This window comes from Mycobacterium sp., assembly GCF_002863225.1.
GTDB lineage: Bacteria > Actinomycetota > Actinomycetes > Mycobacteriales > Mycobacteriaceae > Mycobacterium.
This window is the reverse complement of record NZ_PKEK01000048.1, coordinates 112,856-169,229: the sequence shown is the minus strand read 5'-3', so window position 1 is coordinate 169,229 and position 56,374 is coordinate 112,856. Positions and strand designations below refer to the sequence as shown.

General features: G+C 66.4%; 56 protein-coding genes and 3 pseudogenes (1 of these 59 only partly in view). 24 read left to right on the top strand and 35 right to left on the bottom strand.

Annotation, left to right across the window (positions count from 1 at the left end; all coding sequences use genetic code 11):
• Window positions 1-121 precede the first annotated feature (121 nt).
• Window positions 122-265, bottom strand: a pseudogene (locus CYU59_RS15200) (DUF952 domain-containing protein); the annotation flags it as partial.
• A 127-nt stretch (window positions 266-392) separates the two neighbouring features.
• Between CYU59_RS15200 and CYU59_RS15195 the strand changes: the two are divergent.
• Together CYU59_RS15195 and CYU59_RS15190 are read left to right on the top strand one after the other, a co-directional pair.
• Window positions 393-590 carry a hypothetical protein gene (locus tag CYU59_RS15195; protein ID WP_292991016.1) on the top strand — a complete coding sequence of 66 codons (198 nt, stop codon included), beginning with the start codon at window positions 393-395 and terminating at the stop codon, window positions 588-590.
• 63 nt (window positions 591-653) lie between these two features.
• The gene (locus CYU59_RS15190) at window positions 654-1,628 is read left to right on the top strand and encodes a YihY/virulence factor BrkB family protein (protein WP_292991014.1); all 975 of its coding nucleotides are present in this window, start codon (window positions 654-656) and stop codon (window positions 1,626-1,628) included.
• Window position 1,629: 1 nt separating this feature from the next.
• On the opposite strand, the gene CYU59_RS15185 is transcribed toward CYU59_RS15190, so the two are convergent.
• Complete coding sequence (locus CYU59_RS15185) at window positions 1,630-1,869, bottom strand: DUF3039 domain-containing protein (RefSeq protein ID WP_292991012.1); 240 nt, start codon at window positions 1,867-1,869, stop codon at window positions 1,630-1,632.
• 61 nt (window positions 1,870-1,930) lie between these two features.
• On the opposite strand from CYU59_RS15185, the gene CYU59_RS15180 reads away from it, so the two are divergent.
• The 3 genes from CYU59_RS15180 to CYU59_RS15170 all read left to right on the top strand — a co-directional run bounded on the left by CYU59_RS15180 (window position 1,931) and on the right by CYU59_RS15170 (window position 4,256).
• Window positions 1,931-2,335, top strand: a complete 405-nt coding sequence (locus CYU59_RS15180; protein ID WP_292991010.1) for a DUF3099 domain-containing protein — start codon at window positions 1,931-1,933, stop codon at window positions 2,333-2,335.
• A gap of 118 nt (window positions 2,336-2,453) precedes the next feature.
• Entirely contained in the window at window positions 2,454-3,440 is a 987-nt protein-coding gene (locus CYU59_RS15175) for a sigma-70 family RNA polymerase sigma factor (RefSeq protein WP_292991008.1), read from the top strand.
• Window positions 3,441-3,563: 123 nt separating this feature from the next.
• On the top strand, window positions 3,564-4,256 hold the full coding sequence (locus tag CYU59_RS15170; protein ID WP_292991006.1) for a metal-dependent transcriptional regulator: 693 nt from the start codon (window positions 3,564-3,566) through the stop codon (window positions 4,254-4,256).
• Window positions 4,257-4,269: 13 nt separating this feature from the next.
• On the opposite strand, the gene CYU59_RS15165 is transcribed toward CYU59_RS15170, so the two are convergent.
• Both CYU59_RS15165 and CYU59_RS15160 read right to left on the bottom strand, forming a co-directional pair.
• A complete protein-coding gene (locus tag CYU59_RS15165; RefSeq protein WP_292991003.1) occupies window positions 4,270-5,325 on the bottom strand; it encodes a DUF4192 domain-containing protein in 1,056 nt (351 codons plus the stop codon).
• A gap of 125 nt (window positions 5,326-5,450) precedes the next feature.
• Window positions 5,451-6,236 carry a trypsin-like serine protease gene (locus CYU59_RS15160; protein WP_292991001.1) on the bottom strand — a complete coding sequence of 262 codons (786 nt, stop codon included), beginning with the start codon at window positions 6,234-6,236 and terminating at the stop codon, window positions 5,451-5,453.
• Between the two features lie 294 nt (window positions 6,237-6,530).
• Between CYU59_RS15160 and CYU59_RS15155 the strand changes: the two genes are divergently transcribed.
• The 3 genes from CYU59_RS15155 to CYU59_RS15145 all read left to right on the top strand — a co-directional run bounded on the left by CYU59_RS15155 (window position 6,531) and on the right by CYU59_RS15145 (window position 9,278).
• Entirely contained in the window at window positions 6,531-7,451 is a 921-nt protein-coding gene (locus CYU59_RS15155; RefSeq protein ID WP_292991035.1) for a PAC2 family protein, read from the top strand.
• 90 nt (window positions 7,452-7,541) lie between these two features.
• The gene (locus CYU59_RS15150) at window positions 7,542-8,564 is read left to right on the top strand and encodes an alpha/beta hydrolase (RefSeq protein ID WP_292990999.1); all 1,023 of its coding nucleotides are present in this window, start codon (window positions 7,542-7,544) and stop codon (window positions 8,562-8,564) included.
• Between the two features lie 27 nt (window positions 8,565-8,591).
• Window positions 8,592-9,278: a PhzF family phenazine biosynthesis protein gene (locus tag CYU59_RS15145; RefSeq protein ID WP_292990997.1), complete on the top strand. Its 687-nt coding sequence runs from the start codon at window positions 8,592-8,594 to the stop codon at window positions 9,276-9,278.
• On the opposite strand, the gene CYU59_RS15140 is transcribed toward CYU59_RS15145, so the two are convergent.
• The 4 genes and pseudogenes from CYU59_RS15140 to CYU59_RS15125 form a co-directional block, all read right to left on the bottom strand.
• Window positions 9,275-9,760, bottom strand: coding sequence for a peroxynitrite isomerase (locus CYU59_RS15140; protein ID WP_292990995.1), 486 nt, complete (start codon window positions 9,758-9,760; stop codon window positions 9,275-9,277). The genes CYU59_RS15145 and CYU59_RS15140 overlap by 4 nt on opposite strands.
• A 53-nt stretch (window positions 9,761-9,813) precedes the next feature.
• Window positions 9,814-11,020: pseudogene (locus CYU59_RS15135) on the bottom strand (FAD-dependent oxidoreductase).
• A 21-nt stretch (window positions 11,021-11,041) separates the two neighbouring features.
• Window positions 11,042-11,506, bottom strand: coding sequence for a transcriptional regulator NrdR (nrdR, locus tag CYU59_RS15130; RefSeq protein WP_292990993.1), 465 nt, complete (start codon window positions 11,504-11,506; stop codon window positions 11,042-11,044).
• Window positions 11,507-11,614: 108 nt separating this feature from the next.
• Window positions 11,615-12,094, bottom strand: coding sequence for a LysM peptidoglycan-binding domain-containing protein (locus CYU59_RS15125; protein WP_292990991.1), 480 nt, complete (start codon window positions 12,092-12,094; stop codon window positions 11,615-11,617).
• A 213-nt stretch (window positions 12,095-12,307) separates the two neighbouring features.
• On the opposite strand from CYU59_RS15125, the gene lexA reads away from it, so the two are divergent.
• The gene (lexA, locus tag CYU59_RS15120; RefSeq protein WP_292990989.1) at window positions 12,308-13,006 is read left to right on the top strand and encodes a transcriptional repressor LexA; all 699 of its coding nucleotides are present in this window, start codon (window positions 12,308-12,310) and stop codon (window positions 13,004-13,006) included.
• 14 nt (window positions 13,007-13,020) lie between these two features.
• On the opposite strand, the gene CYU59_RS15115 is transcribed toward lexA, so the two are convergent.
• Both CYU59_RS15115 and CYU59_RS15110 read right to left on the bottom strand, forming a co-directional pair.
• Entirely contained in the window at window positions 13,021-15,144 is a 2,124-nt protein-coding gene (locus tag CYU59_RS15115) for a hypothetical protein (RefSeq protein ID WP_292990987.1), read from the bottom strand.
• Window positions 15,145-15,586: 442 nt separating this feature from the next.
• On the bottom strand, window positions 15,587-16,747 hold the full coding sequence (locus tag CYU59_RS15110) for an acyl-CoA dehydrogenase family protein (protein WP_292990985.1): 1,161 nt from the start codon (window positions 16,745-16,747) through the stop codon (window positions 15,587-15,589).
• A 96-nt stretch (window positions 16,748-16,843) separates the two neighbouring features.
• Between CYU59_RS15110 and CYU59_RS15105 the strand changes: the two genes are divergently transcribed.
• Together CYU59_RS15105 and CYU59_RS15100 are read left to right on the top strand one after the other, a co-directional pair.
• Window positions 16,844-17,350, top strand: a complete 507-nt coding sequence (locus CYU59_RS15105) for a hypothetical protein (RefSeq protein WP_292990983.1) — start codon at window positions 16,844-16,846, stop codon at window positions 17,348-17,350.
• A 426-nt stretch (window positions 17,351-17,776) separates the two neighbouring features.
• Window positions 17,777-18,556, top strand: coding sequence for a hypothetical protein (locus CYU59_RS15100; RefSeq protein ID WP_292990981.1), 780 nt, complete (start codon window positions 17,777-17,779; stop codon window positions 18,554-18,556).
• Window positions 18,557-18,624: 68 nt separating this feature from the next.
• On the opposite strand, the gene hflX is transcribed toward CYU59_RS15100, so the two are convergent.
• The 6 genes from hflX to CYU59_RS15070 form a co-directional block, all read right to left on the bottom strand.
• The gene (gene hflX, locus CYU59_RS15095) at window positions 18,625-20,040 is read right to left on the bottom strand and encodes a GTPase HflX (RefSeq protein WP_292990979.1); all 1,416 of its coding nucleotides are present in this window, start codon (window positions 20,038-20,040) and stop codon (window positions 18,625-18,627) included.
• A 46-nt stretch (window positions 20,041-20,086) separates the two neighbouring features.
• Window positions 20,087-20,959 (bottom strand): diaminopimelate epimerase, encoded by an 873-nt coding sequence (dapF, locus tag CYU59_RS15090; protein ID WP_292990977.1) that lies wholly within the window; start codon window positions 20,957-20,959, stop codon window positions 20,087-20,089.
• Between the two features lie 39 nt (window positions 20,960-20,998).
• Window positions 20,999-21,910 (bottom strand): tRNA (adenosine(37)-N6)-dimethylallyltransferase MiaA, encoded by a 912-nt coding sequence (gene miaA / locus CYU59_RS15085; protein WP_292990975.1) that lies wholly within the window; start codon window positions 21,908-21,910, stop codon window positions 20,999-21,001.
• Window positions 21,907-22,593: a hypothetical protein gene (locus CYU59_RS15080; RefSeq protein WP_292990973.1), complete on the bottom strand. Its 687-nt coding sequence runs from the start codon at window positions 22,591-22,593 to the stop codon at window positions 21,907-21,909. The genes miaA and CYU59_RS15080 overlap by 4 nt, the downstream gene beginning before the upstream one ends.
• 9 nt (window positions 22,594-22,602) lie before the next feature.
• On the bottom strand, window positions 22,603-23,502 hold the full coding sequence (locus CYU59_RS15075; RefSeq protein WP_292990971.1) for a DMT family transporter: 900 nt from the start codon (window positions 23,500-23,502) through the stop codon (window positions 22,603-22,605).
• Between the two features lie 68 nt (window positions 23,503-23,570).
• Complete coding sequence (locus CYU59_RS15070; RefSeq protein ID WP_292990969.1) at window positions 23,571-24,485, bottom strand: DMT family transporter; 915 nt, start codon at window positions 24,483-24,485, stop codon at window positions 23,571-23,573.
• A gap of 255 nt (window positions 24,486-24,740) precedes the next feature.
• On the opposite strand from CYU59_RS15070, the gene CYU59_RS15065 reads away from it, so the two are divergent.
• Window positions 24,741-26,063, top strand: coding sequence for a DUF349 domain-containing protein (locus CYU59_RS15065; protein WP_292990967.1), 1,323 nt, complete (start codon window positions 24,741-24,743; stop codon window positions 26,061-26,063).
• On the opposite strand, the gene CYU59_RS15060 is transcribed toward CYU59_RS15065, so the two are convergent.
• The 7 genes from CYU59_RS15060 to CYU59_RS15030 form a co-directional block, all read right to left on the bottom strand.
• A complete protein-coding gene (locus CYU59_RS15060; protein ID WP_292990965.1) occupies window positions 26,060-26,674 on the bottom strand; it encodes a hypothetical protein in 615 nt (204 codons plus the stop codon). The genes CYU59_RS15065 and CYU59_RS15060 overlap by 4 nt on opposite strands.
• A complete protein-coding gene (gene miaB, locus CYU59_RS15055; RefSeq protein ID WP_292990963.1) occupies window positions 26,671-28,197 on the bottom strand; it encodes a tRNA (N6-isopentenyl adenosine(37)-C2)-methylthiotransferase MiaB in 1,527 nt (508 codons plus the stop codon). The genes CYU59_RS15060 and miaB overlap by 4 nt, the downstream gene beginning before the upstream one ends.
• 105 nt (window positions 28,198-28,302) lie before the next feature.
• Window positions 28,303-28,830 (bottom strand): recombination regulator RecX, encoded by a 528-nt coding sequence (gene recX, locus CYU59_RS15050; RefSeq protein WP_292990960.1) that lies wholly within the window; start codon window positions 28,828-28,830, stop codon window positions 28,303-28,305.
• Complete coding sequence (gene recA / locus CYU59_RS15045) at window positions 28,796-29,848, bottom strand: recombinase RecA (protein ID WP_292990957.1); 1,053 nt, start codon at window positions 29,846-29,848, stop codon at window positions 28,796-28,798. Before recA ends, recX begins: the two co-directional genes overlap by 35 nt.
• A gap of 165 nt (window positions 29,849-30,013) precedes the next feature.
• A complete protein-coding gene (locus CYU59_RS15040; protein WP_292990954.1) occupies window positions 30,014-30,418 on the bottom strand; it encodes a hypothetical protein in 405 nt (134 codons plus the stop codon).
• Between the two features lie 37 nt (window positions 30,419-30,455).
• A complete protein-coding gene (locus CYU59_RS15035) occupies window positions 30,456-30,650 on the bottom strand; it encodes a DUF3046 domain-containing protein (protein ID WP_292990951.1) in 195 nt (64 codons plus the stop codon).
• Window positions 30,651-30,663: 13 nt separating this feature from the next.
• Window positions 30,664-31,836 (bottom strand): nucleotide disphospho-sugar-binding domain-containing protein, encoded by a 1,173-nt coding sequence (locus CYU59_RS15030; RefSeq protein WP_292990949.1) that lies wholly within the window; start codon window positions 31,834-31,836, stop codon window positions 30,664-30,666.
• Between the two features lie 38 nt (window positions 31,837-31,874).
• On the opposite strand from CYU59_RS15030, the gene CYU59_RS15025 reads away from it, so the two are divergent.
• Complete coding sequence (locus CYU59_RS15025) at window positions 31,875-32,294, top strand: limonene-1,2-epoxide hydrolase family protein (RefSeq protein ID WP_292990947.1); 420 nt, start codon at window positions 31,875-31,877, stop codon at window positions 32,292-32,294.
• Between the two features lie 7 nt (window positions 32,295-32,301).
• Complete coding sequence (locus CYU59_RS15020) at window positions 32,302-32,691, top strand: DUF5313 domain-containing protein (RefSeq protein WP_292990945.1); 390 nt, start codon at window positions 32,302-32,304, stop codon at window positions 32,689-32,691.
• 10 nt (window positions 32,692-32,701) lie between these two features.
• Here CYU59_RS15020 and CYU59_RS15015 read toward each other — a convergent pair whose 3' ends face one another.
• From CYU59_RS15015 to pgsA, 5 genes are all read right to left on the bottom strand, one after another.
• Complete coding sequence (locus CYU59_RS15015; protein WP_292990943.1) at window positions 32,702-33,523, bottom strand: hypothetical protein; 822 nt, start codon at window positions 33,521-33,523, stop codon at window positions 32,702-32,704.
• Between the two features lie 15 nt (window positions 33,524-33,538).
• Window positions 33,539-34,366 carry a phage shock protein PspA gene (gene pspA, locus CYU59_RS15010; protein ID WP_292990941.1) on the bottom strand — a complete coding sequence of 276 codons (828 nt, stop codon included), beginning with the start codon at window positions 34,364-34,366 and terminating at the stop codon, window positions 33,539-33,541.
• An 88-nt stretch (window positions 34,367-34,454) separates the two neighbouring features.
• On the bottom strand, window positions 34,455-34,802 hold the full coding sequence (gene clgR / locus CYU59_RS15005) for a transcriptional regulator ClgR (protein ID WP_292990939.1): 348 nt from the start codon (window positions 34,800-34,802) through the stop codon (window positions 34,455-34,457).
• 78 nt (window positions 34,803-34,880) lie between these two features.
• The gene (locus tag CYU59_RS15000) at window positions 34,881-35,369 is read right to left on the bottom strand and encodes a CinA family protein (RefSeq protein WP_292990937.1); all 489 of its coding nucleotides are present in this window, start codon (window positions 35,367-35,369) and stop codon (window positions 34,881-34,883) included.
• Complete coding sequence (gene pgsA / locus CYU59_RS14995; RefSeq protein WP_292990935.1) at window positions 35,347-35,943, bottom strand: CDP-diacylglycerol--glycerol-3-phosphate 3-phosphatidyltransferase; 597 nt, start codon at window positions 35,941-35,943, stop codon at window positions 35,347-35,349. The genes CYU59_RS15000 and pgsA overlap by 23 nt, the downstream gene beginning before the upstream one ends.
• Window positions 35,944-36,053: 110 nt before the next feature.
• Here pgsA and CYU59_RS14990 point away from each other — a divergent pair, with 110 nt between their 5' ends.
• A complete protein-coding gene (locus CYU59_RS14990; RefSeq protein WP_292990933.1) occupies window positions 36,054-36,575 on the top strand; it encodes an amino-acid N-acetyltransferase in 522 nt (173 codons plus the stop codon).
• A 2-nt stretch (window positions 36,576-36,577) separates the two neighbouring features.
• Window positions 36,578-37,573, top strand: a complete 996-nt coding sequence (locus CYU59_RS14985) for a hypothetical protein (protein ID WP_292990931.1) — start codon at window positions 36,578-36,580, stop codon at window positions 37,571-37,573.
• A 4-nt stretch (window positions 37,574-37,577) separates the two neighbouring features.
• Here CYU59_RS14985 and CYU59_RS14980 read toward each other — a convergent pair.
• Window positions 37,578-40,180 (bottom strand): annotated as a pseudogene (locus tag CYU59_RS14980) (DNA translocase FtsK).
• Between the two features lie 73 nt (window positions 40,181-40,253).
• On the opposite strand from CYU59_RS14980, the gene CYU59_RS14975 reads away from it, so the two are divergent.
• The 4 genes from CYU59_RS14975 (at window position 40,254) to CYU59_RS14960 (ending at window position 42,786) form a co-directional block, all read left to right on the top strand.
• Window positions 40,254-40,568 carry a putative quinol monooxygenase gene (locus CYU59_RS14975; RefSeq protein WP_292990929.1) on the top strand — a complete coding sequence of 105 codons (315 nt, stop codon included), beginning with the start codon at window positions 40,254-40,256 and terminating at the stop codon, window positions 40,566-40,568.
• On the top strand, window positions 40,565-41,398 hold the full coding sequence (locus CYU59_RS14970; RefSeq protein WP_292990927.1) for a mycofactocin-coupled SDR family oxidoreductase: 834 nt from the start codon (window positions 40,565-40,567) through the stop codon (window positions 41,396-41,398). Before CYU59_RS14975 ends, CYU59_RS14970 begins: the two co-directional genes overlap by 4 nt.
• A 5-nt stretch (window positions 41,399-41,403) precedes the next feature.
• Window positions 41,404-42,276 (top strand): SAM-dependent methyltransferase, encoded by an 873-nt coding sequence (locus CYU59_RS14965; RefSeq protein WP_292990925.1) that lies wholly within the window; start codon window positions 41,404-41,406, stop codon window positions 42,274-42,276.
• A gap of 72 nt (window positions 42,277-42,348) precedes the next feature.
• A complete protein-coding gene (locus tag CYU59_RS14960) occupies window positions 42,349-42,786 on the top strand; it encodes a hypothetical protein (protein WP_292990923.1) in 438 nt (145 codons plus the stop codon).
• On the opposite strand, the gene CYU59_RS14955 is transcribed toward CYU59_RS14960, so the two are convergent.
• The 5 genes from CYU59_RS14955 to CYU59_RS14935 all read right to left on the bottom strand — a co-directional run bounded on the left by CYU59_RS14955 (window position 42,773) and on the right by CYU59_RS14935 (window position 47,925).
• Window positions 42,773-44,449, bottom strand: a complete 1,677-nt coding sequence (locus CYU59_RS14955) for a ribonuclease J (protein ID WP_292990921.1) — start codon at window positions 44,447-44,449, stop codon at window positions 42,773-42,775. The genes CYU59_RS14960 and CYU59_RS14955 overlap by 14 nt on opposite strands.
• Window positions 44,450-44,453: 4 nt before the next feature.
• A complete protein-coding gene (gene dapA / locus CYU59_RS14950) occupies window positions 44,454-45,356 on the bottom strand; it encodes a 4-hydroxy-tetrahydrodipicolinate synthase (protein ID WP_292990919.1) in 903 nt (300 codons plus the stop codon).
• 55 nt (window positions 45,357-45,411) lie between these two features.
• Window positions 45,412-46,164, bottom strand: a complete 753-nt coding sequence (gene thyX, locus CYU59_RS14945; protein ID WP_292990917.1) for an FAD-dependent thymidylate synthase — start codon at window positions 46,162-46,164, stop codon at window positions 45,412-45,414.
• A 37-nt stretch (window positions 46,165-46,201) separates the two neighbouring features.
• Entirely contained in the window at window positions 46,202-47,158 is a 957-nt protein-coding gene (locus CYU59_RS14940; RefSeq protein WP_292990915.1) for a polyprenyl synthetase family protein, read from the bottom strand.
• Between the two features lie 92 nt (window positions 47,159-47,250).
• A complete protein-coding gene (locus tag CYU59_RS14935) occupies window positions 47,251-47,925 on the bottom strand; it encodes a hypothetical protein (protein WP_292990913.1) in 675 nt (224 codons plus the stop codon).
• Window positions 47,926-48,041: 116 nt separating this feature from the next.
• Between CYU59_RS14935 and CYU59_RS14930 the strand changes: the two genes are divergently transcribed.
• The 4 genes from CYU59_RS14930 to CYU59_RS14915 are packed head-to-tail and all read left to right on the top strand — an operon-like array spanning window position 48,042 to window position 55,238.
• A complete protein-coding gene (locus CYU59_RS14930; protein WP_292990911.1) occupies window positions 48,042-49,478 on the top strand; it encodes a hypothetical protein in 1,437 nt (478 codons plus the stop codon).
• On the top strand, window positions 49,475-49,972 hold the full coding sequence (locus CYU59_RS14925; RefSeq protein WP_292990909.1) for a hypothetical protein: 498 nt from the start codon (window positions 49,475-49,477) through the stop codon (window positions 49,970-49,972). The genes CYU59_RS14930 and CYU59_RS14925 overlap by 4 nt, the downstream gene beginning before the upstream one ends.
• Window positions 49,969-53,166, top strand: coding sequence for an adenylate/guanylate cyclase domain-containing protein (locus tag CYU59_RS14920; protein ID WP_292990907.1), 3,198 nt, complete (start codon window positions 49,969-49,971; stop codon window positions 53,164-53,166). The genes CYU59_RS14925 and CYU59_RS14920 overlap by 4 nt, the downstream gene beginning before the upstream one ends.
• Complete coding sequence (locus CYU59_RS14915; protein WP_292990905.1) at window positions 53,163-55,238, top strand: FAD-dependent oxidoreductase; 2,076 nt, start codon at window positions 53,163-53,165, stop codon at window positions 55,236-55,238. Before CYU59_RS14920 ends, CYU59_RS14915 begins: the two co-directional genes overlap by 4 nt.
• Here CYU59_RS14915 and CYU59_RS14910 read toward each other — a convergent pair.
• Window positions 55,226-56,374: the 3' portion of a crosslink repair DNA glycosylase YcaQ family protein gene (locus tag CYU59_RS14910; protein ID WP_292990903.1), read on the bottom strand. It continues 81 nt past the right edge of the window; 1,149 of the gene's 1,230 nt are visible here — the last part of the coding sequence; its start codon lies off the right edge, out of view; it ends in the stop codon at window positions 55,226-55,228. The genes CYU59_RS14915 and CYU59_RS14910 overlap by 13 nt on opposite strands.

The window sequence follows — 56,374 nt, the reverse complement described above, 5'->3', positions numbered from 1 at the left end:
TTTGGTAGGTAACTCACTGACCACTACGCGATGGCCCACCCCAACAGCGTCAACGACACACCCGGCACTCTCGCCTGGCCAGTCCCCGACCCCGAAACCCCACCACGCCAGGGGACTTACCCGGCAGATGCACTTGCTCCGGAGTCGACAGGTGAATGAAGCCAACGTCGTCCAGCGAATCCGGCCGGAGCTCGTCTCGTGTTTGCGCGTTTGTCCAATCGCCGACAGAGCACAGGTGCACTAGCACCGACGGCAACTGAGTCATATCGCCATCTAACCCGGTCACTAAACCACCGGTTCGAGGTGAGAAACGACACAGCCGGTAAACCGCCGGTGAAGACGGCCAAAAGCGCAGACATCTGAGACAGTAGAGAAGGCAGAACGGAGAAGCCATGAACGCAACGTTGACCAGTCCTGAACTGACCCGGGCTGATCGGTGCGATCGGTGCAGCGCTGCTGCACGGGTTCGCGCCAAGCTGCCCTCCGGCGCAGAACTCCTGTTCTGCCAGCACCACGCCCGCGAGCACGAGGCGCGGTTGATCGAAATGTCTGCCGTGCTCGAAATCAGCGGCGACCCCATCGACGCTTAGCAAGGCGGCTCGTCACCTGCAGTTCTGGCGGCGACCGCGTCCATCACGCATCCTGAACGGGTCATGGCCGACCATCCAGTGAGACCTTCGCGGCATCACCTCTGGCGTGTTACCCGACGAGCATTGTCGAAGAGCTGGGATGACTCGATCTTTTCGGAGTCGGCACAAGCGGCTTTCTGGTGCGCGTTGTCGTTGCCGCCGCTGCTGCTGGGGATGCTGGGCAGTCTCGCCTATGTAGCACCGGTTTTCGGGCCGGACACGATGGCCGGCATCGAGCATTACCTGGTGTCGATGTCGAACAAGATTTTCTCGCAGAGCGTGGTTCACGAAATCATCGAGCCGACCATCGCCGACATCGACCGGGGCGCTCGCGGCGAGGTGGTCTCGCTGGGATTCTTGATTTCGCTGTGGGCGGGATCGTCGGCCGTTTCGGCGTTCGTGGATTCGGTGGTCGAGGCTCACGATCAGACGCCGCTACGCCATCCGGTGCGCCAGCGCCTTTACGCGCTGGCCCTCTACGTTGTGGCGCTGCTGTTCGTCATCGTGACAGCACCTTTGATGGTGCGTGGCCCGCGCAAGCTGGCCGACCTGATACCCGACGGACTTCAAGACGTGCTGGCCTACGGCTACTACCCGGCGCTGCTGGCTGGGCTGATCGCGGCCATCGTGCTGCTGTACCGCGTAGCCCTGCCAGACCCGCTGCCCACGCACCGACTGATCTTCGGCGCGGCCCTGGCCAGTGTCGCGTTCGTCGTCGCGACCCTGGGCCTACGCATCTACCTGCGTTACATCACCGGCACCGGCTACACCTACGGCGCGCTGGCCACCCCGATCGCGTTTCTGCTGTTCGCCTTTTTCGCTGGATTCGCGATGATGCTCGGCGCTGAGTTCAACGCCGCGATTCAGGAGGAGTGGCCGGCGCCGCGAACCCACGCGCATCGCATGCGACGCTGGCTGGTCAGGCGCGCCAAGGAAGTGGCCGACGATGTCGCGGCACCCACCACCGAGGACGAGCCGTCACAGCCCGACCCGCGTTAGATCAGCTTTTCTTGAGCGCTTCGTAAATCCGCTTGCAGTCCGGGCACACCGGCGAGCCGGGCTTGGCGGACTTGGTCACCGGGAAGACCTCACCGCACAGGGCGACGACGTGGGTGCCCATCACAGCGCTCTCGGCGATCTTGTCCTTCTTGACGTAATGGAAGAACTTCGGTGTATCGCTGTCGGTCCCGTCGTCGACGCGTTCGTCGGTGTCGGTGCGCTCGATGGTCTGGGTGTCCATGTCAGACATTGTGCCGCAACCGGTTCCTCCGCCCTAGGCCAAGTTGTGCAACAGTGGAGTGATGAGGCGCAGCCAAGAGCTGGGTTTCGACGACGATGGTCGACCAATCCTTATCACCGCCGCCGCACCCTCCTACGAAGTCCAACACCGTCAACGCGTGCGGAAGTATCTGACGATCATGTCGTTTCGTATTCCGGCGCTGCTTCTGGCCGCCGTCGCGTACGGCTTGTGGCACAACGGCCTCATCTCGCTGGCGATCGTCGCCGCGTCGATCCCACTGCCATGGATCGCTGTGTTGGTCGCCAACGACCGTCCGCCTCGCCGAGCCGACGAACCACGCCGTTTCGACGGGCCGAGCCGGCGGACTCCGCTGTTCCCCACCGCTGAGCGTCCGTCGATCGAACGACGCAGTCGCTCAGCGTCGCAACCGGAATGGCCGCGCGCGACCGGGGACGGTTCCGAATAACTCGTATTCGTTAGCGGTTCTCAGTACTTTCTCAGGGCTCCCGGACATTCGCGCACGTCAGCGCGTGTGAGATCACTTCTGCGTGGGAACTACTTCTGCCAATGGGTCGTTGTACCCCATGACAGTTCACGCCGATCAGGAGGCCGCCATGGCAAATGCCACCACCCGCCGGGACAGCGATCTGGATGCTCAGAGCCCAGCCGCGGACTTGGTGCGCGTGTATCTGAACGGGATCGGCAAAACGGCTCTGCTCAATGCGGCCGACGAGGTCGAACTCGCCAAGCGCATCGAAGCCGGCCTGTACGCCAAGCACCTACTGGAGACCCGCAAGCGGCTCGGCGACAACCGCAAGCGTGACCTGGCAGCTGTTGTGCGCGACGGCGAAACGGCGCGCAGCCATCTGCTGGAGGCCAACTTGCGGCTGGTCGTGTCGTTGGCCAAGCGCTACACCGGCCGCGGGATGCCGCTCTTGGACCTCATCCAGGAGGGCAACCTCGGGCTGATCCGCGCGATGGAAAAGTTCGACTACGCAAAGGGATTCAAGTTCTCCACGTATGCGACGTGGTGGATCCGCCAGGCGATCACCCGCGGCATGGCCGACCAGAGCCGCACCATCCGGTTGCCGGTCCACCTGGTCGAGCAGGTCAACAAGCTGGCCCGGATCAAGCGCGAGATGCACCAGCACCTCGGCCGCGAGGCGACTGACGAGGAGCTCGCCGAAGAGTCCGGCATCCCCGTCGAGAAGATCAACGACCTTCTCGAGCACAGCCGCGACCCGGTCAGCCTGGACATGCCGGTCGGTTCCGAAGAGGAAGCGCCGTTGGGTGACTTCATCGAGGACGCCGAGGCCATGTCTGCGGAGAACTCGGTGATCGCCGAGCTGCTGCACACCGACATCCGCAGCGTGCTCTCCACGCTCGACGAGCGGGAGCATCAGGTGATCCGGTTGCGCTTCGGGCTCGACGACGGGCAGCCTCGCACGCTCGACCAGATCGGCAAGCTCTTCGGCCTGTCCCGCGAGCGGGTGCGCCAGATCGAGCGTGAGGTGATGTCCAAGCTCCGCAACGGCGAGCGGGCCGATCGGCTCCGCTCCTACGCGAGCTGACCACCCGCACCAGCATCGAATGTATGCCCGCCGCAGCTGCGGCGGGCATACTGCTGCGCTGGAGTGTTAGCGAACCATTCGCGCAGCTGGACAAGTAGACTCGGCGGCAATGGAGGGTGCGGAATGAACGACCTGGTTGATACCACCGAGATGTACCTGCGGACCATCTACGACCTCGAGGAAGAGGGCGTCACCCCGCTGCGTGCCCGTATCGCCGAAAGACTGGACCAGAGCGGGCCGACGGTCAGCCAGACCGTGTCGAGAATGGAACGCGACGGGCTGCTGCATGTGGCCGGCGACCGCCACCTCGAGCTGACCGACAAAGGCCGCGCGCTGGCCGTGTCGGTGATGCGCAAGCACCGTCTCGCCGAACGGCTACTGGTCGACGTGATCGGTGTCCCGTGGGAGGAAGTCCACGCCGAGGCCTGCCGCTGGGAGCACGTCATGAGCGACGACGTCGAGCGCCGGTTGATGAAGGTGCTCAACAACCCGACGACGTCACCCTTCGGCAACCCGATTCCGGGGCTCACCGACCTGGGTATCGGCGACGGCTTCGGCGCCGACGAGGGCAACCTGGTGCGGTTGACCGAGCTGCCGGCCGGCCCGCCGGTGGCGGTGGTGGTGCGCCAGCTCACCGAGCACGTCCAGGGCGACATCGACCTGATCACGCGCCTCAAGGATGCCGGCGTTGTTCCCAACGCCCGCGTGACCGTCGAATCCAATCAGGCCGGTGGCGTGATGATTGTCATCCCGGGCCACGAGAACGTCGGCCTGCCGCACGAGATGGCGCACGCCGTAAAGGTCGAAAAGGTCTGAGCCGCGGCGCGGTTCACACCGCCCGCCGTCGAAACGGCCGCCGCGGAGGCAGCCGGACGCCAATTCGCTCCGCCAGTTGATAACCGGTGATCGCCAGCTCCCTGATGTGCTCGGGTCGCAGGCCCGACTGCAAAGCCTGGTCGAGCATTCCCGCCATCCGGTGGCCCGGATCGCAGCGCAGCGCCGCTTCCAGCGCCACCCCCGCCAGCGGCCCGTCACCACGGGCGTAGGCGCTGAACGCCAGCAGCACCAGAGCCTCGGCGCGCCACGGCGTCGGCAGGGTGCGTGACAGCAGCGCCCAGAGCGACTCGGCGTCGCCGGCGCTGTGCCCGACCGCCAAGGCGTACAACGTGTCTCGCACCTCGACGTCGTCCAGCGAACAGGCCAGACTGGCGAGCTGGCCGTCGGAGAGTTGCTGCGCGTCCGCGACCGCCGCGGCGGCCGCCATCGCGTCCTCGACGTCGCGGCGGACACACGCGTCCGGCTCGGCGCGGCGCGTCTCGTAACGCAGCGCGGCACGCTCGGCGATCAGAGCGGTCAGCCTTTCGTGATCCCGCCGATCGGCCGCGATCACCGCCTGCAGATCGGCCCGACGCGCATACAGCCGGCGGCCGTCCAACACTGCCGCGACTGCCAGCGGTGACGCCGACGGATCGTCCACGAGGCCGCCCGCACCGCAATCGTCTACGCAGTGCCACCGTCCCCCGACAGCCACCCGGTCGACGACATGGACGGCCCACAGCACGATGTCACGGCGCGAGAGTTCGTCGGTCAGCGACGAGCACAGGTCGCGGTACTGGTCGTTGCACATCGGGCAGCCGGCACCGTCGGCGTCGACGATCACCGCGATGGCAGCCTCCGGGCCGGCGGCCGCTGCAACCTCCGCGAGATGCCCGATCTGGTCGGCGACCGCGTCGGACAGGTCGACGCGCAGCACCGACCCCAGCTCGCCGTTGTCGATCGACAACAACACCAACGATTGTTCCGGCACGAAACCCAACACCGCTGGGAGTGCGGCGATCACGGCGCCGGGCTGGTTGAGTTCAAAGTCACGTCGCTGCTTGGTCATGGCCCTGACGCTGACAACTGCCACCGTCAGCCCGTCGGCGGTGCCGACTCCCCGGGCGCCTTGTTGTGCATCGGCCCGCGACTGTGGACAACTCGCGGCCGGGCTGCGCTAACGGCGCTCGGGGCTCAGCACTGGTCGTCGAAGGAGCTCGGCGACACGTCCCCCGGACCGCCCGCTTGGGCCCGCGTCAAGAGCGCGGTGGTGTGTGCATCGAACGGCGCCGAATAGGACAGGTTTTCAGCGCAACCACCGCCGTGCAGCCCGCCGATCACCCCGGTCACCGTCGAGCCGGAGATCCAGGGCGCGCCACTCGTACCGTCGACCAGGCCCGCGCACGGCAACTCCGGGAAACCCCCGTCGCTGACTCCGGTGGTGACCTGGCAGCCGACCGGCAGCCCACCAACGCCCGCCGGGTAGGCCACGACCGTTACCTGGCTTCCGCGGGGCGGGGCGGCGCCCAACGACAGCGCGGAGCCGACCGACGCCTCCAGCGACCCGCCAGAGGGCCGGCTGACCCTCACGATCGCGTAGTCGGCCCGCGGATCCTTGGTGGCCAGCCAACGCGGATCCAGATAAAGGGCGTCGACGGTCCACAGGTCCTCCGGCGCGGCTCCGCGGGCGAATCCGGGGGCGAATCGCGCCAAGGCGCCGGTGATCAGGCAATGCGCGGCCGTCAAAACCAGATCGCCCGCCGGCGAATGCAGCACCGAGCCGGTGCAGGCATGTAACTCGTTGTCCGACAGGAAGAACGCGCCGACCCGTGGATCGGGATCCACCGGTGCGGCAATGACCCGGCTGACGGTGCCGGTGGGCGTCTGGCTGGATCTGCCGGTGCTCGGCGCGGACTGCGCCGGATGTCCGCAGCCGGCCACTACCAGGCTGAGCACCACCCCCGCTGCCAGAAATCGCATCGCCGTCGATCATGCCCGATCCGGCGCGGCCGGGCGGCGACCGACGCTGTCAGCGCGGCAATTTCGATGCGGCGCAATACGGGTATCCCAGGAATGCGGTGCGTACCGCGCGTGTTTTGCAGCACGGGAGGCCGGTATCGAGCGGGTCAGGTATCCGCTGCTCGGCGTTCTGAGGGACACTAACTGACACGGGACGGCGATCCGTTCCGTGGCGAGGAGGCAACAGCGATGGGCCACGATCAGCCCCCCGACACACCCGACCGGGATCGGCGCTACCAACCCGAGCACAACAGCATGTACGAACTCGAGTTCCCGGCGCCGCAGTTGTCGCTGTCCGATGGACGCGGGCCCGTGCTGGTGCATGCGCTGGAAGGCTTCTCCGATGCCGGCCACGCGATCAAACTGGCCGCCGGCCACCTCAAAGACACGCTGGACACCGAATTGGTCGCCTCGTTCGCCATCGACGATCTGCTCGACTACCGGTCGCGGCGGCCGCTGATGACGTTCAAGACCGATCGCTTCACCCACTACGCGAATCCCGAGCTCAGCCTCTACGCCATGCGTGACAGCGCCGGCACACCCTTCCTGCTGCTGGCGGGCATGGAGCCGGACTTGAAGTGGGAGCGGTTCATCACCGCTGTGCGCCTGCTGGCCGAACGTCTCGGGGTGCGCCAGACCATCGGGTTGGGCACCATCCCGATGGCGGTCCCCCACACCCGGCCGATCACGTTGACGGCGCACTCCAACAACCGCGAGCTGATCGCCGACTTCACCCCGTGGATCTCCGAAGTGCAGGTCCCCGGCAGTGCGTCGAATCTGCTGGAGTACCGGATGGCGCAGCACGGGCACGAAGTGGTCGGCTACACCGTCCACGTCCCCCACTACCTCGCCCAGACCGACTACCCGGCGGCGGCACAGGCGTTGCTGGAGCAGCTCGCCAAGACCGGGTCGCTGCAGCTGCCGGTCAACGCACTGACCGAGGCGGCCGCCGACGTCCGGGTCAAGATCGACGAGCAGGTCGAGGCCAGCACAGATGTCGCTCAAGTGGTGGCCGCGCTGGAGCGACAGTACGATGCCTTCATTGCTGCGCAGGAGAATCGGTCGTTGCTGAGCCGGGACGAAGATCTGCCCAGCGGTGACGAACTCGGCGCGGAGTTCGAGCGCTTCCTGGCGCAGCAGGCCGACAAGAAGTTCGACGACGACGAACCAATCTAGATCGCCCTCCCCGGGGCCACGACAATGTAGTGCGTAGCGACGAGGAGGAATGGCCCCGATGTCTCCCAGCCCGACAGTGAAGTTGGCGACATGACTCAGCGCAAGCCCAATCTTCGCTCGGTGCGCGAGGTTACGCCGCAGCTGCAGTTCCGGACGGTGCACGGGTATCGTCGCGCATTTCGTATCGCGGGCTCGGGTCCGGTGATCTTGTTGATCCACGGCATCGGCGACAATTCGACGACCTGGTCGACCGTGCAATCGAAACTCGCGCAACGGTTTACCGTGATCGCCGTAGACCTGCTGGGTCACGGCCAATCGGACAAGCCGCGCGCGGACTATTCGATTGCGGCCTACGCCAACGGAATGCGCGACCTGTTGTCGGTCCTGGATATCGAACGCGTCACCGTGGTCGGCCATTCGCTCGGCGGCGGTGTCGCGATGCAGTTCACCTACCAGTTCCCGCAACTCGTCGAACGACTGGTGCTGGTCGGCGCCGGTGGCGTGACCAAGGACGTACACCTCATGCTGCGACTGGCGTCGCTGCCGATGGGCAGCGAGGCGCTGGCCCTGCTCCGGCTGCCGCTGGTGCTGCCGGCATTGCAGCTCTTCGGACGCGCGGCAGGAATGGTGTTGGGCTCCACCGCGGTCGGCCACGACTTACCCGACATGCTGCGAATCTTGACCGGCCTGCCGGAACCGATGGCCTCCGCGGCATTCACCCGGACTCTGCGCGCGGTGGTGGACTGGCGCGGCCAGAGCGTCACCATGCTGGACCGATGTTATTTGACGCAATCCGTTCCCGTGCAGATCATTTGGGGCACCGACGACGTGGTCGTTCCGATCAGCCACGCACACATGGCCCACGCCGCCATGCCGGGCTCCCAACTCGAGATCTTCGAGCGCTCCGGGCATTTCCCATTCCACGACGACCCCGACCGCTTCATCGAGGTCCTACAGCGCTTCATCGACACCACCGCGCCGTCGGACTACGACCAGACCGCGCTTCGCGAACTGCTCCGCACCGGCGGCGGCGCACAGACTGTCACCGGATCGGTCGACACGCGGGTCGCGGTACTGGAAGCAATGGGCGCCGACGAGCGCAGCGCCACCTGATCACGGCGACACCGTACAGTCGCTGCCATGAGCGTCGACGTCACGGTGTTGCGAGTATTCACCGATGCGGCAGGGGCTTTCGGTAATCCGCTCGGCGTGGTCGACGCGGCGACGGTCGATGGGAGTCGACATCAGGACATAGCGGCCGAGTTGGGTTACAGCGAAACCATTTTCGTCGACCTCCCCGCACCAGGGGAAACAACCGCACGCGCCCGCATCTACACCCCGCTGACCGAATTACCGTTTGCCGGGCATCCAACGGTCGGAGCGGCATGGTGGTTGCGGTCCGTCGGCGCACCGATTCACACGCTGCAGGTACCGGCCGGACCCTTGCAAGTGGGTTACGACCGGGACGTCACCGCCGTCAGTGCCCGCCCAGAGTGGTCGCCGGAGTTCGCGATTCACAATGTGATCGGCGTCGACGAGCTTGCGGCGGCCGACCCAGCCGACTTCTCCGACGACGTCGCGCACTACCTGTGGACGTGGACCGACAATGCCGCCGGATCCCTGCGGTCGCGGATGTTCGCCGCCAATCTCGGTGTGGCTGAAGACGAAGCGACCGGTTCCGCGGCAGTCCGCATCACCGATCACCTCGGCCGCGATCTGCACATCACGCAGGGCCAGGGCTCGGTCATCGAAACCACTTGCAGCCCAGACGGATGGGTGCGGGTCGGCGGTAGGGTCGCCGACGACGGCGTACGACAGATCAGCTAGGTCGTGCGATGCAAGACAGCCGCGAGGTGATGCTGTGGCGGCTGCCCGACGGCACCCATCTGTAGGGAGTACGAGAGCTCGTCGCCGTCGAGGCGGAAGCGCCGGCCGAGCGACGTCACCTCCTTCGCAGTCGGGGTCAAGCCGATCTGCGTCGTCGCCAACTCGAGTTCGATCGTGGCGCCGTCGGCGACGTATCGGCCGACCTCGATTTCCGTGACGCCGCTCGGATGCGCCAGCACGAATTCGACTTCGTTGTAACGCGGTACGCGGAGGTAGCCCGTCTCGGCGTGCAGTGGCATGCCGTCGGCCGCCCCTCTGGTCTTCTGGCCGTACACCAGAAACGGCTTACCCACGTGAGAGAAGGTGACTTCCTCGAGATAGTCGAACGGCTCGATGGTCGGGTATTCACCTGCGCCACGCCCACGCCAGCTACCTAGCAAGGGCGCCAGGGCCTTCAGGTTGGGGTGCAGGTCGGGCGGCATCTCGTCAGCCTAACCCCGCGACGAGACCGGCCGGCATCGACTGCTGCGAGTCGTCAGGCGGCGTGCACGTCGGGTGTGCGGACGCGCTCCGGCCGAAATCCCCGGCCGACGATGATCGGCGGAATGAACTGCAGCGGGCCACGTCCCACAAATTTTGGGACCGATATCCGCGAGAGGGCCGGTCAAATTCTTCTCGATCGCATTGTCCTGCACGAAGACCTGGCCGGCCTGGATGATCCGGGCGGGAAGCTCGCGGCGACGCTGCACCTTGGCCAGATCGGCTTCGGTCAGGCGTCCTTGCGACAACGGCCCACTCAAGATGTTGGCGGCGGCGACGGCGTCAGCCACCGCCAGATTGATGCCGACACCGCCGGCCGGCGACATCGCGTGTGCGGCATCGCCGATACAGAGCAGACCCTTGCGCCACCAGGTTTTGAGCCGATCCACTCGCACATCGAGCTGGCTGGTGTCATCCCAGGAACGCAGATCACCGACGTGTTCGGCCAGCTGCGGCTGGACCGATACCAGCCGCTGCTTGAACGCCTCCAGCGAACCGTCCCGCGGGTTCTCGCCTTTCGGAACCAGGTAGGCGACCTGCCAGTAGTCGCCGCGATAGATCATGGCCATCATCAAGCCGCGGGGCAGCACCCCGATGAGTTCTCGCGGGTCGCCGGGCCGCCAGTTCAGCCGAAACCACAACACATCGATCGGTGAGTGCGCGGCCGCCAGCTCCAGCCGGGCCGCGGCCCGCACCGCTGATCGACGTCCGTCCGCCCCGATGACGAGCTGAGAGTGCACCTCCAAGTCGGGTGTGCGAACCCCGACCACCCGGTCACCGTCGACGATCAGATCGGTGACCTCGGCGTTGCGGATCAGAGTGAATTCCGGATACGCGCTTGCCTTTTCAGCCAGAAAGTCGAGAAAATCCCACTGCGGCATCAACGCGATGTACGGCTGCTTGAGGCCGAGCCACTTCAGCGCGCTGAAGTTTCCGAAGGTGCGCAGGCTGCCGTCGGTGTCGAAGACGACGCGGTTGATTTTGGTATGCGGGAGGCGCAGAAACTCGTCGATCAGCCCGAGCTCGTCGATGACCCGCAGCGTGCTCGGATGCACGGTGTCGCCGCGGAAGTCACGCAGAAAGTCGTTGTGCTTCTCCAACACCGTGACGTTGATCCCGGCGCGGGCCAGCAGTAGAGCGTGGACCATGCCCGCGGGACCGCCGCCGGCAACACAGACCTGGGTTTGCACGACCGGCGTCATGGTCCGACAGTACGACCTCGGTCAACCGGACGCCGGGACCTTCCGGTGGGCGCGCAGGGCTTTGATCTCGCGCTCGAAATCCGCTGCGGACTCAAAGGACCGGTACACCGAAGCGAATCGCAAATAAGCTACTTCGTCGAGCTCGCGCAGCGGGCCGAGGATTGCCAGGCCGACTTCATTGCTGGGGACTTCCGGCGATCCGCCGGCCCGCACCGCGTCTTCGACCTGCTGCGCGAGCAGGCTGAGCGCGTCGTCGTCGACTTGCCGGCCCTGGCACGCGCGCCGCACCCCGCGCATGACCTTCTCGCGGCTGAACGGTTCGGTGACACCGCTGCGCTTCACGACTGCCAGCACAGCGGTCTCGACGGTGGTGAATCGCCGGCCACACTCGGGGCACGAGCGGCGGCGCCGAATCGCCTGTCCCTCATCGGCTTCACGGGAGTCGACGACTCGCGAATCGGGATGCCGACAGAACGGGCAATGCATGGCCGCTCCTTCGCCGCACGGACTTGGGAGTGTCCCAATCCACTCCGAGCCTACCTGCGCGGTCGGGCATCGGCCCAGCATCGCGGGGTGTCGCGGCTGGTGAACGGCTCAGCCCACCGGCGCAATCAGCGTCTGCCCGGCCGTGACCGCCGAGGAGTGGAGTTCGTTGAGTTCGCGGATGCGGGCGGTGACCTGACTTGTCGGTGCGTCCGGGGCCACCCGGGCGGCCAGGTGCTGCAACGTCTCCCCCGGCTCGACCCGGACGACGGCCAGCTGGTCAGGCATCTGAACAGCGGCTTTCTCGGGCCCGGCGTGCAGCATGCCGCCGAAGTGCGCTACGAATCCCAGCCACACCGTGATCCCGGCCGCGATCATGGCGAGCGCCACGGTGGTCACCGGAGTGATCGGACGCGGCCGGTGCGACGCGTTCGACATCAGGACTCCGGTGCCGCGGTAACGCGGCGGCGCGGCGACGGGCCGTGACGGCTGCGGCCCGCGGGACCCTGGACGGCCGCTGCGGCCGGCCGGGCGCACCTGAACCGGGCGAACCCGGGTCTGCGGGCTCCGCGAGGTTGTCTCGATCTGCATCATGTGCGTTCCTCCAGTCGGCTCGTGGTCGATCACTTGTTCGAAGAGTACTCGATAGTGTGTTCGAAAAACGAACATGTGATCGAACTGTTGCACATGCTGATGACGATAGGACGGGCCTCCGACAAGTTTGGCCGCCTGACCAGGACGGAATTGCGACATGCGTCGAACACATGTTTGATCTACCGGAGAAATACGGCTACATTCGTCCGTATGAGCGATAGCGATACACCGCACGCCGAGCTTGACCGGCCCGTCCGACCTGCGGAATCAGGGCTGACACCACGTCAGCGCACAATCCTCGATGTCATCCGCGCCTCGGTCACCAGTCGGGGTTATCCGCCGAGCATCAGGGAAATCGGCGACGCCGTCGGTCTCACGTCGACCTCGTCCGTTGCGCATCAGTTGCGCACGCTGGAGAAGAAGGGGTATCTCCGCCGCGACCCGAATCGACCACGCGCCGTCGACGTCCGCTCCGCAGAGGACGTGTCGCGGCCGCCGGTGGTGACCGACGTCGCCGGATCGGACGCGTTGCCGGAGCCGACATACGTCCCCGTGCTGGGCCGGATTGCCGCCGGTGGGCCGATCTTGGCCGAAGAGGCCGTCGAAGACGTCTTCCCACTGCCTCGCGAACTCGTCGGCGAAGGTGCGCTGTTCCTGCTGAAGGTGGTCGGTGAATCGATGGTCGACGCCGCCATCTGCGACGGCGACTGGGTGGTCGTGCGTCAGCAGAACGTCGCCGACAACGGCGACATCGTGGCCGCGATGATCGACGGGGAAGCCACCGTCAAGACGTTCAAGCGCACCAGCGGCCAGGTCTGGCTGATGCCACACAACCCCGCGTTCGACCCTATTCCCGGCAACGACGCTGCCGTGCTCGGCAAGGTCGTCACTGTCATTCGCAAAATCTGACCGGTCGAGGCGGGCTATCCGGCCTTGTGGAAACCGTTTGCCTTGGCGACTTCCTCTGTGGCGAACCAGATTTCGGCCTGGGTGTCCTCGTACAGCCCGCTGTCGGGCATGTAGTACAAACCTGAGCTGGCGTTTGCCTTGACCGGGTATCCGTCGGGGATCTGGTAAGGGTCGTCCATCGGAAGGTGAATCGCCAACTGCCCAGGCGCAATTCGCGGGAGGGGAACAGCCTCCGTGACGAGGGCGTCCTCGCCGTCGTTGGCAGCGTGCCGTCCTCCCCTGCCGTCACCGGCGACCGGAATCCCGGTCGGGTCGGTATCGACATCGTCGCTGTCCTCGTCGAACTGCCGCTCGACGCCGTGGTCGAACTCGCCGACACGTTCGATCTCGCCGGCACGGTCGAACTCGTCCGCTCGGTCGAGTTCGGCCGCGTGGATCAACTCGGTGTCGCCGTCGAACTCATCGTCGTGATCGAAGTCGTCGGCGTGATCGAAGTCGTCGTTGCGCTCGAGGTCGTCGAAGTCGGAAAGCTGGTCGTGCCGGTCGGTTTCGTCGTCGCCGAGCAGTTCGTCAACCAGACTTCGCTGGCTTGGCGGCATCCAGGCGCTCGACGGCTGACTGGGCAGCCGCACCGTCCGCGGTCGCGGCGGGCGGTAGTCGCTGGACAGACTCGACGACGCCAGATCGCTGTCGGCTCCCGAGGACCACTCCGACACAGACTCGGTCGCCGGCTCGTAACCGGAATCGCCGAGGTCGCCGGCCCGGCCGTCGCGTCTGGCGGCCCGACGCCGACCCAACCAACGCGCCAGCAGTGCGAACAGGCCGATCAGCAACAGCGCGGCAGCCCCGACCAGCAACCACACCTTGTGCCCGCTCAGCCAGTTGACCTTGGCATTGGGTGACGCAGAACCGGCGGGGGTCTTCTGGCCCGGTACTTGCAGGCCCGACAGCGCCGACGCCAGGTTGGCCGGTTGAGTGGTGTAGGTGTTCGCGGTCTTGTTCCAGGCGATCTGGCCGCCGGTGAACTTCTGCGTGACGATGTCCTTGGCGATCGTCTGATCGCCCACCGGCGCGCCCAGCTTGCCGGTCGCCCCGAGGAGTTTGTCCCAGGCGACTTTGATGGGGCCGCGCACGACGTAGGCGCCGTGGTCGGACGTCCAGAAGATCACCGGCTTGTCGGTGGCAGAGAACGCACTGACCTTGCTGGCCGGCTTGATGCCGCCGTCGGCTTCGTTGGAGATCGGGAACCCGAGGTCGCTGTTGGCGGGTCCGCCCAACGCCTCGTATTTGGTCAAGATGTCGGTTTGGACGGCATTTGCGCCGGTCGCGGGACTGAAGAAGATCTTCCCACCGGCGAAGTTCTGCGCGATCCCGTCGCTGCCGATCGGATACTGATCGCCCTGCTTGGCGCCCAGCGGGCCGGCGGCTCCACCGGCTGCGCGCCAAGCCATGTTGATGTCCGCGGTCGGGTCGACGGGCACCTGCAACCCAGTGAGCTGACCGGCCAAATTAGGCGGAACGGTGGTGAAAGCCTTGGTCAGCCGATTCCAGGACACTTTGCCGCCGCTGAACGCCTGGGTGGCGAGTTCACCGTCGTAGGTCTCGTCGCCGATCGGGACTCCCAGTGCCCCGCCGGAGCTACCGAGCTTGTCCCAGGCCGCGTTGATCGCACCGCGCACGACGAAAGCGCCGTGGTCAGCGGTCCAGTAGATCAGTGGTTTGTCGCTGGCCGAGAACGTGCTGACCCGACTGTCGGGACCGGCCAGGCCACGCACCTCGCTGGTGATCGGAAAACCCAGGTCGGAGGCCACCGGACCGCCGAGGGCCTCGTACTTGTCCAGGATTGCGCCCATCATCGACCGAGGGCCCGACGCCGGAGTGAAGAACATCTTGCCGTGCACGAAGTCCTGAGCGAATCCTTGACCCGCGACGTAGCACTCGCCCTGCTTGGCGCCGAGGTCCGAGGTGTCGCCGCCGGCCTCTTTCCAGGCTGCGGTGATCGCGTTGTCGGCATCGCCGATCGGAGACGCGTTCACGACAGGCGCCAGCAATGTCAGATATGTAAGGCCCGCCGCAAGCGCTACCAGGCCACGCGCAGTGCCCCCGAGGATGCCCGATCGTCTTCGCTGCCCTGTCATCCCGCCCTCCCCGCGGCCGCCCGGTACCGATACCGGGCCCAATTTCGACCGCCCCGCGGGTCGCCTCAACCCTTCTGTGGGCGACCACAACTGGAAAGTCATAGGACGACCCTACGGAATGGTCACCTTGTCGATGCCGAAATGTCGTCCACAGGGCCGGTTTGTGTCGCATTGTGCTGGTTCGGCCATCAGATTACGGTGCCCCGATAAAGGGGTCCACGGCACGCCGACATTGACGCACCGGTCTGCGCTGGGAACGGCCGTGCGAGCCTCTGACCTCGCGTGAGGCAACCACCGTCGCTTTGCCGGGCCAGGCACGTGCCGCCCACTTTCAGCGGCACGAACTAACTCGGCCCCGATTGACCGGGCCGTCGAATGGCAATCACTTCACGCGCCGCGGCTAGATTGCGCGAAAGTGCTTCAAGAGCAAGACAATTCGTGGTCAGACACCCAGGCTTCGGCCGATGATCTCTTTCATGATCTCGGTTGTGCCGCCATAGATGGTCTGTACGCGCGCATCGAGATACGCACGCGCGACCGGGTATTCGCGCATGTAGCCGTATCCGCCGTGCAACTGCAGGCAGCGGTCGATCAGATGCACCTGCTTCTCGGTGGCGTACCACTTGGCCATTGCGGCCTGTTCGGCGGTCAGCTTCTCCTCGAGGTGCAGGGCGATGAACTCGTCGACCATGATCCGCACCACCGTGGCCTCGGTCGCCAATTCGGCAAGTAAAAATCGGCTGTTCTGGAAACTGCCGACCGGTTTGCCAAAGGCCTTGCGCTCCTTGGTGTATTGCAGCGTCTGCTCGAGCACCTGCTCCATGGCTGCGACGGCCATGATCGCGATCGCGATCCGCTCCTGCGGCAGGTTCTGCATCAGGTAGATGAAGCCCTTGCCCTCTTCACCGAGCAAGTTCTCGGCGGGCACCTCGACGTCGGTAAACGACAGCTCGGCGGTGTCCTGGGCATCCAGGCCGATCTTGTCGAGGTGGCGGCCACGCTCGAAGCCCTTCATGCCGCGCTCGACGGCCAGTAGCGAAAAGCCGAGCGCACCCTTCTCCGGGTCGGTCTGGGCGACGACGAGCACCAGATCGGCGTTGATCCCGTTGGTGATGAATGTCTTCGAGCCGTTCAGGATGTAGTGGTCACCCTGCTTGACCGCGCGCGTCTTGATGCCCTGCAGGTCGCTGCCGGTGCCAGGCTCGGTCATCCCGATCGCGGTGATGATTTCGCCCGTGCAGAACTTCGGCAGCCAACGCTGCTTCTGCTCCTCGGTGGCCAGGCTCAACAGATACGGCGCGACGATGTCGTTGTGCAGGCCCCACCCGATGCCGCTGTAGCGCCCGTAGGTGGTCTCCTCGGTGATGATTGTGTTGTAGCGGAAGTCGGAGTTGCCGCCGCCGCCGTATTCCTCGGGGATGGACATGCCCAGGAAGCCCTGCTTGCCGGCTTCCAGCCACACACCCCGGTCGACGATCTTCGCCTTTTCCCATTCGTCGTGGTACGGCGCGACGTGGCGTTCCAGGAACGACCGGTACGACTCGCGGAACAGTTCGTGCTCGGGCTCGAACAGCGTGCGCTGGTACTTGACGGCGCTACCCATGAGATGACCTCCGACAGGTTTGGGGACTCATGGCCCAACATATACCAACCGGATGGTTGGTAGGTCGAGGTGCCGGCCGGGCCTACAGTCATCGGGATGGACGAGACGATCCTGGTGCAGGAACTGGGGCAGCTCCTCGAATTCTCCTATACCGACATGCTGTGCTACGCCGGACCGTTTTCCCGCGCCGGCGTCGCCAGCGCCCTCAAAGTTCTGCAACGGGCTTTCGCCGCGCTGTCGCCCAACCACCCGCCGCAGCGCCGCTCGATCGTCGTCCGCGCGGCCTTTGACGAACCCGGGATCCGCGACGGCATCGAAGCGGTGACCCGCGCGGTGACCGACGGCAGATACTCGATCGATCCGGCGCTGGTGCGCCCGGAACGCGGGCGGATGCTGCAGGGCTTCGTGTTCCAGACCGTTGTCAACGGCCGCACCGCAACGCTGCTGATGCGTCCCGGCTTCATCACCGACGAGTTCTTCGCCCTGTCCGCGAAGGCAGAACGAGATCAGGCCGAAGAGGCCCACCTCGACGAGCTGAACATCCACCTGGCGCGCCGGCTGCTTGCCAGTTCCGCCGAAGAGGTCTACGAGCTAGTGCTCTAGCTCACGACTGGCGAGTCGAGCCGGCGCCGGAAATACAGTTCGCGAATCGGGTGAGCCCGTCGACCTGCTCCGAGCGGGCCGAGCGACCGAAACCCGATCTACTGCCCCCGTTGAGCAGATCCTGAGAATCACGCCGTCTCGCGGTGAAGCGATGTTCGAACGGTCATCTAATTCACAGAAACCGTTCCACCAGCACCGATTCCCGGCAAAAAAAGATTCGAAGTTTGTGCAAAAGCGCTGGCCTCGTACAAGTCCTAAGTTGTAGCTTAATTTCACCTGAGAAAACTCAGGTGTCTTTCAGGGGAGGACGGGGGCATGACCAATCGACGCGCTAGCTGCGAGCAGAACAGCGAGAGCGTTGTGGTCGTGATGTCTCGCTCGGCATCAGCACCGGCAACCCTCATCCACTATGGGGAAGGTAAGACCATGCATGTTGCAACAAAACGATCGATGATCGCGGCCGCCGCGATCGCAGCGGCGGGACTGTTCGGGTCGATGCCGTACGACGGGGCATCGGTAGCGCAGCAGGGCGTGCCGACGGTGCACCAGGAAGTCGCGCTGGTGGACTCCGCGTCGGATGCCGCATCAGCCGCCGCGGTCGTCGACTACACCCCGCTACTCAACGCGGAAGAAGCGGTCAACACGTCGCTGTACAACCTTTCGGTAGGCGACAACGGGCTGTATGAAACGTTGTACAACTCGCTGGGTTCCGACCTCTCGAGCAGCCTGCTGCAGACCGACGGCGCCGGCGGCATCTACGAGTCCTTCGGCGGTGAATACCTCAACATCTTCAACGGTGCGGCAACCGCCGGCTACAACGGCTTCATCTCCAACACCTTGGCCTTCAACGCCGAACTGAACAACATCCTCGGCGTGCCAGTGGATGACTCGCAGGCGGCGCTGCTGACCCAGTTCAACGACCTGTTCGTCGGCGCAGTGCCGAGCACCCTGGGTGACCCCGAACTCGGGGACAGCTTCATACCCGACCTGGTCGCGATCGCGAACAGCCAGTACACCCTGGCGTCCAACGACCTGATCGAGTACACCCAGAACCTGTTCACCAACTACACCGACATCCTCGACAGCCTGACCAGCATCAACCTCGGTGATGTGCTCGGGGACCTCACCACTGGTCTGGCAACGCTCACCACAGGTCTGACCGACGACATCAACGACCTGGTCGCCGCGCTCATCGGGTTGTTCTGACCCGTAAGAGAAAACAGAAAGCGCCGGGGCGGGGGGCTCCGGCGCTTTCTGCTTTCTCGGGGACGATTTCAGGTGGACGAGAACGGTCGCAGCGTCGCGGCCAACGCCACCGGCACTCGCGCCTTGATCCGGGTGCCGTTGCTGATGTGCTCCGTCACCTGGACTCGGCCGTCGGCGTGCACCCGCGACACCAGATCGCCACGGTCGTAAGGGATCACCACATCGACCGCGGTGTCGGTGGGAGCGGCCAGCTCGGCCATCCGGCCACGCAAAGCCTCGATGCCGTCACCGGTACGCGCCGAGACGAACACCGCGCCGGGCAATGCGCGGCGCAGCTTGGCCAGCCCCAGATCGCTGGCGGCGTCGGTCTTGTTGACCACGATCAGCTCTTGCGGGGATTCGCCGCCCGTGACCCGTTGGTCGGCGAACACCTCGGACACCACCTGGCGTACAGCGCTGATCTGGGCCAGCGGGTTCGCATCGGAGCCGTCGACGACGTGCACGAGAAGATCGGCGTCGACGACCTCTTCCAGAGTCGAGCGGAACGCCTCGACCAACTGCGTCGGCAGGTGCCGGACGAAGCCGACGGTGTCGCTGATGACGAACGCCCGCCCGTCGTCGAAATGTCCACGGCGCGTTGTGGGCTCCAGGGTCGCGAACAGCGCGTCCTGCACCAGGACCCCGGCGCCGGTGAGCGCGTTCAGCAAGCTGGACTTTCCCGCGTTGGTGTAGCCCACGATCGCGACGGACGGCGCATCGCTGCTGCGCCGGCGGCTGCGCTGGGTGTCGCGGATCTTCTTCATGTCCTTGATGTCGCGCCGCAGCTTGGACATTCGCTCGCGGATCCGGCGCCGGTCGGTCTCGATCTTGGTTTCACCGGGGCCGCGGGTACCGACGCCGCCACCGCTGCCGCCCGCGCCACCACCCTGCCGCGACATCGACTCACCCCAGCCGCGCAGCCGCGGCAGCATGTACTCCATTTGCGCCAGCGACACCTGCGCCTTGCCTTCAGCGCTGGTGGCGTGCTGGGCGAAAATGTCCAGGATCAGCGCGGTGCGGTCGATGACCTTGACCTTGACGGCTTTTTCCAGCGCGTTCAGCTGCGCCGGAGACAGTTCGCCGTCGCAGATGACGGTGTCGGCGCCGGTGGCTGTCACGACGTCGCGCAATTCGGCGGCCTTGCCCGAACCGATATAGGTCGAGGGATCGGGCTTGGTGCGCCGCTGGACCATGCCTTCGAGCACCTCTGAACCCGCGGTTTCGGCCAGCGCGGCCAGCTCCGCCAGGCTGGCATCGGCGTCGGCGGCGCTGCCGTCGGTCCACACGCCGACCAGCACCACCCGCTCGAGTCGCAGCTGGCGGTACTCGACTTCGGAGACGTCGGCGAGCTCGGTGGACAGCCCGGCGACACGGCGAAGCGCTGCGCGGTCGTCGAGCGCAAGCTCACCGGTGCTCGGGGTCTCGGGAAATTGGGGATTCGTCATAGGCAACTACAGATGGTGCCCGCCGGCGCGTCGGCCCGCATCCGATTTAACGTGACGCCTCCTGCCACCATTGCTCGCTGAGTTCGCCGTGTGCCACCAGCACCGACGGCCCCCGCAGGTAGCTGGTCGCCTCGGTGACGGTGACGACGACATCGCCGCCGGGCACCCGCACGGTCAGGGTGCCGGTGGTTGCGCCGCCGTGCGAGAGAGCGGCGACCGCCGCAGCGACGGTTCCCGTTCCACAGGAACGGGTTTCGCCCACTCCCCGCTCGTGCACCCGCATACTGACCGCGCCGTCGACCGCGGCGGTGAGAATCTCGACGTTGACCCCGTCGGGGAACTGGTCGCGGTCAAAACTGACCGGTGCGGCGACGTCCAACGTTTTCAACGCCTCGACGGTCAGCGCCGAGTCGACGCACGCCAGGTGCGGGTTGCCGACGTCGACCGCCAGACCGTTGAACTTCCGGCCGCCGACCACGGCCTGCCCGGGCCCGAGCCGGTTGGCCTTGCCCATGTCGACCCGAACGTCGGCGTTTGTCGCGTCGAGATGGTGGACGACGACCGGTCGAGGGCCGGCCAGCGAGCCGACGACGAACTCCTCGCGAGTTTCCAGGCCGCTGGCCCGCAGATAATGCGCGAAGACCCGCACGCCGTTGCCGCACATCTGGGCGATCGAGCCGTCGGCATTACGGTAGTCCATGTACCAGTCGTCCGGGTTCACGCCATCGGGTGTCCGGTCGTACACCCCGGCCGCGAGCGCCGCACCGGCGGTGGTCACCCGCAGCACCCCGTCGGCCCCGAGGCCGCGGCGGCGGTCACACAATGCGGACACCGCCTCCGGAGTCAGCGCCAAGTCCGCACCCAGGTCACTCAGCACGACGAAGTCGTTCTGAGTGCCATGGCCTTTCGCGAAGATCATCTGCGCCACTCTTCGACAGCGGCTGCGAGAATCATGTGCTCAGGATACGTGGCGCCAGGCCCGCAACGCTGCGTCGGCGTTGTCGCCCGCTGTTGCATCCAGCCAATGGATGCGGTGGTCGCGGCGAAACCAGGACCGCTGGCGACGCACATAGCGTCGGGTCCCGATGAACGTCGGCTCGCGCGCGGCAGTGCCGTCACCACCGGCGTCGAGGTCGTCGAGCACTTGCGCGTAGCCCAGCGCGCGCGACGCGGTGACGCCGTCCCGCAGTCCGCGTTCCAGCAGCGCGGTCACCTCACCGACCAGCCCCTCGGTGAACATCGTGTCGGTCCGCCGAGCCAGTCGTTGGTCGAGAACCTCTGTATCGCAATCCAATCCGATGATCGCGGTGTCCCATCGCGGCGTGCCGATCACCGGGGCCGACGCCGCGAACGGCCGTCCGGTGAGTTCGACAACCTCCAGCGCCCGCACGATGCGCCGCCCGTCGGTGGCCAGGATCGACGCCGCGGCGGCCGGATCGCGATCAGCGAGCTCGGAGTGCAGTGCACCGGTGCCGACCTCGGCGAGGCGCTGCTCCCATTTCGCCCGCACCGCCGGATCGGTGGCCGGAAACGACCAGTCGTCGAGCAACGACTGGATGTAGAGCATCGAGCCGCCCACCACGACCGGGACCTTGCCCTGTGCGGCGATCATCTCGATGTCGGCGGCGGCGTCGCGCTGGTAGCGCGCGACGGTGGCGGTGGCGGTCACGTCGAGGACGTCGAGTTGGTGGTGCGGAATGCCGCGGCGTTGTGCGACAGGCAGTTTCGCGGTGCCGATGTCCATGCCGCGGTAGAACTGCATGGCATCGGCGTTGACGATCTCGGCTTCCCGACCGAGCAGCTCCGCGACGTCGAGGGCCAGCTGCGATTTACCGGTGCCGGTCGGCCCGACGATCGCCAGCGGCCTCACGGCTGCCAGACGCCGGCGAAATATCCGACGCCGTAGGGCGCCGCGCGGCAGAGCTCCTTCGCCGACCTGGGCACCGGCCCGGCCAACCCGGCCAGCACGCTGAACGCGACTCGTCCGCCGACCTGCGGCGGCAGCTGGGTCAGCACCGACAGGTCTCCGCCGGCCAGCGCATCGTCGAGGCGGTTCTGCACGTCGGCGTCTTCCGGCCGGTATCCGCCGGGGGCAGACTGCGTCAGCGTATTAGCGCCGTCGGCAACGATCAGCACACCGGTCGGCTCGCCGGAACGGTCGATCTCGTCGCGCAGCCGCCGGCCGATCTCGACCGCGGCCCCGGCGTCGTGGTCGGCGGCGTACACCCGAACCTGGGCGCGCGCATCCGGCTGGGCTTGCGCCCGGATCCAGCCGCCGATCAGGCCACACAGCGGCATCGCGGACGGCGGCCCGTCGGCCTGCGGAGACAACCGCACCACCACGTCAGCGCCGAAACCCGCGAAGGTTCCGACCCGTTCCGGACCGACGACGTCATCCGCGGGCCCGACCCCGACGACGATCCATTGGATCGGCAGCGCGGCGGCCGCGGCGACCATGGCGGCCCGAAGCTCCGCCACCTCGCCGGCAGCCGCGCCGGCAAGCTCGGGAACCAGCACCGGAGCCGACGGAACGATCGAGATGGCGCTCAGCACGCCATAAAACTAACCGGTCGACGTCACGGCGGCGAACGAGTCGGTGTGCGCCTCCACCGTTTTGGCCTCACCGCGAGCGAGAGCCGCGGTGGCCCCCACCATCACCGTGACCGCGGCGGCGAGCACGAACATCGTGTGCTCGCCGTGCTGGATGGTTTCGCCGAGCACGAAAACACCCAGCAGCGCGCCCACTGTCGGCTTGGCCACCGTCATCGTCGGCATCGACACGTTGAGCGGACCGCCCCGGTAGGCCGACTGCTGGAACACCATCCCGGCGACCGCGGCCCCGATGCAGGCGTAGAGCTCAGGGGTGGCCAAAACCGCGACGATGCCGCCCTTGGCCGCGATGACGGCGCCTTTGACCAGGACCGCGAACAATGCCAGCGAGGCCCCCGACACCGCGGCCAGCAGCACCGCGGCGATCGCCCCGTCCGGCCAGATTCGCGCACCGAGCAGGCACAACCCCACCAGCGGCCCCGCGATGGCGGCCACCACCAGCCAGGTCTGCAGCGAGGCGCGCGAGTGTCCGGCCACCGGATTTCCGACGGTGACCACCACGGCCAGCGCTACGGCCAGGATCGCCGCCCAACTCCAGTCCCACCGGGTCACCGGGGCGCCGGTCATGCGCGCGTAGAGCGGTAAGGCGAACAGCAGCGCCGTCACCTGCAGCCCGGTCACCAGGATCACCGACCCGAGGCTCAGCGCGCCGGCCTGCAGCCCGTAGTTGGCGACGGCCGCCAAAGCGCCGAGTCGCCAGTCGCGATTGCGCCAGGACATGAAAAACAGCGCGAGGTAGCCGACCCGCTCCTCGGCGACCTCGTGTGCGGACCGCTGGCGCGCCACGTTGCCGAGTGCCGACGCGAACGCGGCGGCCAGTGCCAGCACAACAGCGATATCTGTTTTAGGCACGGTCGAACCCCCTCACGTCATCTCTTCCCCGCCACGGTACTGACGCCGGTGATGAAGACCCGGCACGGCTAGCGGGTCAACGGCTCGTTTTCGGCCACCACCACGTCATGACCTTCCCCCGCCGCCATGGTCGCCGCTTCCCCGCGAGCCAGCGCAATCGTCGATGCCACCACCACGATCGCCGCGGCTACCAGCGTGAACTCCCGGGGACCGCTGGTGTTCAGCGTCTCGCCGAGCACCAGAACACCGAGCAGTGACGCGACCACCGGCTTGGCGACCGTCACCGTCGGCAGCGACGCCGTCAGCGCCCCGGCCCGAAATGCGGACTGCTGGAAGATCATCCCGACAAGAGCGGCCGGCAACAGGCCGTAGGACTCGGGCGCACGCAGAAACGCTCCCAGACCTCCCGAGGCCGCCCCGACGGCGCCTTTGGTCAGCACGGCAAACAGCGCCAGCGACGAACCGGCCACCACCGCGAGCAAGACGGGTGCCGCTGCACTGCGGGCCCAGATCCGCGCACCCACGGCGCAAAACAACATCACCGGTGCCAGGACGGCGCCGACGACCAACCAGTGGCTCAGCGAGCCGCGCGCGATCCCGGCGTCCGGATCGCCGACGGTGACCAGCACGGCCAACGAGGCGGCCAGCGTCACCGCCCATGTCCACTCCCAGCGCGTGACCCGGTGATGGGCCAGCCGCGCGTAGATCGGCAGCGCGAACAGCAGCGACGTGACCTGCAGTGCCGTTACGAGCATCACCGACCCCAGCGCCAGTGCGCCGGCTTGCAGGCTGTAGTTGGCCACGGCGCCCATGCCGCCCATCCACCACCGGGGATCGCGCACCGACAGCCAGAACAGGTGCAGGTGGCCGACCTGCTTGTCGGTGATCTCCTGGGCCGAACGCTGCCGGATCACGTCGCCGATCGCCGATGCCAGGGCGGCACACAGCGCGATCAGCGCCGCGAGATCTTCCGCTGTCGTCATCGTTCACCGCCTATTCATCTCCGGGATGCGCCCCCAGCCTAAGGGCGACCGGCGGTATGTCGCTGGTGACGCCCCACCGCCACCGGGCGATTTTTCGTCCGGCCCGCTGAGATGAGCGGTCAACTCAGAACGCTTCGACCGGCAAGCTGCTTCAATACTGGTGGGGTGCGCAGGTGAGTGCCCCGTGTCGATGGCGCCGCAATGCGCGGCAGATGCGCGGCCCATAACCGCGCGAAGGGTAGGTGACGGCGGTTCATGACGTCCGACGAGGCACCCAACGAGTCCCGGCCGATCCCGCGACCAGGACCGCGGCCCGGCCCCAAGCCGGCTCCCCGCCCGCCCTCCCATCCGATCCCGTCCGCGCCGACGAGCGACCCGCACCGCTTCGGCCGCGTCGACGCCGACGGAACGGTATGGCTGGTCAGTTCCGCCGGCGAGCGGGTCATCGGATCCTGGCAGGCCGGCGACACCGAAGCGGCCTACGCCCACTTCGGCCGACGGTTCGATGACTTGAGCACCGAGATCTTGCTGCTCGAAGAGCGCCTGACCGCGGGCACCGGTGACGCCCGCAAGATCAAATCCACCGCCGCGGGACTGGCCGAGGCGTTGCCGACGGCGAATGTGCTGGGCGATGTCGACGCGCTGGCGGCCCGGCTGACTGCGATCGCCGAACACGCCGACAGCGCCGCGGCGGCCGACCGCGCACGCCGCGACGAGCACCGCGCGGCCCAGACCGCTCGCAAAGACGCGCTCGCCGCCGAGGCCGAGGAGTTGGGCAACAACTCGACCCAGTGGAAGGCCGCCGGCGACCGGCTGCGCACGATCCTCGACGAGTGGAAGACGATCACCGGACTGGACCGTAAGACCGACGACGCCCTGTGGAAACGCTATTCGGCGGCGCGAGAGGCCTTCAACCGGCGGCGCGGGTCGCACTTCGCGGAGTTGGATCGCGACCGGGCGGGTGCCCGCGAGACCAAGGAAAAACTCTGCGTCAAGGCCGAAGCGCTGGTCGGCTCGACCGAGTGGGGTCCGACCAGCGCCGAATTCCGCAAGCTCCTGGTCGACTGGAAGGCCGCCGGTCGTGCCGCCCGCGATGTCGACGACGCCCTGTGGGCTCGCTTCAAGGGCGCCCAGGACACCTTCTTCAAGGCCCGTAACGCGGCGACGGCCGAGCGCGACGCCGAGTTCACCGCCAACGCCAAGGCCAAAGAGGCGCTGCTGTCGGAGGCAGAACGGCTCGACTCGGGCAATCCCGAGGCGGCCCGGGCGGCGTTGCGCACCATCGGCGACAAGTGGGACGCGATCGGAAAGGTGCCCAGGGAGAAGGCGGCGGATCTCGAACGACGCATGCGCGCGGTTGAGAAGAAGGTGCGCGAGGCGGCCGAGCCGTCCGGACCCGACCCTGAGGCCCAAGCGCGCGCCGACCAATTCCGCGAGCGCGCCGAGCAGTACGAACGTCAAGCCCAGAAGGCCGAGGCGGCGGGTCGCAACAAGGAGGCCGAGGAAGCCAAGGCCAATGCTGAGCAGTGGCGCCAGTGGGCCGACGCTGCGGCCCAGGCGTTGACCCGGAGGGGCTAGCCGGCGCCTGGCGCCTGGCCGTCGGGCTTCGGCGGCTGTGTTCCGTCGGAGTCATCGAGCGTTTGCAGTAACGTCCGGGCCTGTTGCGTGGCGGCCAATTGACGGCGCTGTTGCTCGGCGGCCAGCTGCACGATCGTGCGCGACCACACCACTCGCGCCCAATGGAACGTCAGCAGAATGATCGCGATCCAGGCCACGATCAGCCCCAGGCCTGGGCCGGGATGCCCTGAGGCGACCGTCTGCCGTGACCAGATAGCCAGCAAGCCGGCGGCACTGGCCACCGCGGAGCCTGCCAGCGCCACCCAGGCCAGCGCCCAGCGTCGGGTCAACAGCGCCAGCATCGAGAATCCAACACCGAAAACCAAAGCCAGCCAACTGAATACGCGGGACGGTAGAGCTATCGCAGCCCGGGTGGCGTCGTGCGTGGAAAACAGCACATCCCACCCGCGCACCGCACCGGTGTGCGGTAGAACAAACGACCCGATCAGCACGAACACCAGGATCGAGACGACCAAAGCTCTTGTGCCGGGCTCGATTTCGCGGGCGATGCGGCGTTCGGCCGCCTCGATGTCGTCGCGGTACGCGTCGAAGCCACCGGTGTCGCCGCTCATCGTGCGCACCCCGACGTCTGCGCCGCTACGACCGGTTGGCCGATCGCCGGCATGCCGAGCCCGATTCCGCGCGGGCGTTGACCGGCTGCGTGGTTGTCACCGGCGCGAGTGCGGCGGTAATCAAGGATGTCGCCGTCGGCGATCAGGTGGTGCGGCGCCGCGCGGGTGACCGTCGTGGTGACGATGTCGCCCGGGCGCACCTGCTGCTCGCCGGGCGCGAAGTGCACCAGCCGCCCGTCGCGTGCGCGCCCGCTCATCCGTGCGGTGCTGCTGTCCTTGCGGCCCTCACCGGTGGCCACCAGCAATTCGACTGTCCGGCCGATCTGGCGACGGTTCTCTTCCAGCGCGATCTGGTCCTGCAGTTCGATCAATCGGTCATAGCGTTCCTGCACAACGGCTTTCGGAAGTTGCTCGTCCAGCTCGGCGGCCGGAGTGCCGGGGCGCTTGGAGTACTGGAAGGTGAACGCGTTGGCGAACCGGGCCTGTCGGACCACGTCGAGGGTCGCGGCGAAGTCGTCCTCGGTTTCGCCGGGGAAGCCGACGATCAGGTCGGTGGTGATCGCGGCGTGCGGCATGGCCGCGCGCACCCGGTCGATGATGCCGAGATACCGCTCGGCCCGGTAGGACCTGCGCATCGCGCGCAACATCCGGTCCGAGCCGGATTGGAGCGGCATGTGCAGCGCGGGGCAGACATTCGGGGTCGTCGCCATGGCCTCGATGACGTCGTCGGTGAACTCCGCCGGATGCGGCGAGGTGAACCGCACCCGCTCCAGGCCGTCGATGCGTCCGCATGCGGTCAGCAGCTCCGCGAAGGCGCCGCGGTTGCGGGGCAGCTGCGGGTCGGCGAACGACACCCCGTAGGCGTTGACGTTCTGGCCCAGCAGCGTGATCTCCAGCACGCCGTCGTCGACCAGTGAGCGCACCTCAGCCACGATGTCGTCGGGGCTGCGGTCGACCTCTTTGCCGCGCAACGACGGGACGATGCAGAAGGTGCAGCTGTTGTTGCATCCGACCGAGATGGAAACCCAAGCGGCGTAGGCAGATTCGCGGGCAGCCGGCAGTGACGACGGAAATTCCTGCAACGCTTCGGCGATCTCGACCTGCGCGACGCTGTTGTGCCGCGCCCTCTCGAGCAGGGTGGGCAGCGAGCCGATGTTGTGGGTGCCGAACACGACATCGACCCACGGTGCCTTGCGCAGGACGTCGTCTTTGTCTTTCTGGGCCAGACATCCTCCGACCGCGATCTGGAAGTCCGGGTTGCTCCGCTTACGCGGGGCCAAGTGGCTGATGTTTCCGTACAGCTTGTTGTCGGCGTTTTCGCGTACCGCGCAGGTGTTGAAGACCACCACATCGGCATCGTCGCCCTCGGGCGCCCGCAGGTAACCGGCCGCTTCGAGCAGACCCGCCAGCCGCTCCGAATCGTGGACGTTCATCTGGCACCCGTAGGTGCGCACCTGGTAGGTGCGCTGCGACGACACCGACGCCGTTGCGGGCGATACACCCGATGCCACCGTCGAAGTCACTTGGCCATGGTACGGCGAGGCGACGATACGGCGGTTGCGGCGGTCGGGGTTGAGTCGGTACGTCTCGCTTGCCCGCTGGGCAGAGCAGAATGCAGCTACCTTCCGCTAGACGCGCCGGCGTTCCCGCTCCCCCGCCAGCTCCACGCTGACCACGTCGAGAGCCATACTCTGGCTGAAGCCGCGACGCGCGAGCATGGCGACCAGTCGGCGCGTCACGCGGGCGTCGGCGGCCTCGTCACTGAGGTTCTCGCGCCGCAACTTCTTGCGGACCAGTTCCTCAGCGCGGCCACGCTCGGCAGCGGGGTTGATGTCGCTGAGCACCGAGGTGATCACGTCTGTGTCGACGCCTTTGGTGCGGAGCTCAGCGGCCAACGCACGCTTGCCTTTTCCGGCATTGGCCAGCCGTGAGTGCACCCATTGCTCGGCGAAGTCGACGTCGTCCAACAGGCCCACCTCGGCGAGCCGGTCGAGCACCCGGGCGCTGACATCGTCGGGGTAGCCGCGTTTGGCCAGTTGGCCGGCGAGCTCGGCGCGGCTACGCGCCCTCGCGGTGAGCAGGCGCAGACATAACGCCCGCGCCTGCTCTTCGCGAGAGGACTCAGAAGTCGACGGGGGCGGGCAAGACGCCGTCATTGGCCGGCTCATCCGTCACTACCGCACCGATACCGAGCTTTTCCTTGATCTTCTTCTCGATCTCGTTGCCGACCTCGGGGTTTTCCAGCAGGAAGTTTCGGGCGTTCTCTTTGCCCTGTCCCAACTGCTCACCTTCGTAGGTGAACCACGACCCGGACTTGCGGACGAAGCCCTGGTCCACGCCCATGTCGATCAGCGAGCCTTCGCGGCTGATGCCCCGGCCGTAGAGAATGTCGAACTCAGCCTGCTTGAACGGCGGCGACACCTTGTTCTTGACGACCTTGACCCGGGTGCGGTTACCGACCGCATCGGTGCCGTCCTTGAGTGTCTCGATCCGTCGCACGTCCAGACGCACCGACGAGTAGAACTTCAAAGCCTTTCCACCCGTGGTGGTTTCGGGTGAACCGAACATCACGCCGATCTTCTCGCGAAGCTGGTTGATGAAGATGGCCGTGGTGCCCGAATTGCTCAGCGCGCCGGTGATTTTCCGCAGCGCCTGGCTCATCAGCCGGGCCTGGAGGCCGACGTGGCTGTCGCCCATCTCGCCCTCGATCTCAGCGCGCGGCACCAGTGCGGCCACCGAGTCGACCACCAGGATGTCCAGCGCGCCCGAGCGGATCAGCATGTCCGCGATCTCGAGGGCCTGCTCACCGGTGTCCGGCTGGCTGACCAGCAGCGAATCGGTGTCCACCCCCAGCCTGGCGGCGTAGTCGGGATCCAGCGCGTGCTCGGCGTCGATGAACGCCGCGATACCGCCGGCGGCTTGGGCGTTGGCGACCGCATGCAGGGCGACGGTGGTCTTACCGGACGACTCCGGACCGTAGATCTCGACAACGCGGCCACGGGGCAGCCCGCCGATACCAAGAGCCACGTCCAACGCGATCGACCCGGTCGGGATGACCGAGATCGGTTGACGCACTTCGTCTCCGAGGCGCATCACCGACCCTTTACCGTGACTCTTCTCGATCTGGGCCATTGCCAGTTCGAGTGCTTTTTCGCGGTCTGGGGCTTGTGCCATGGTGCTACCTCTCGGTGTAGTCGTTGTTCGGTCTGACCGGTGTTGGTCGATTGGCCGTGACGTTAAAGCAGGCCTCTGACAAGTCGGCATCTGTCGAACGATCACCACAGTAGCGAACAAGTGTTCGACTCGCTCGCAGGCGCACCCGGCGTGTCTCGAGCGCGGTCAACGCCTATCAACGGGTCGATGGAAGTCAGCCGGCCACGCCGCGACCTCGGGCGAACCCTCTCGCCTGACGTGATAGCCGGCTTCAGCCAATGCCCTGGCGGGGCTTCTGCCCTGCGCCTCGAACAGCTCCCGGGCCCACTCGACGTGCAGGCCCTCACCACCCGTCGTCCCGAACAACGTCGTCGTCACCGGATCTTCGGGGGGCGGCGGATCAGGATCTCCTATGCGGACCGCGCGCAGCGCGTACAACGACTGCGCGGCCGCGACAACCCGGTAGCCGCACAACGGCGGATCCACGTGATAGAGCTCGAGCTCCTTGGCAAAGATCACACCGAACAACTCGTGGTCATTGGGGATCGTGCCGACGAATCGCGCGACTCCGGAGATGTGGGCTGCCGTCACACCGTTGACGGTCGCAAATGATGTCGTTTGCGGCAATTCACCATTGCTCGCGGGGCACGTCGAAGTCGACGCACAGCGCCCGCCACACGTCGCGCGGCTCGATCCCATCCTCGATCGCCTGCGCGGCGGTGCGCCCGCCGAACCCGGTCAGCACGTGATCGGCCAGCACAGACGAGCCGTAGGTGGCGCCGAATCGCAGAGTGACCCGCTCGTTGAATTCCGTGAGTCGCACCCCGCCAAGCTACCTATCGGGCTACCGCCAGCGCCTGATGGCACACCTGCACCGGGTCGGCCACCTCGGCGGCGCCGGCCGCGGCGCGCCGCGCGGCCTCGCGGTAGCTCGGCGTCGACAACACGTCGGCAGCGGCACCGGCCAGCGCTTCGCCGGTCAGGGGCCGCACCAGCCGCCCACTGCCCTGGCGCACCACCCGGTTGGCGATCTCCCATTGGTCCCCGCCGCCCGGGACCATCACCAGTGGCACCCCGGCCAACAGCGCCTTGGCCACCATGCCGTGCCCGCCGCCGCAGATCGCCAGATCGGCCTGGGCGAGCAGCTCGTCCTGCCGACCCAGTCCCGCCGCCGCCCACGGCGGCAATGCCAACTCCGTGCCGCCGAGCCGCGAGACCACCACCCGGGTACCGGGCGGCAGACCGGCCCCGGGCACCAGACTCTCCAGTGCTGTCTCGGCCATCCCCTTGGTCCCGGTCGTCGCTGTCGACGGCGCGACCACCACCACGGGCCCCGAGCCCGGCGGAATCGGCAGCACCTGCTCGGTCGGCTCGAAGTGCAACGGACCCACCACGACCGCGTCGGCCGGCCAGTCCGGTCGCGGCACCTCCAGGGCGGGCAGGGTCGCGATCAGCATCCGCAGCGGTCCGGGATCGGTTGTCGGCAAACCGATTTCAGCGCGCGCCGATCCGCGCTGCCGGTCGCCGGCCCGCAGCGACCGCGCGGTCAACGCCCGCATCGTAGCGTCGCGCAGCCGGCCGCGAAGCCCGGTGCCGGGCGTCAGCCCACTCCCGATCGGCGGCAGGCCGGTCGACGGCCGGTACAGCGGGTGCGGATCGAGCTCGACCCACGGAATGCCCAGCAGCTCCGCCGCCATTCCGCCGCAGGCGGTGATCACGTCGGACACCACCAGGTCCAAGCCCATCGACTGCAATTGCGGAGCATTCAGGACAGCCATCCGTGCCGCGCGCTGGTGGATCTTCGCCCCGGCGTCGCTGTCGTCGTCACCCTCGGCCGGGTCCAGACCGCGCAGTTCGAGAACTTCGATGCCCACGGCGCGGGCGGTGTCCAGCCATTCGGTGCCGGTCAGCAACGTAGGCGTGTCACCGGCGGCCAGGAATCGGCGGCACAGCGCGATCGCCGGAAAGGAATGCCCGGGATCCGGCCCGGCCACGACCGCAACGCGCATCGGCCTACCCTGCCACAGCAACTGGTTAGGCTGTGGTCATGACCGAGCAGACTCTCGAGAACACCCGCGTGGTTGAGACTCTTTTGCACGCGCTGCAGGATGCCGACTTCGACAGCGTCGGCGCCGCGCTGGCCGAAAACCTGGTGTACCAGAACGTCGGTCTGCCGACGATTCGCGGCCGCAGCCGAGCGATGAAACTGTTCACGTCGATGGGCCCGGGCAGCTTCGAAGTGAAGATCCACCGCACCGCCGCCGACGGCGCGGCCGTGCTCAACGAGCGCACTGACGCCATCGTCCTGGGCCCGCTGCGGCTGCAGTTCTGGGTGTGCGGTGTCTTCGAGGTGCACGACGGGCAGATCACGTTGTGGCGCGACTACTTTGACTTCTTCAACATGTTCAAGGCGACCCTGCGTGGCCTCGCCGGGGTTGTTGTCCCCGCCTTGCGGCCCTCACTCTGACCTCGCGATGAGCGACAGCGGCGCGCGGCCCAACGCTCTTCAGTTCCTGCGGTACTGCTGCGGCAGGCGACTGCCCGACTCGATGCGCGACTGGGTCCGCAATGACCTGACCGGCAAAGGCGCGACAGGCCGGATGATGCGACGGGTCGCGGTTCCCGCGGTGCTGGTGCTCGCGCCGTTCTGGCTGATCCCGACGACGCTCGACGTGCACCTGAGCATGACGCTGCCGATTCTGATTCCCTTCGTGTACTTCTCGCATGCGCTCAACAAGGTGTGGCGTCGGCACATGATGCAGGTACACGGCCTCGACCCGAATCTGGTTGACGCACACCGCAGTAAGCGCGACGAGCAGATGCGGCGGTCCTACATCGAACGGTACGGTCCCAGGGACGAGTGAGTCGGCGCGGCTAGGCCCGCCGCGGCGCCCGGCCGAGTTCGTCGAACGCCTGCGCCCAGCCGATCAGACGGTCGGTGGCTCCCACCAGTTCGTCGCGGTAGCGCTGTCGCGAGCTGGCCGGCGCAACGCCGCCGTCAGCGCTCGCGGATGAGACCAATTGGGCTGCCGCGGTGACCATTTCGTTGTACTGCCGCACCCCTGCGCTCAACTGCGAAGTCAAGGCGTTGATCGTGGGCGCGAGATAGCTTCGCGACTGCGGGGTTCCATGAGCCGCCCTTTCCATCGACACCACTTCGGCGGAGGTTGCGGCCATGGCGGCCGAACTCTGTCTGGCCGCGGCGGTCAGCTCGCCGATTTCGGTGTCGGGCAACATGTTGCCGCGCTCGATCACACCGAGCAACGAGAAGAATCCCCGCTCGGAGGCACCGAGCGCGTACATCGCCGGTCGGGCCGCCGAACTCGGCGGCGGAAGGCGCCGGATGCTGGTGGACCGCTGGGCGGGCAGCGGATCGGCCTTGAGCCAGCGGTAGCGGATCAACAGCAGTGTCGCGACCATCGCCTGCACAACAGCGACGCCACCGGTGATCTCCAGCAGCAGAGCGAACCAGCCCCAGGCCGCCAGGATCACCGTCACCGTTGCCCAGAACACGGTTCCCGCCGTGAAGATCAGACCCCAGCGCAGTGCGCGGCGACGGCGCCGCAGCTGCCGTTCCCGCGGATCGGTTGCGGCGCTGATCTTTTGAAACACCAGCTCCGAGACGTCGCCGACGGTGTCGAGGCCGCGCAGCAACAGCGTCCGCCACACACCATTGCGGCCGGACTGGACTGCCATGAGCTTGATCGTCCCCTACTGACCGAGCGGCTTCTCGGTGGGCGTCGCCTGCGGTGCCACCGCGGGGGCGCCGGGTGCGGCAGCTGAGTCGGCGGTCGTCGCACCGCCCGCCGGCAGCGCGTCACCACGCATCGATGCCCGGATCTGCTCCAGACGCGAGTGGCCGGCCATCTGGACACCGGCCTGCTCGACCTCGATCATCCGGCCCTGGACCGAATTCTGGGCGAGCTCGGCCTGGCCCAGCGCATTGGCGTAGCGGCGCTCGATCTTGTCACGCACTTCGTCGAGGTTCGGCGTGGTGCCCGGCGCGGCGATCTCACTCATCGACCGCAGCGACTTGCTCACCTGCTCCTGCATCTTGGCCTGCTCGAGCTGGCTGAGCAGCTTGGTCCGCTCGGCAATCTTCTGCTGGAGCACCATCGAGTTCTGCTCGACGGCCTTCTTGGCCTGACCAGCGGCACCGAGCGCCTGGTCGTGCAGCGCCTTGAGATCTTCCACGCTCTGCTCGGACGTCACCAGCTGGGCCGCGAAAGCTTCGGCGGCGTTGTTGTACTCGGTGGCCTTGGCAGCATCGCCCGCCGCGGTCGCCTGATCGGCCAAGGTCACCGCTTGACGAACGTTGACCTGCAGCTTCTCGATGTCCGCGAGCTGGCGGTTGAGCCGCATCTCGAGCTGACGCTGGTTGCCGATCACCTGCGCGGCCTGCTGGGTCAGCGCCTGATGCTGGCGCTGTGCTTCCTCGATGGCCTGCTGAATCTGCACTTTCGGGTCGGCGTGCTCGTCGATCTTCGCGTTGAACAGCGCCATGACGTATTTCCACGCTTTGACGAACGGATTGGCCATCAGTTAGCTCCGCCTTCGTGTGTCGATATCTGCCGTCAGGCCCAACTTATCGTCTCCACCGCAAATGCCACACCCTTGCTCACCGGGTCTAGACGCCCGCCGGCACCGCCAGGGCGACCACCGGCGGGATGACGACCTTGGTGCTCACGTCGATGTTGGCCGCGCTGGGCGAGGCGGCCTCGGTCGGCTGCTGCGCCTCCAGCTGGCCGGCCAGCTGCTCGCTGGCGTCGGTGAGCAGCTGAGACAGCGGCACGTCCAGCGCATCGCAGATGGCACTGAGCAACTCACTAGACGCCTCTTTGCGGCCGCGCTCGACCTCTGAGAGGTAGCCGAGGCTGACTCGCGCGGAGTCCGACACCTGCCGCAGCGTGCGGCCCTGGGTGATGCGGGCCTGGCGCAGTACGTCGCCGAGAACCTCGCGCAGCAATGACGGCATCGCGCTCTCCTTACGTCTGGTCAGCTCAATTCTTCACCAAAACAACGCCCGCGGCTCGGCCGATGGTTCCCCCGCTGGTCAGTTTGCCGCGACCAGCGCCCGCAGCCGGCTGATCGACTCGCGAACCGCTGAGAGGCGGATGTCCCAACGACTCCCGGTCAAGCGCAACTCGATCACTTCGGTGTCGACCGGACCGGCCAGCCCCATGAACACCGTGCCCACGTCGTGCCCGCCGTGCGGTTCGGGTCCGGCGACGCCGGTCAACCCGACACCCCAGGTCGCGTCGCAGCGTTGACGTGCGCCGACGGCCAGCGCCCGCGCGGTGGGCGCCGCGACCGGACCGACCTCTTCGAGAATCTCCGGGGCGACGCCGGCCAGCAGGATCTTGGTTTGTTGGGTATAGGTGACCAGGCCGCCGCGCAGCACCTCGCTAGCACCGGGGACACCGGCCAGCGTCGCCGCCAGCAGCCCCGCGGTGAGCGATTCCGCGGTCGCGACGCTCTGGTTGCGAACGGTCAGATCAGCGACGAGGCCACGGGCGTCGTCAGTGAGCAGCGGGTCGTCCACGGCTGTCCCTGACGGCAGACACCACGTAATCCAACCCGGTCAGGATGGTCAGAACGATCGCAGCGGCCATCATCACCCAGGCGGTCATCAGCCAGGCCCCAGATACCGGGAGCACGAACAATCCGATCGCCACGGCCTGCACCAGGGTCTTGAGCTTGCCGCCGCGACTCGCGGGGATGACGCCGTGGCGCAGCATCACGAAACGCAGCACGGTGATCCCGACCTCGCGGGCCAAGATCACCACCGTCACCCACCAGTGCAGGTCGCCCAGCATCGACAGCCCGATCAGCGCGGCGCCGACCAGGGTCTTGTCCGCGATCGGATCGGCCATCGTGCCGAATTCGGTCACCATGCCGTAGTTGCGCGCCAGCGCCCCGTCCAGCCGATCGGTGATGACCGCGACCGCGAACACGACGAAAGCGATGATGCGGCTGGCGGTTTCGTGCCCGCTACCGGCGAACAGGGCCAACAGAAACACCGGCACCAGCACCAGCCGCAGCAGGGTGAGCACATTGGCCAGGTTGGTGACCCGAACGCGCGGGACTACTGGACCTGACTGAGGCTGCCCCGACACGGCATCAGAATATCGGTTACCAGCCGCAGCAGGCTTATTGCCCGCTCCTCCCATCGCGCCACGCGCTCTGCATCGTCGCCGGGAGGCCTCCGACCGATACTCTGCAACTCGTGAGCGCAGCCAGTGCAGCACCGGCCGACGGGCCCACGATTCGGCGCGCGCACACCTCTGACGTCCCGTTGATCAAGCAACTCGTCGACACCTACGCCGGCAAGATCCTGCTGGAGAAGAACCTGGTGACGCTGTACGAGGCCGTCCAGGAGTTCTGGGTGGCCGAGTACGACGGCAAGGTGATCGGCTGTGGCGCGCTGCATGTGCTGTGGGCCGATCTGGGTGAGGTTCGCACGGTAGCCGTCGATCCTTCGATGACCGGTCGCGGTATCGGCCACGCGATCGTCGATCAGCTCCTACGCGTCGCGCGTGAGCTCCAGCTCGAGCGCCTGTTCGTGCTGACTTTCGAGACCGAGTTCTTCGGAAGGCACGGCTTCACCGAGATCGAGGGCACCCCGGTGACCACCGAGGTCTACGAGGAGATGCAGCGCTCCTACGACATCGGTGTCGCCGAGTTCCTGGATCTCAGCTACGTCAAGCCGAACACGTTGGGCAACTCGCGGATGCTGCTGGTGCTCTGACGGTGCGCAGGGTTATCGCATTGACCGCGGCGGTGGTGTGTTCGACATCAGGGTGTCTCTCCGACCACCGGGACGACGCCGAGCGGCTGGATCAGCTGATCAAGACAATGCCCGGCGTTGCAGGCACTGAAATGCGCTACGAGTCGAGCTTCGAGAACGGCCAGAATCTCAACCTGACCGCACGACTCGACAACCGAGTCACCGAGCAGCAAGCCGTGGAAGTCGGCCGCACCTTCGTCGAACTGCTGCAAACCAATCACCTCGGCGGCCACCGGACGGAACTCGACATCCGTTATCCTGCAACACCGCAACTGAAAAGCAACTACCTCGTCGATTACTCGCAGGCGACGTTCAAGCTCGGCGACAACGCATCGCCACCGCTTGACCTCAGCGCAGCCGATGTCGGCGCCAGCACCGCCGCGTGGCTGCGTGCCGTCCACTTCCCGATAGCCGAATATGTCGACTTGAGCCAGCCGACCTCGGGTGGACCCGCGCGGGGTCCAGACATTTTCATCACTCTCAAGCCCGGCACGCCGAACGCTTCCGCACGAGCGCTGCAGCGGAGCGACCAAGCGTTGGCCAACACCACATGGCGAATCATGAACGTGGTCGACCAAACTTTTCGGCCGCAGGAATACACCTCCACACCGAACCCTCCCAGCGACTCAGACACGGCCTTGTGGCGGCAGATCACCGAACTCCTGGGATCACGTACCGACGTCAGCGGGTCGACTCATATCCCAGCTGAACGCGGCAGCCAGGCTGAAACCGAGATCGAGGCCGGCCTGCCATCCGGGCCGAACGCCGCATCCGAGGGTCGCCTGATCGCGATGTCGATCGCGGATCTGGTTCGACAGTTCAATCGCCCAGTTGAATTGACACTTCACAGTGGCGACGGGCCTGTTCGAATCATTGTGGGCGGCTGTGAGCGTCACGAACCGAATTACCGGCGACCACCCCTGGAAGTAGAGATGTCTCGCATCTACGAGAACTGCTGACTGTCTAGTCGTCGTCGTCGGAGCCGTCGGCGTTGGCGCCACCGCGAATCAGCATCAGCGTGCCGGCCAGATCCTCGGGCTTGACCAGCACGTCGCGCGCTTTGGAACCCTCACTGGGCCCGACGATTTCGCGGGTCTCCATCAGATCCATCAGCCGGCCGGCCTTCGCGAACCCGACGCGCAGCTTGCGCTGCAGCATCGATGTCGAACCGAACTGACTCGACACCACCAACTCGACCGCCTGCAGGAACACGTCCATGTCGTCGCCGATGTCGGGGTCGACGTCCTTGCGCTCACCGGTGGACTTCGCCGCGGTGACGCCCTCGGTGTATTCGGGCTCGGCCTGCTCTTTGCAGGCCGCGACGACGGCTTGGATCTCCTCGTCGGAGATGTAGGCGCCCTGAAGGCGGACGGGTTTGCTCGCACCCATCGGCAGGAACAATCCGTCGCCCATGCCGATCAGCTTCTCCGCGCCGGCCTGGTCCAGGATGACCCGGCTGTCGGTCAGCGACGACGTCGCGAACGCCAGCCGCGACGGCACGTTGGTCTTGATCAAGCCGGTGACCACGTCGACGGACGGTCGCTGGGTGGCCAGCACCAGGTGAATGCCTGCGGCACGGGCCTTTTGGGTGATGCGGACGATCGCGTCCTCGACGTCCCGCGGGGCGGTCATCATCAGGTCGGCCAACTCGTCGACGATGGCGAGCACGTACGGGTAGGGCCGGTACACCCGCTGGCTGCCCAGCGGCGCGGTGATCTCCCCGCTGCGCACCTTGGTGTTGAAGTCGTCGATGTGGCGGACCCGGGACGCCTGCATGTCCTGGTATCGCTGCTCCATCTCCTCGACCAGCCACGCCAGCGCCGCAGCGGCCTTCTTCGGCTGGGTGATGATCGGGGTGATCAGGTGCGGAATGCCTTCGTAGGGCGTCAGTTCCACCATCTTCGGGTCGATCAGAATCATCCTGACCTCTTCGGGTGTGGCCCGGGCAAGAAGCGAAACCAGCATCGAGTTGACGAAACTGGACTTACCGGAACCGGTGGAGCCGGCGACCAGCAGATGCGGCATCTTGGCCAGGTTGGCCGAGATGAAGTCGCCCTCGATGTCTTTGCCCAGCCCGATCACCAGTGGGTGGTGATCGCGGCGGGTCGACGGGGCGGTGAGAACGTCGGCCAGGCGCACCATTTCGCGGTCTGTGTTGGGCACCTCGATGCCGACCGCGGACTTACCCGGAATCGGCGCGAGCATCCGGACGCTCTCGGTCGCGACCGCGTAGGCGATGTTCTTCTGCAGCGCGGTGATCTTCTCGACCTTGACGCCGGGGCCCAGTTCGACTTCGTAACGTGTGACGGTCGGACCCCGGGTGCAGCCGGTGACCGCCGCGTCGACCTTGAACTGGTCGAGCACCGAGGTGATCGAGTCGGCCATCTGGTCGTTGGCCGCGCTCCTCTTCTTCGGCGGATCGCCGACCACCAGCAGATTCAGCGACGGCAGGTGGTACGGGCCTTCGACGACCCGGTCGAGCACCAAAGTGTCTTGTTTTGCAGTCTTTTTCGGGGCCTTCTCCGCCTGTTTGCGACTGCGCGACGCTGCCGGCTCCGGCACTGTCGGAGTCTCGTCGGGCACCACCGGCTCGGCGCTCGAGGGCCACGCCTGCGCCTCGTCGTCGCCGTACGCCGAGGCCTCGTCGTAGTAGCCGTCCGAGAAGTCGTCGGCGACATCGTGGTCGACGGCGTCGTCATCGTCGTCGTAGTAGTCGTCGTCGTCGTCGTTGTAGCCGAACATCCGAGTGCCGAACATGGTCCGGAGCGTCTCGGGCACCTCACGAATCGTGGTGCCGGTCAACAGCAGTAAGCCGAACAACGCACCGATGAAAAGTAGCGGCGCGCAGATCCACGGCGTCAAGCCCTCGGAAAGCGGTCCCCCGATGGCGAAGCCGACGAAGCCCGCGGCATGGGCGCGCCCGGCCGGCGAGTCCGGCGAGCCCGACCACAGATGCCACAACCCCAGCACCGGCAAGGCGACCATCGTCGAACCCAGCACCAGCCGGGGCCGGGCCTCCGGGTTCGGCTCGGTGCGCATCAGCAACACCGCCACGGCGGCGAGCACGACGGGCAGCACCCCGACGGCGGAGCCGATGAACACCCGCACCATCGCATCGATCCAGGCGCCTACCGGACGGGCGGCGTGGAACCAGGATCCGGCGGCGATCACGACCGCGACACCGAGCAGCGCCAGGGCGATCCCGTCGCGCCGGTGACCCGGATCGATTTCGCGAGCCCGGCCGACCGACCTGGCGGTGCTCCCGGTGCCTTTGGCCAGCATCAGCCAGGTCGCACGGACGGCGCGGCCTGCGGCCAGCCCCGTTCCGGCCACCAAACCGCGGTTGTGACGCCGGGCCGGGCGCCTCGCCGGTGCTGCAGGTCGACGGGCCGACTTCTTACGCGTCTGCGGCGATCGTGTACCCCGCGCCGCCCCCTTTGACCTGCTCGTTCGAGCTCCGGACCGCGCGACAGTCTTGCTTGCCATGGGCCAAGCCTAATCGCAAATGCACCATCCACACCATCCGCCACACTGGTTACCAGAGCGTGACCATCTGACCGGTGAATGAGCGGCCGAAATGGCTGGGTAGGGTGACACCCGTCACGTAGCACGCACTGCTCAGACCCCCCAGGAGCCGTTATGCCCGTCGTCGTCGTCGCCACCCTGACCGTCAAACCCGAATCGGTCGACATCGTTCGTGACATTCTCACGACCGCGGCCGAGGAGGTCCACGAGGAGCCGGGTTGTCAGCTCTATTCGGTCAACCAGTCGGGTGAGACGTTTGTGTTCGTGGAGCAGTGGGCCGACGAGGAGGCGCTCAAGACCCACAGCACCGCCCCGGCGGTCGGCAAGATGTTCGGCGCGGCGGGCGAGCACCTCGTCGGGGCGCCGGACATCAAGATGCTCCAGCCCGTTCCCGCCGGCGATCCGGACAAGGGACAGATTCGCCGGTGACAGGCGCGGGCCCGGCGAGGCCACTCGAGGGCAAGGTCGCCTTCATCACCGGGGCGGCGCGCGGCCAGGGCCGTGCCCATGCCGTCCGGCTGGCGACCGACGGTGCCGACATCATTGCCATCGACATCTGCGCATCCATCGGTAGCGTCAAGTACCCGTTGGCCAGTTCCGAGGATCTCGCGGCCACCGTCAAGCTGGTCGAGGACACCGGGGCCCGGATCGTGGCCAAGGAGGCCGACGTTCGCGACCGCGCCGCGTTGACTGCCGCAGTGCAGGCAGGTGTGGACGAGCTCGGCCGCCTCGACATCGTCGTGGCCAATGCCGGAATCGCGCCCATGGCATCTGGCGACGACGGCTGGAACGACGTCATCGACGTCAACCTCACGGGCGTCTACAACACCATCAAGGCTTCGATTCCGGTCATGGTCAAACAGGGCACCGGCGGATCCATCGTGCTGATCAGTTCCGCGGCCGGACTCGCCGGCGTGGGCAGCCCTGACGCGGGATCCGTGGGCTACGCGGCCGCCAAGCACGGCGTGGTCGGGCTGATGCGGGTCTACGCGAACCTGCTGGCACAAAGCAATATTCGGGTGAACTCGATCCACCCCACCGGGGTCGAGACGCCGATGATCAACAACGAGTTCACCCGAGAGTGGCTGGCCAAGATGGCTGCCGCGACCAGTTCGCCGGGCGCCATGGGTAACGCCTTACCGGTGGAAGTGCTGCAGGCCGAGGACATCGCCAACGCCGTGGCATGGCTGGTGTCCGACCAAGCCCGCTACATCACAGGCGTGACCCTGCCGGTCGATGCGGGCTTCCTCAACAAGTAGCCGAGATGCCAGGAAACCCGGCGGCACACACGGCTTTTGGGCCGATGCTGCTGGTCGCCGTCGAGCAGACCGAATCGCCGCATCGACGTTTGGTCGACGACGACCTCGCGGTGAAGTTCCTGCCGGCGCCGCTTCGATGGCTCCTCAACGTGGCACCCCCGAATCTGTTGCGAAGGTTGACCATTGCCGCAATGGAGCGTGAGGGCCCCGGCTTGTGGGCCGCCACGAACTGCCGTAAGCGCTACATTGCCGACGTTGTCACCGCGTCCCTCGACGACATCGACGCGGTGGTGGTGCTGGGGGCCGGATTCGACACGCTCGCGTACCGCTTGGCGAACGCGACCAGCATCCCGATCTTCGAACTCGACCAACCGGTCAACATCGCCCGCAAGGCCGCCGCAGTGCGGCAGGCACTGGGAACGCCACCTGGCTCAGTTCGATTGGTGCCGTTGGACTTCGAGCGCGACGACGTCATGGCCACGCTGGTCGATCACGGCTATCGGCGCGACACCCGAACCCTGTTCGTCTGGGAAGCCGTTACCCAGTATCTGAGCCCCGACGCCGTCCACGCCACACTGGCCCGGCAACGGTCGACGGCGGCCGGCAGTCGACTGGTGTTCACCTACGTCCGAAAGGATTTCATCGACGGCATCAACCTGTACGGAGCGGAAGCCTTGTACCGCAGGTTTGTCCAGCGTCGACAGTTGTGGCATTTCGGATTGCCGCCGAACGAAGTTGCCACGTTTCTGGCGGGCCACGGCTGGCAACTCCGAGAGCAAGCTGGTCCGGACTTGATCACGCAGCGCTACATCGAACCAACCGGCCGCCATCTCACCGTGTCACCGATCGAATGGACGGCATATGCCGAAAAGACGTAAACCGACACGTCTCGACACGCCGTGACGTGGGCAGTCCCACGTCACGATCGTTGGCGGGGCCATACTCGACACGTGGCCAGCGACGAGGCTGTCCCGCTCACGGGCATACTGCCGGGGGCTTTTGCCGAACCGGCCTACCGCTACCTGTCACCCCACCAGGCGGCAGTCCTCGACGCCGCGACGCGCCGTTTGGATCTCGGCCCCCAAGACGATCCGGACGAACGCCGGGTCACCATCTACGTCGACCGTCTGCTGTCGGTGCTGAACGTCGCACCCGGAGGTCTGCACGTGGTCGGATCACTGCGCCAACGGGTGGCCGAGCTGCGCCGCCAGTACACCGGCGGAATCGCTCTGCTCGATCAGATGGCCGGCGGCGACTTCACCACGGCGACGCCGCTGCGCCAACAACTCATCCTGGGACGCAGTCAGTTGACGAATTTCGTCGGAATGTTGTTCGGCCACATCATCGAGGCAATGGGCCTGCTCGACCCCGAGGTCAGATTTCGATGACGGTCGGCACGATCATCGGCTGGCGGCGGTAGGTCTCCCCCACCCACTTACCGACCGTTCGCCGGACCGCTTGAGCAATCCGAGCCGGATCGGTGACGCTCTGCGCCACAAGCGATTCCAGCTCCGCTTCGACCTTGCGGACCGCGGGCTCCAGCGCCTTGGGGTCTTCAGAGAAGCCACGCGAGTGCAATTGCGGCGGCGCTGCGGGCTTGCCCGTCTCACGCCGTACGACGACCGTCACCGCGATGAAGCCGGACGACAGAATGAGCCGCTCGCCCAAGGTCGTGTCCCCGACGTCCCCGGTGATCAACCCGTCGACGAACATCTTGCCGACGGGAACCGCGCCGGCGATACTTACCGCGCCGCCCACCAAGTCGACGCTGACCCCGTTCTCGGCCAACACGATCGACTCTTCCGGCACACCGGTGCTCGCGGCGAGCTTCGCGTTGGCCCGCATCATCCGCCAGGTGCCGTGCACCGGCATGACGTTGCGCGGCCGGATCCCGTTGTAGAGGAACAGCAGCTCACCCGAGTAGGCGTGCCCCGAGACATGAACGCGAACTTGCTGATTGGTGATCACCCGGGCGCCGATCTTGGCAAGCTCGTCGATGACCCCGTAGACGGCTTCTTCGTTACCCGGGATGAGTGAAGACGACAAGATGATCAGGTCGCCGTCGGTCAGCGTGATGCTGCGGTGTTCGCCGCGCGACATCCGCGACAGCGCCGCCATCGGTTCGCCCTGCGTGCCCGTCGTGATCAGAACCACCTGCTCGGGCGACATCATCTCCGCGGCGCCGATCTCGACGATGTCCGAGTCGTCCACCTTCAGGAAGCCGAGGTCCCGCGCGATTCCCATGTTGCGGACCATCGAGCGTCCGACGAACGACACCCGCCGGCCCAGCGCCACCGAGGCGTCGATGATCTGTTGCACGCGATCGACATTCGAGGCGAAGCACGCGACGATGACACGTCCCTGCGCGCCACGGATCAGCCGGTGCAGCGACGGGCCGACCTCGCTCTCCGACGGCCCGACGCCCGGAATCTCGGCGTTGGTCGAGTCGCACAGGAACAAGTCGACGCCGGAGTCACCAAGCCGGGACATGCCCGGCAGATCAGTGGGCCGACCGTCGAGTGGGAGCTGGTCGAGTTTGATGTCGCCGGTGTGCAACACCGTCCCGGCGCCTGAGCGGACCGCGATGGCCAGCGCGTCGGGGATGGAGTGGTTGACCGCGAAGTACTCACACTCGAACACACCGTGGGTGGTGCGCATGCCCTCGGCCACTTCGACGAACACCGGCTTGACCCGGTGCTCCCGACATTTCGCGGCGACCAGGGCCAGGGTGAACTTCGAACCGACGACCGGAATGTCGGGACGCAGCTTGAGCAGGAACGGGATCGCGCCGATGTGGTCTTCGTGTGCGTGGGTGAGAACCAGCGCTTCGACGTCGTCGAGGCGGTGTTCGATGTGGCGCAGGTCGGGCAGGATCAGGTCCACGCCGGGCTCGTCGTGGGTGGGAAACATCACCCCACAGTCGATGATCAGCAGACGACCCAGGTGCTCGAAAACGGTCATGTTGCGGCCGATTTCGCTGATTCCGCCCAGCGCCGTCACCCGCAGGCCACCTTTGGCCAACGGACCCGGCGGCTGCAGGTCTACCTCCACCGGATCACCTGAGCACCGAAGCCGCGCGCATGTCGGCGGCCAGCGCATCGATTTGTTCGGGCGTCGCGGCCACCTGCGGCAGCCGTGGGTCGCCGACCTCGATGCCCTGCAACCGCAGCCCGGCCTTGGACAGCGTGACGCCGCCGAGCCGGCTCATCGCATTGGACAGCGGGGCGATCGCCACATTGATCTTGCGGGCGGTGGCGTGGTCACCAGAAGCGAAGGCAGTCAACAAGTCTCGCAGCTGCCCGGGGGCCAGATGCGAGATCACGCTGATGAATCCGGTGGCGCCCACCGCCAGCCAGGGCAGGTTCAGCGCGTCGTCACCGGAGTAGTAGGCCAGGTTCGACTCGGCCATCAGCTGCGTGCCTGCGTGCAAATCGCCCTTGGCGTCTTTGACCCCGACGATGTTGGGGTGCGCGGATAGCGCACGCAGCGTGTCGTATTCGATCGGCACCACCGAGCGGGGCGGAATGTCGTAGAGCAGTACCGGCAGCGGCGTCGCGTCGGCCACGGCGGTGAAGTGCGCCAGCAATCCGGATTGCGGGGGCCGCGAGTAGTAGGGCGTGACGACGAGCAGGCCGTGTGCCCCCTCGGCGGCGCTGGCCTTCGCCAGGTGGACGCTGTGCGCGGTGTCGTAGCTGCCCGCGCCGGCGATGACGCGGGCCCGATCACCCACGGCTTCGAGAACTGTTCGCAGCAGCGCGAGCTTCTCAGCGTCGGTGGTTGTCGGCGATTCTCCGGTGGTCCCGGACACCACCAGACCGTCGCAGCCGGAGTCGACCAGGTGGACCGCCAATCGGGCGGCCGCCGGCAGGTCCAGGGAGCCGTCTGGAGCAAACGGCGTCACCATGGCGGTCAGCAACGTGCCCAAGCGTGCGTAAACGTCGAATCCGCCCGTGCTCACGGACCCAAGGTTACCTGGCGGTACCAAACCGTTTAGCCGGTGCGGCGCCCTTTGCTTAGGCCTCGGTGGCCAGCGGACTGGTCGCCACCTCGGTGCCGTCGGAGAGGGTGGCGATCTCGAAATCGCCGAACACCGCCGGCGCGACGTCAACCAGCAGCCGCAGACAGGCGATCGCGAGTCGGCGGATCTCGATGTCGGCGTGTTCACTGGCCCGCATCGCGATGAAATGCCGCCACGCGCGGTAATTGCCGGTGACCACGATGCGGGTCTCGGTGGCGTTGGGAAGTACCGCCCGGGCAGCCTGACGGGCCTGCTTGCGGCGCAGCACCGCATTCGGCTGATCGGCGAACTTGGCTTCCAGCCGGTTCAACAGATCTGTGTAGGCGAGGCGGCTGGCGTCGGCGGCTTCGGTGAGGATCTGCTGCAACTCTTCGTCCTCGCTCACTCCTGGCGGTACGACGATCCGCGAGTCATTTTCGGGGACGTAGCGCTGTGACAACTGCGAGTAGGAGAAGTGGCGGTGGCGGATCAGCTCGTGGGTGCACGACTGCGAGACGCCGGTGATGTAAAGCGAGACGCTGGCGTGCTCGAGCACCGAGAAGTGCCCGACGTCGATGATGTGGCGGAGGTAGCCGGCGTTGGTCGCGGTCTTGGGGTTGGGCTTGGACCAGCTCTGGTAACACGCGCGGCCGGCGAACTCGGTCAGCGCCTCGCCACCGTCGGCGTCGGTGTTCCAGTCCACATCGGGCGGAGCGAGGAAGTCGGTCTTGGCGATCAGTTGCACGTGCAACGGCGCGGTCTCTGCCACGGTGAAACACCCTAGCCCGGCAATCAGACCAGCCGCGTCAGCGCCAGCGCGCCCAGACGTAGGGCACCAGTGCCCGCAGGAAATCAAGGTCCGGGCCGGGCTGCGCGTCGGCGAAGGCCTCCTGGAAATACTCCTCGGCTACCAGCAGGATGCCCTCGGCGTATTCACTGGTGAACGTGATGCTGCCGTACTCGTCCATGAGCGCGCGCACGCGTTGCACCAGCTCTACCGATCGCTCGGGCCGGCTGCGCCGCAGATAGTCCCGCACCAGATCGCGGTCGCGGCCTTGCGCCGTGGAGGCCAGGTGCACCAGCGGCAGTGTCCGCTTGCCTTCGAAGAGATCGCCCAGAATCTCCTTGCCGTAAAGGTGTTCGTCGCCCACCAGGTTGAGCAGGTCGTCGCGAATCTGAAACGCGGCGCCGAAGTGGAAGCCAAACCGCACCAACGGTCCGAGGTCGGCGGTGCCGCGTGAACCGACGATCGCACCGACCCGCAGCGGATGAATCGTGGTGTACCAACACGTCTTGTGCATGATCAGATGCAAGTAGTCGTCGGGCCGCACATCTTCGACGTTGTCGAGCTGCCACCCGACCTCGGTAGCCTGCCCCTCGAGGGTGCGCATGGCCATGGTGTCGAATTCGGCCCACACCAGATCTGCGAGGTCACGGTCCAGGCGCCGGGTTGCCCGGCGCAACACCTGCCCTGCGACCACCGCTAGCGCATCGCCGGCGTTCAGTGCCGCGGCCATACCGTGCGAGGCCGCCAAAGTTGGTCTGCCGCGGCGCATTTCACTGCCATCCGCGATATCGTCGTGGACCAGAAACGCGTTGTGCAGCAGTTCGATCGCGACCGAAAGGCCCAGCAGCTCGTTCGCTTCGGCGCCGAAGGCCCGGCCTGCCGACAGGCACAGCGCCGGCCGGAGCGCCTTGCCCGGCCGTGACGGGTACTCCCGCATCGGTGCGTAGAGCCACTGACTCGGTTCACCGTCAGGCATCGCGTCAAGCATGGATCGGCGAACCAGTTTGGCCACTTCCCTCAGACGCTCATCGATTACGCTCACCAAGGCGGCACGGTCGGCGGTGCTGGTCATGTGTTGGGCAGCCGGACGGTGAGCGTGACCGGCAGCCACAGATCGGGGTTGCCGCTGGCCAATATGGTGCCTCGGTAGATGCCTGGCCGGACCTCTGGCCCGGCGGCGATGACGATGCCAACGCCCCGACTGGATCGAGCGGGCATCGGCACGACCTGGGTGTCGGTTCGCACCGCAGTTGACGGAATGACATTGCCGTCGTGGCTAAGCAGGTCGCTGACGTGCAGCCGCACGTCGCCTTGGTCGTCAGTTCCCCGGTTGTGCAGCCAGATCTCGCATTGGGCCGACTCGCCCACGGCTACATCGACATTCACGCCGCCCCCAGCGCCGGGGTCGCTGGTGTCCAGGCTCACCGAATCGCTGCCACTTTTGGCCGTCGCTGGTAACGACCGCAGCAGAAACTGCCCAGTCATCGACCACCAGGCGCGGGTCAGCCGCTCGAACTCGTTGAGGCTGTCGCCCACCGTGGTGCCCTCACCGGTTGCGTCGGCCGCTCCCCCATCGACTTTGGGCTCCACAGCGCGGACGAAGCGGTCGACGATACGGCTGGCGGCCCGGAAGCCCTCAGCCTGAATCGCACTGAGCGCCCGGGCATTTGCGGCCGGATCGAACACCGAGGCCCACGGCAGGTCGTCGATCGTGCCGTCGTCGTTGAACCCCCGTTTGGTCAACGAACCCTCCTGCGGAGTCGGCCGTATTTCGGCAAACAATATTTCATCTGAGTTAACGCTGTAAATCGACGCGTGCGACGGTATGCTACCTGGGCAAACCGGCTCCGGAGGTCTCAATGACTGCTCCCGCTGTCGCAACGGTCAACCAAGCTCTTCTGGCGCTGTACGGCGCTCTCGATCGCGCGGTGACCGGCAACCATGGTGCGGGCGTCGAACAGACCGTCGAGCGGTACCTGCCCGGCAGCACCGGAGCCAACGCCGGCTGGTACGACGAACTACTGGGTTTTCTGCACCACAGTCCCGGCGCGGGCCCGCGCGAGGAAGGTTCCGCGACTGCCCCGGAGTTGAGCGATGCGCTGACCGTGCTTCAGGCACAAAAATCCCCGCCCGACGAAGAGGATGACGCCAATTCGCTGAGCGCCGTGCAACTGTCCCGGATGGTTTATGCCATCGGGGCACTCAGCCAACTCCCGATGTATCAGGGACTCGACGAGTGGGACGCTCAGTTTTCGCGGACACTGCAGGTCGTAAGCCCCCTGTCGCCTTCGAGTGAAAGTAAGTCCGGCACACCCGCGGGCAACGGCCTTCTCGCGCTACTGCGCAGCGCATTCCACGAGCGCGATGACTTTCCCAGCGTCATGCGCTCCGCGGTCCGCCAGAATCTGATTGACGGCAAGGTGGCCACGGTGCCGCTGTGCGACCTCAAATCCAAGTGGGTCCATGGCCACCTGAGTGCGGTATTGACAACGGAATTCGAGAGCTCGGATGTCTCGCTGGTCGATATCAAAAATGTCGTCGATCCGCTGAACTGGCACCGGTGCCTGTCGTTCTTCTGCGCGATGGACCCCAAGCCCACGAGAGCCGACGGCTGGCATAGGGTGCTCGAGCACGTGAGCACAACGTGTCCGATCACCGGCACCCCCCAAATGGTGACGCCGCTGAAATACTGGAAAGGGCCATCCGCCAACCAACCCCCGGTGACGGCGTATCTGAACTACGCACTCGACGACGACCCGGTCCCCGACGGGAAGGGCGACGGCCGAGTGGTGGTCGACGAGGGCTTCATCAGGATGAATGCGACGAGCGAAGACCCCGCATCCCGCGGCGTGAGGGTGCGCACCCGCAAAGTCGTCGCATTCCACAACCTGTCCTGGATCGCCGGGGCGATCTTCGCGTGCTCCATGGGATACGGCTACGAAGGTATGGACATGTTGATCGGCGGCGTCAGCAAGCGGGCCCAGAACACTCAGGGCTGGAAGGATTGGGAACCGTCCGCTGCGCCGCCGCACGACGGATCTCCGGGCCACCCGGGCGAGCCCGATCAGTCGCCTGACCCAAGCCGTCGGGCCGTCGAGGTCGCGATCGAGATGACAAACGAGTGCATCGACCACATGTCCGCCAAGAGCGCAGCCATCGCGGCCAAGCTGGCAGCCGGCCAAGTGCCCATCGAGGAGACCATCGCATACGGCACCGACCTGGCAGTGCGACTGGCCACCGATCCGTGGCGCTACCTCGAGCGGCTACGCAACCCGACCCAGGGGAACGACACATGACCACACCCTCACTCTTCGGACAGTGGGCCGAGCAGGCACGGCGCCTGGTCAATCAAGCGGGCGGCATTGTGCTGCAGGCCAATACGCAAATCAACAATGGAACTTTCAGTACCGAGAAATGGGCCCAGTCGACTCAGCAACTGGTCAACCTGGTCCTGACCGCAGGCCTGGAGATGAACCCGGTCCCATGCCTGCCGCACATCCCCGATGCGCGCGATCTTTCGGACTTCATCAAGATTGATCCCGACAACGAATTCAAGCGGACGTTGTCGATCGCCAAGCCATTTGTCCAAGACGGGGCGCCGGCGTGCATCATCCCCGCCCAGTCGACGTATTTCGTTCCGCCGGTCGTGCGCATTCATGCCACCTCGTTCCGGGTGGGAGTCAACTGGCCGAACCTATCGAGCGGCACCTACCGCGGGCGAGTCCGGCTGACTCAAATAGGCTGCGCAGAGCCGTATTCCGTCGAAAAAGACGTCATAATCGACCTGTGAGCACGCCCGGACCGCCGCGCACGATCGACGAGTTGCTGGACCGTGCCGTAAAAGCCCTCAACGGTGGGGACCGCGCGACCGCGAGCGCACTGGCTCAGCAGGTGCTCGCGGTCGACAGCGGCAACCGCGAGGCCGAAGACCTGCTGGCCACCCCGGCCGCCGGCACCGGCGAGTTACGCCGTCTGACAATTCTTTTCGCTGATGTCGTCGATTCGACCGCGCTGTCCACCCGTGTCGAGCCGGAGATCTACCGCACTGTAATCGGCCGTTACCGCCAGCAAGTCAACGACGCCGTCAACCGCTACGAGGGTCACGTCTTCTCGACCAAAGGCGACGGATTGCTAGCGGTGTTCGGTCACCCCAAAGCGCATGAGAACGACGTGCGAAGGGCAGTGCAAGCCGGTTTGGACATCACCCGCGAAGTGGCGCGGCTCAGCACACACGTTCAGGCGCGATTCGGTTTCGAGATCTCGGTGCGTGCCGGAATCCACCGCGGCCTGGTTTATCTCGATGTCGAACAAGACGATGTCTACGGACTCGGCGCCAACCTGGCATCCCGGGTGTCCGGGCTGGCTCCGCCGAATGGCGTAGTGGTCTCCGGGGCGATCGCACCGATGGCCCGACCCTACTTCGACCTCGAAGCCAGGACGGCTCAGACTGTCAAGGGGATCGCGGAACCAGTCGAGCACTTTCAAGTTGTCGGTGAACGCGTCAACTGGACCCGGATACCGCTCGGCCCACTCGTCGGGCGCGCCGAGGAATTAAGCCACCTGCAATCCAGTTGGGTTGAGGCACAGAGCGGCTCGCTACGCACTCCCGGGGTGGGTTTCATCGGAGAGGCCGGCGTGGGCAAAAGTCGTCTGGCCACCGTGGCGGCCGACATCGCCGAACAGTCGGGCAATCCCGTTCTGGCACTGATTGGCTCCCCGTTTCACAGCGACGTCGGGTTGTATCCGATCCGCGCCCTCCTCGAGCAACGCTGCGGGATCGAGCGAACCACTGAACAGGCCGACCGGTTACGACTGCTGGAGCAGCAGGTGCGCGCCTACGGGATCGAGCCGGAATCCTCAGTCCCGCTATTGGCTCTGGTGTTGGGAGTATCCGCCGACCACGGCTATGAGCCCGTTCACGCCGAGGGCGCCAAGTTGTCCCGTCTGATCGCGAAAGCAATTCAGCGGTATCTCATTGCCATCGTCGCCGAGGGTCCAGCGGTGATCCTCGCCGAAGACGTGCAGTGGTTCGATTCGTCGACACTGGGTGTCGTGAATTCGCTGCTGCGCACGAACACCGGACGGCTGCTCGTCGTGATCACCGCCCGAGAATCCCAATTGCTGCCCAACATCGCTGAGATCAAGACATTCGACCTCGCGCCGCTGACGGTCGCCGAAACCGATGAACTGATCACCGCGCTCGACCCGACCTTGTCCGCCAAGGCGCGCGCCGAAGTGCAGCACCGCTGCGACGGAGTGCCGCTCTACATCGAGGAGATCGTCACCAAACTGCACGAGCAGCCCACTGACGGCGCACGCTGGGCGCGGGTGCCGGACGCGCTCTATGAGCCGCTGTTCGCTCGTCTTCGCGCCAGCGACAAGACTATTCAGGTCGTCGAGGCCGCCGCGACGATTGGCCGAGGGTTCGACGGCGACATCCTCCGTGGCGTCCTGGATATGACCGAATCCGAGTTGCAAGACTCTATTCGCGAACTGCAGATCGCGCGCGTATTTGAGCCGACTGGCGCTGACAGCTGGCGTTTCCGGCACGAGTTGCTCCGCGAGGTTGCCTACGAGCTACCACCGCCCAGCGTGGGCCGCATAATGCACAGCCGGGTGGCCGACGTGCTGGTGCGCGATTCGGAGAATCCCGACTGGCATCTGGTGGCGGTGCACTACGAGCGTGCGGAGCGATTCGACGAGGCAGCGGATGCTTACCGGCAGGCGGCACACGACGCCCGGCGTCGGGGCGGACTCGACGAGGCGCGCGCTCACCTCACCCTCGCCATCGCGCAGATCGAACGCGCGGCACCGGGTCCGGAGCGCGATCGCCGTGAGACGCGCCTGCGCCTGCGGCGCGGCTTCCTCGCATCGGCAGCGGAGGGCACCGCCAGCCCCCAGGCCGCCGTCGACTTCGAGCGGTGCCTGCAACTCGCGAGCGCGGACCTGCGCGAGACTGAGCTTTTCGCGACCCTGACCGCCCTGTGGGCGTACTACTTGCCGCGCGGCGATCTCCGGCGGACACTGCAGCTGTCGCAATCCATGCGCGCCAAATGGTCGAGCCGCCAACACTGGTTCAACCCTGCCAACGATGTGGCCTTCGGCATCGTCGCTTGGTATAGCGGGGATTTCGCCGAATCGCGCGCCATCCTCGAGGAAGCTACCGCAGCGCTGGCAGCCGCGGGCATACCTAACTTCGACACCGCCTGGTTTGTCCCCAACGAGCCGACCGTGTCTGCACAGACGCACCTTTCGTTGGCACGTTGCGTCGAAGGCGACCTGACGGGTTCTGAGGAACTGTTCGCCGACGCCGTGCACCGCGCGGCAAAGCTTGACTTCCCCCAGGGCCCGTTCAGCCATGCCTTCCAGCGCTGCTACGAGATCTGGGTGCGCACCGAGGCCGGCCAGCTCGATCGCGCCGCGGCCTTGGCCGAGGATCTCCGGGCGGAGGCCCAACGGCACGGCTTCGACTACTGGGTCGCGATGGGCACCGCCCAGTTGGCGACGGTCAACGCGCTGGCCGCTCTTTCCGCAGGCACAGTCGACCAATTGGAGATTCACCTCGGGATGCTCGACTTCATTGTTCAAAGCTGGCGCGAGGCGGAAGCGATCCTATTCGTGTCGTTCTATGACGCGGTGCTGGCGCGACTGCTTACCGCCTCTGGGCGGCTCGACGCGGCGCGTGAACGTCTCGATACCGCCCTGCAACTGGGCATGGAAACGGGCCTCAACTTCTACCGGGCTGAGCTGCTGCGCCTGCGTGCCCACACGGCCGCCCAGGTGGACGCCCGCGACTCCGACCTGCAGGCGGCGATTGCGACTGCTCGTGAACAAGGAGCATCGATCTTCGAATTACGATCCGCCATAGATGTTTTCGAATTGCAGGGCGAGTCCGGTCGAGGTGTCCTCACCGATGCGATCAGCCGCTTCCTCGCCGACAGCGGGTGGCCGGAGCTGACTCGAGCACGGGCACTGCTGGGGTGAGCCGGCCCGGAGGCAAGGTCGCCATCATCGGAGGCGGCATGGCTGGACTGAGCACGGCCTGGCGGCTCAGTGAACCCGGATGGCGTGACCGTTTCGACTCCATCACTGTCTATCAGCGTGGCTGGCGGCTCGGCGGGAAAGGCGCATCCAGCCGTGGCCCGAACGGCCGTATCGAAGAACACGGTCTGCATATCTGGCTGGGCTACTACGAGAATGCCTTTGGCATGCTCCGCGAGTGTTATGGCGAAATCGACCGTGCAACAACCGATCCGACCGCACCGATCAAAACGTGGGATCAGGCCCTCATTCCCGGGGACAACCTGGGGCTGGCGGATCGGTTCGGCAACGACTGGCTGATGTGGTTGGGGACGTTCACCCGCAACGACGGCCTGCCGGGGGAACCAGATGCCACCGGGCGCGAGATGACCGTTTTCGAGTTCACCCGTCGGGCGGTGCAACTGGTGCGCGATTTCGCCGAATCTCAGCGCAGTGCAGCGCCTATCGGCTTGGAACTGTCCACGTCAGCCGAACCTGCGCCGGTGTCGCGGTGGGTCGACGCCGTCCAGTGCGCCGCGGCGGCCGCCCTGATGGCACTCGCCGACCCGGACGCGGCCAGGCCGTCGTTGAGCGCGATGATCGACAATGCGGTCGATGCAACCCGCGAGGCGCTCGATTGCGAGCGGCGCCCGGACCACCGGCGGTCTTGGCAACTGCTGTCAATGATGGTCGCGGTAATCCGCGGGATTCTTTCCGACAACCTGGTGACCGATCCCCGCGGCTTCCGAGCGATCAACGACGAGGATTACAACGCATGGCTTCTGCGCCACGGGGCGCATCCCGACGTCCTCGATTTCGCGCTGGTGCGCGGCCTGTACGACTTGGTGTTCGCCTACGAAGATGCCGACCCGCAGCGACCGGCTTTCGGTGCGGGACAGGCGATCTTCTTGACCGCGCTGGCGTTGTTCCAATACAAGGGCGCCATCTTCTGGAAGATGACCGCCGGTATGGGCGACATCGTGGTCGCGCCGCTATACCAAGCGTTGCGGCAACGCGGCGTGGAATTCGAATTCTTCCACCGCCTCGACGCGCTGCACCTCGACGACCACCGGCTGGCGATCGACTCGATCACCATGGGTCGCCAGGTCCACCTCGCCGACGGGCACCAGGCCTACGAGCCGCTGACCAAAGTCCATGGGCTGCCGGTGTTTCCGAGCACTCCCCTGACCGAACAGCTGTCCGGGGAGCAGACGCCCGGTGGTGGCTGGCACGCACTGGAGACCTACTGGTCGGAAGCCAACGATGCCGAGACCCGAATCCTGCGCCGTGGTGTCGATTTCGACCACGTGGTGCTCGCGGTCTCGGTGGGCATGCTGCCGATCGTCGCCGGTGAGTTGATCGAGGACCGCACCGACTGGCAGGAGATGACGTCACGCGTACGCACCGTTGCCACTCACGCGTTTCAGCTCTGGCTTCGCCCGGACGAACCCACGCTGGGCTGGCACGAGCCGGCTGTGACGATCAGCGCCTACCTGCGGCCGTTCGAAACATGGGCTTCGATGCCGCAGACGCTGTGGAGTGAGGATTGGCCGGAACATGACCGCCCGGGCACCGTCGCCTATTTCTGTGGCACGATGAACGCGGCGTGGCCGACGAGCGATTCGGGAGCCGGCTACTTGCAGAGATACGACAATCAGGTACGCGACGACGCTGCCGCGTTCGTCGACCGGAACCTTCGGCCATTCTTCCCGAATGCGTTCGACGACAACGGTTTCGACTGGCATCTGCTCAGCGGCGTCAACGGCGAACGGGGTCGCGCGGCGCTGGACAGCCAACACGTCAGCGTCAACGTCGACCCATCAGACCGCTACGTGCAATCGGTCCCCGGCACCGAGCGGTACCGGCTGCGGCCTGACGAAAGCGGTTACGACAACCTGGTTCTGGCCGGCGACTGGACAGACTGCGCCATGAACGCCGGCTGCATCGAAGCAGCGGTGATGTCGGGGCTGATCGCGGCCAACGCCCTGCTCCGGCGGCACCGCTTCCACCGCATCCGCGGTATCTATCTACCCTGAGCCGACCGCAACGCCGCGGCCAGATCGCCACGGCGGCCGACCGTCACGCCCGCCAGACCCAGCCAGCCTGCCATAGTCTGCAGCTCCGGCGCCAACGCCTCCGCCACCCGCGCAGGCGCCTGACCTTCTTCGACAAAGGCGCCCAGCACGTGCAATGTGTCCGCCGAGCGGTCGGCCTTCAGATCGACCCGTCCGACCAATTCACCGTCGAGCAGGAACGGCCACACGTAATAGCCGTATTGACGCTTGCCGGCCGGCGTATAGATCTCGATGCGGTAGTGGAACCCGAACAATCGCTCTACGCGCGGACGGAAGAAGATCAGCGGGTCGAACGGGCACAGCAGTGCAGTGCCACGGTTCTGCCGTGGAATGGTCTGTCCCACACTGAGATACGCTGGCACCGGCCATCCATCGACATTGACCTGCTCGAGTTCGCCGTCGGCGACCAACTGCGCCACCGCAGGTTTCGATTGGCTCGGAGCCAGCCGGAAATAGTCACGGAGGTCGGGCTCGGTCGCGACCCCGAGCGCGCCGGCGGCCCGGAGCACGAGTTCGCGCACGGCCTCGCTCTCGTCCACCTGGCGGGCCACCACCTCGGCCGGCAAGACCTTTTCGGCCAGGTCGTAGTGCCGGGCGAAACCGACCCGGGTCGCCGTGGTGAGCGTGCCGGCGGCGAACAACGCCTCGGCCACCCACTTGGTGTCGCTGCGACTCCCCCACCAATCTCCCCGGGGGCCGCGGGGCGCGGTGGACAGGTGCGCCTCGATCTGCCCCGCGGTGCTCGGCCCCAATTCGTCGACGGCGGCCACTATTCTGTCGGCGAGCTTCGGATTCGCTTTGACGATGCGAGTTCCCCAGCGGCCGTGCCGGTATTGGCCCATCCGCCAACGCATCAACGGCCAGTCGTCGACGGCCATCAACGCGGCCTCGTGCGCCCAATATTCGACCAGCAACCGCGGCGAACGCGCGCTGTGCGCCCATGCCGCGCGGTCGAGCACGTCGCGATCGTAGGGCCCGAGCCGGCTGAACACCGGCGCGTAGTGGGCCCGCACCGCAACCGACACGGAGTCCAACTGCAGCACCTGAATGCGGGAGATCAGCCGGCGCAGGTGCGCGCGGGTGACTGCCGCTTGCGG

Bases quoted from the DNA above. Each gene is read 5' to 3' on its own strand.
- lexA (WP_292990989.1), top strand. From the start codon at position 12,308: ATGAGCGATAGCGATACACCGCACGCCGAGCTTGACCGGCCCGTCCGA.
- CYU59_RS15115 (WP_292990987.1), bottom strand. From the start codon at position 15,144: ATGACAGGGCAGCGAAGACGATCGGGCATCCTCGGGGGCACTGCGCGT.
- CYU59_RS15190 (WP_292991014.1), top strand. From the start codon at position 654: ATGGCCGACCATCCAGTGAGACCTTCGCGGCATCACCTCTGGCGTGTT.
- CYU59_RS15160 (WP_292991001.1), bottom strand. From the start codon at position 6,236: ATGCGATTTCTGGCAGCGGGGGTGGTGCTCAGCCTGGTAGTGGCCGGC.
- CYU59_RS15165 (WP_292991003.1), bottom strand. From the start codon at position 5,325: ATGACCAAGCAGCGACGTGACTTTGAACTCAACCAGCCCGGCGCCGTG.
- CYU59_RS15125 (WP_292990991.1), bottom strand. From the start codon at position 12,094: ATGCAGATCGAGACAACCTCGCGGAGCCCGCAGACCCGGGTTCGCCCG.
- CYU59_RS14925 (WP_292990909.1), top strand. From the start codon at position 49,475: ATGACCACACCCTCACTCTTCGGACAGTGGGCCGAGCAGGCACGGCGC.
- recA (WP_292990957.1), bottom strand. From the start codon at position 29,848: ATGGCACAAGCCCCAGACCGCGAAAAAGCACTCGAACTGGCAATGGCC.
- CYU59_RS15175 (WP_292991008.1), top strand. From the start codon at position 2,454: ATGACAGTTCACGCCGATCAGGAGGCCGCCATGGCAAATGCCACCACC.
- CYU59_RS14975 (WP_292990929.1), top strand. From the start codon at position 40,254: ATGCCCGTCGTCGTCGTCGCCACCCTGACCGTCAAACCCGAATCGGTC.
- CYU59_RS15145 (WP_292990997.1), top strand. From the start codon at position 8,592: ATGAGCGTCGACGTCACGGTGTTGCGAGTATTCACCGATGCGGCAGGG.
- CYU59_RS15140 (WP_292990995.1), bottom strand. From the start codon at position 9,760: ATGCCGCCCGACCTGCACCCCAACCTGAAGGCCCTGGCGCCCTTGCTA.
- nrdR (WP_292990993.1), bottom strand. From the start codon at position 11,506: ATGCATTGCCCGTTCTGTCGGCATCCCGATTCGCGAGTCGTCGACTCC.
- CYU59_RS15020 (WP_292990945.1), top strand. From the start codon at position 32,302: ATGAGCGACAGCGGCGCGCGGCCCAACGCTCTTCAGTTCCTGCGGTAC.
- dapF (WP_292990977.1), bottom strand. From the start codon at position 20,959: ATGATCTTCGCGAAAGGCCATGGCACTCAGAACGACTTCGTCGTGCTG.
- CYU59_RS15105 (WP_292990983.1), top strand. From the start codon at position 16,844: ATGGACGAGACGATCCTGGTGCAGGAACTGGGGCAGCTCCTCGAATTC.
- clgR (WP_292990939.1), bottom strand. From the start codon at position 34,802: ATGCCGTCATTGCTGCGCGAGGTTCTCGGCGACGTACTGCGCCAGGCC.
- CYU59_RS15065 (WP_292990967.1), top strand. From the start codon at position 24,741: ATGACGTCCGACGAGGCACCCAACGAGTCCCGGCCGATCCCGCGACCA.
- CYU59_RS14930 (WP_292990911.1), top strand. From the start codon at position 48,042: ATGACTGCTCCCGCTGTCGCAACGGTCAACCAAGCTCTTCTGGCGCTG.
- CYU59_RS15195 (WP_292991016.1), top strand. From the start codon at position 393: ATGAACGCAACGTTGACCAGTCCTGAACTGACCCGGGCTGATCGGTGC.
- recX (WP_292990960.1), bottom strand. From the start codon at position 28,830: ATGACGGCGTCTTGCCCGCCCCCGTCGACTTCTGAGTCCTCTCGCGAA.
- CYU59_RS15155 (WP_292991035.1), top strand. From the start codon at position 6,531: ATGTACGAACTCGAGTTCCCGGCGCCGCAGTTGTCGCTGTCCGATGGA.
- CYU59_RS14940 (WP_292990915.1), bottom strand. From the start codon at position 47,158: ATGCCTGACGGTGAACCGAGTCAGTGGCTCTACGCACCGATGCGGGAG.
- CYU59_RS15110 (WP_292990985.1), bottom strand. From the start codon at position 16,747: ATGGGTAGCGCCGTCAAGTACCAGCGCACGCTGTTCGAGCCCGAGCAC.
- CYU59_RS15015 (WP_292990943.1), bottom strand. From the start codon at position 33,523: ATGGCAGTCCAGTCCGGCCGCAATGGTGTGTGGCGGACGCTGTTGCTG.
- CYU59_RS15185 (WP_292991012.1), bottom strand. From the start codon at position 1,869: ATGGACACCCAGACCATCGAGCGCACCGACACCGACGAACGCGTCGAC.
- hflX (WP_292990979.1), bottom strand. From the start codon at position 20,040: ATGACGAATCCCCAATTTCCCGAGACCCCGAGCACCGGTGAGCTTGCG.
- CYU59_RS15060 (WP_292990965.1), bottom strand. From the start codon at position 26,674: ATGAGCGGCGACACCGGTGGCTTCGACGCGTACCGCGACGACATCGAG.
- CYU59_RS15070 (WP_292990969.1), bottom strand. From the start codon at position 24,485: ATGACGACAGCGGAAGATCTCGCGGCGCTGATCGCGCTGTGTGCCGCC.
- CYU59_RS15150 (WP_292990999.1), top strand. From the start codon at position 7,542: ATGACTCAGCGCAAGCCCAATCTTCGCTCGGTGCGCGAGGTTACGCCG.
- CYU59_RS15180 (WP_292991010.1), top strand. From the start codon at position 1,931: ATGAGGCGCAGCCAAGAGCTGGGTTTCGACGACGATGGTCGACCAATC.
- CYU59_RS14965 (WP_292990925.1), top strand. From the start codon at position 41,404: ATGCCAGGAAACCCGGCGGCACACACGGCTTTTGGGCCGATGCTGCTG.
- CYU59_RS15170 (WP_292991006.1), top strand. From the start codon at position 3,564: ATGAACGACCTGGTTGATACCACCGAGATGTACCTGCGGACCATCTAC.
- CYU59_RS15030 (WP_292990949.1), bottom strand. From the start codon at position 31,836: ATGCGCGTTGCGGTCGTGGCCGGGCCGGATCCCGGGCATTCCTTTCCG.
- CYU59_RS15025 (WP_292990947.1), top strand. From the start codon at position 31,875: ATGACCGAGCAGACTCTCGAGAACACCCGCGTGGTTGAGACTCTTTTG.
- pspA (WP_292990941.1), bottom strand. From the start codon at position 34,366: ATGGCCAATCCGTTCGTCAAAGCGTGGAAATACGTCATGGCGCTGTTC.
- CYU59_RS15100 (WP_292990981.1), top strand. From the start codon at position 17,777: ATGCATGTTGCAACAAAACGATCGATGATCGCGGCCGCCGCGATCGCA.